Consider the following 57,001-nt stretch of genomic DNA (forward strand, 5'->3'; position numbering starts at 1 on the left):
GCTTCCAGCCAGATGACCAGCGCCGCCCAGGGCCTGGCTCAGACGGCGGAAAACCTGTCCGGTGCTATGCAATCCTTCCTCACAACGCTGAAATGAAAAGTAATAAATAAACTGTTTAAAACAGCAATTCGTGCGAGCAACAATACTGTATAGTATTTAGAATAAGCGATATTAATATTGTATAATGATTTTTATTTATTTTTAATACTTAAATAACCAAGACATGAGAGGAGTCCAAATGGCGCGACCCAAATACAGGTAACAAAAACGCGCCATTTGTCCCCCTTCGTGATTCAGGTGATAAAATGCTTGATTGGTATCGAAGCTTATCGCTCACAGTGAAGATCAGCGTCGTCAGCGGCGTTCTTGTCCTGGCCACTGCCGTGGCGGTGGCCGTGACGGCTTACCGATTGACGGCCGGATCGGTGGCCGAGCAGGCGCAATCCCGTCAGACGACCAGCCTCAACATCGCGGCGGAAATGTTGGCCGACGCCCAGCCGGAGACGACGATTCGCTACCGCGACGGCGTCGTCGCCGACATCGTGACCGAGACCATCGGGTCGGTGTCCGACCATCGGCTGATCGATCGGATCAGCCGTGCCACGGGCGGTGTGGCGTCATTCTTTGTTTGGCACGAGGCTCGCCAGGTCTTCGTCCGCGAAAGCACGACCCTTCGTCACGCCGACGGCAATCGGATCCTTGACACGGTGCTCGATCCCGATGGCCCGGTGCTGCCGGTGATATCGGCCGGCCGCACCTATCGCGGCGAAGCGGCCGTTCAAGGGCAGGTCTTTTACGGTCTCTACCAACCCATCGAATCGCCCCAAGGCGCGGTGATCGGTCTGCTGTATGTGGGGATCGAGAAGCAGCAGATCGCCGACGTCCTGACCGCCCTGCGCAATCGGGTGGCTTTGGCCACGCTGGTGTCGGTGCTGGTCGCCGGCGGTCTGATCTGGTGGCTGATGCGCGCCAGCATCGGGCCGGTCCAACCGATCAGCGAGACCATCGCGCGGCTTAGCGACAATGATCTGGACGTGACGGTGCCGGCGATGGATCGGCACGACGAGATCGGCGTGATGGCCCGTTCGGTGGACGTGTTGCGCGACAAGATGGCCGAGCGCCAGGCGTTGCAGGCGCGCCAGGCTGAGGCTGAGCGCGAACAGCAGCGTCGCGAGGCAGAGCAGGCCGAACGCGACCGCCAGGCCGAGCGTCAGCGCCAGGAGGAAGAGCGCGCGCACGAACAACAGATGGAAGAGCAGCGCCGCGCCGACATGGCTCGGATGGCCGACGAGTTCGAGCGTAATGTGGGCGAGTTGATCAACAATGTGGCGCACATGGCCGAGGAGATGGAGGCCACGTCGCGCGGCGTCAGCGTCAATGTGGAAGAGAGCAACGGTCAGTTGAAGGTGCTGATGACCGGCGCCGAGGGGGCTAATTCGGCGGCCCAGGCGGTGGCCACCGCCACCGAAGAGATGAGCGCCGCGATCTCGGAGGTGTCCAGCAACGTCCATGCGAGCAGCGAGGTCGCCCAACAGACCAACGCCACCGCCCAGGACGCCGGGCGCGATCTGGACGAACTGGTCGCCAACATCCGCACCATCAACGGCATTGTCGACGGCATCAACGATGTGGCCGACCAGACCAACTTGTTGGCGCTCAACGCGACCATCGAGGCAGCGCGTGCCGGCGATGCCGGCAAGGGCTTCGCGGTGGTGGCCTCTGAGGTCAAGGCACTGGCCAACCAGACCCAGAGGATGACCGACGACATCTCGGAACAACTGAGCGCCATCCAATCGCGCGCCGACCAGTCGGTGGGCTCCATGAAGGCGATTCTGGGCCAGGTGGAAAAGCTGGAAGGTGCCGCCACCCACATCGCGTCGAGCATTGAGGAGCAGGTGGCGGCGGTTCAGGAAATCAGCCAGTCCGCCCAGCGCGCTGCCAGCAGTTCCGACGAAATCACCCAGGGTATCAGCGGGGTCGAGGACGCCGGCGGCAGCATCGCCGCAGCGACCACGCAGATGAACACCGCCGCCGAAAGCCTGGCGGAAACGGCCGAAAAGCTCTCCGGGGCCATGCAGGCCTTCGTCGCCACCCTGCGATAGGGCGTCGAGGCGCGAACCATAGGGCGCGTGCGGTGGATAAAGCCGCCGCGTCCGGCTTGTAAACAAAAATTACCGGTGGGGAAGACGCGATAGCCCGTAGGACTAGACCGAGGTCTAATATCTCCAAGCAGTCGTGGCGGGCAGGATGTCGGGGTGGGAGCATCGTTTTGTACATGAGAGGGGAAAATCGGATGTGTCGGCGCCGTTTTAAACGCTGTATGACGATTTTGTTGTCCTGCACCATTTTAACCGGCCTGACTTTGAGTGGCCCGGCAATGGCGCAAAGCTCGGAGTCCGAGGCCGAGGCGCTCAAGGAGCGTGTGCGCAAGCTGGAGGCGCTGGTGGAGCGTCTGAGCGAGCGTCTGGCCGAAGACGAAAAGAAGATCGAGGAAAAGGAAGTCGAGATCCTCGAAACCAGCAGCCGTCTCGACGAGGCTGTTCGCAAGGTGGTGGAGGTCGAGCAGGAGGTCGATCAAGTGGCCGGCAAGGTCGAAAGCGCCAGCGTCGACGTGGAGAGCATGTCGCAGTTCTTCGAACGGGAGCGCAAGCCGGGCTTTTCCATCGGCGACACGCAGGTGACGTTCGGCGGCTATGTCAAGCTCGACACCACGGTGTCACGCTATTCCGACGGGGCGATCCCCAGTTCCAGTTTCGGGCGCGATTTCTATATCCCGTCGACCGTGCCGGTGGCGGCCGACGCCGACAGCGAGACGGTGTTGGACTTCAGCCCGCGCGAGACCCGGTTCCTGTTCAAGACCGAAACCCCGGTGGCCGGGCACACGCTCGGCTCGCATATCGAGTTGGACTTTCTGATCACCGACAATGACAATGAGGTGATCTCCAACAGCTTCACGCCGCGCATGCGTCAGGCGTTCCTGACCTATCGCGGGTTCCTGTTCGGCCAGGCCTGGTCGACCTTCTTCAACGTGTCCGCCCTGCCCGAAAACCTGGACTTCGTCGGCCCCACCGAAGGTACGGTGTTCGCCCGTCAGGCGATGATCCGCTACACCCACGGGCCGTTCGAGGTGGCGATCGAGAACCCCGAGACCACGGTGACCAGCCCCGGCGGCGCCCGGGTATTGGGCCAGAACGACCACCTGCCCGACCTGGTCGCCCGCTATACCCTCGATACCGACCTCGGCACCTTCAAGGTGGCGGGCATGTTGCGCCAGCTTCGCCTGGGCGAGGACACCGTGCTCGGCAATGGCGCCAACCAGTTGGTGCTCGACAAGAGCCAGACCGCATTGGGCATCGGCACGTCGATTTCGGGGCGCATGCCGCTTGGCGAGCGCGACGATTTCCGCTTCATGGCCAATGTGGGCCAAGGGCTCGGCCGGTATCTGGGGCTGGCGCTGGTCAACGGCGCGGCGATTGATGCCGCCACTGGCGAGTTGGACCCGATCTTCATCCATTCGGGTTTCGCCAGCTATCGCCATTTCTGGTCGGACCGCTGGCGGTCGAACCTGACCTTCAGCTATTTCCGCGCCGACAATCCGGTGGAAAAGACCGGTTTGGGCGTCACCGACCGGTCCTGGTCGGGGCATGTGAACCTGCTCTATTCGCCGGCGTCCAAGCTGACCCTGGGGATGGAATACATCTACGGCCAGCGCCGGATCGAGGCGGGCGAGACCGGCTCGCTCAGCCGGGTGCAGTTCTCGGCCAAATACGGCTTCTGATCGGCCGGTCGCGGCGGCGGGCTTGCTCGCCGCCGCCCCGCGCCGTCCCGCGCCGCCCCTCGGGCCTGCCGGTCAGCAGCGGATGTGGCTCCAGTCGTCCACCGGCTGGTCCAGATGGCGGTCGAACAGGTCGGGCATCAAGGTCCAGCCCTTGCAGCTGTTGGAATTCCACAGCGCCACATAGCCCAGATCCTGGTCGGGCATGAAGGCGATCTGGGCGGAATAGCCGTCGACGCCCCCGGCATGGTAGATCATCGTCAGGTCGCGATAGTCATAGACCCGCCAGCCCAGCGCATAGTGGGTCTGGGTGACCCGCCCGCGCAGCCAGCGCGCGCGCCGGGTCTCGTGGCGCGACGCCACGCGCGGCCGGTGCGCTTCCTCCAGCACCGCGTCGGACAGCACCTCAGGGCTCAGGCCCATCTGCGCCTTGAGCCAGGCCAGCATGTCATCGAGGCTGGCATTGATGCCGCCCGCCGACGGCACCCGGTAATAGGCCGGCTCGGGCGTCACCTCGGCCAGGCCGCGCCGGGTGCCCACATGGGGGTGGGCCCAGTTGGCGTCGGCCTTGAGCGCGTCGAGCCCGAACGAGGCGTGGCGCATGGCCAGGGGCTCGAACAGCCGCCGCGTCACTACCGCCTCATAGTCGCCGCCGGTGGCGCGCGCCACCGCCGGTTCGATCAGGCTGAACGCCACATTCTGATAGACGTAGCAATCGCCGACCCGGCACACCAGCTTCACCCCGCCGAGGCGCTTGAAGATGTTGGTCACCGGCACATCGGCTTCCAACAGATTGTCATAGGCGTGCGGCGGCAGGCCGAGCCGGTGGCTGAGCACATGTTCGAGCGTCGCCCGGTCGCGTTCGCGCTGGTCGGCAAGGCGGAAATAGGGTGCGTCGCGGGCCACCGGCTGGGTCAGGTCGAGCTTGCCGGCCTCGACCAACTGGGCCGCCAGGGTGCCGGCGAAGCCCTTGGACAGCGAGGCCAGGCGGAACCGGGTATCCGGGCGCACCGCCGCGTCGCCGCCGCGCACCCGGGTGCCCCGCGTCTCGGCCAGGATCACCTCGCCGCCGGCGACGATGCCGACCGCCAGGCCGACCATGTCGTCGCGGCGCATCAAGGCATCGATCCGGGCGCGCAGGGCGGCCAGGTCGTCTTCGTGCAGGGCCAGCGCCGGTCGGGGCGCGAGCGTGAGAACCAGACACAGGCTGACGAGAACGGGTCGGATGGCGGCGATCATGGGCCGGACGGTGTCGCGCCGGCGCGCGGCTGTCAAGGCGATTGCCGCCCTGCTTTGGTCGCAATAGGATGCCGCGCCGTGCTGCGGATTCCGGGTCATGTGGACGCCGCGCCTGGGACCCCTGCGTGATCCTGAGGACCGGACCCACAATGCCTTCGACCCGTTTCAACCGGGTGGCGCACGTGCGCGCCCTCGTGTCGCTCGCCTGGCCGATCATGCTCGCCCAGGGCGTGCTGATCGCCATCGCCAATGTGGACCTGATCATGGTCGGCCAGGCGTCGACCGCCGAGCTGGCCTATCTCGGCGTCGGCCGGCAGGTCTATTGGCTGGCGGCGGTCATGGGCTTTGCCTGCATGGCCGGCATTCAGGTGTTCGTGGCCCGCGCCGACGGCCTTGGCGACCGCCGCGCCGCCCGCGCGGCCTGGGCGCAGGGGCAGCTTTATGCTGCGGTGCTGGGGCTGCTGCTGGGGGCCCTGGCGGCGGTCGCGGGGCCGCTGGCGCTGGGGGCCATGGGGCTGGAGCCCGCCCTGGTGCGCGAGGGCAGCCACTATATCTGGGTCACCGCCTTGGGCCTGCCGGTGGTGTTCCTGTCCACCGCCGCGATGCTCACCTATGAAGGCATCAGCCGGCCGCGCCCGGGCATGGCCATCGTGGTGTCGACGATCCCGCTCAACATCGCGCTCAACTGGCTGCTGATCGAGGGCCGGTGGGGGCTGCCGGCCATGGGCGCTACGGGTGCCGGCTGGGCGACCAATCTGAGCTATCTGGTGGCGGCGGTGGCACAGATCGCCGTGCTGGTGCGCGCGCCGGGCTTGCGCCGCTATGGCTTTCGCCTGCGCGCGCTGGCCCGACGCCGGTGGCGGGGGGTGTGGCGCGACGGCCGGCCCTTGCGCCGCTTCGGCTTGGCGCCCGGCCTCGCCGCCGGGGTCGAAATGGCCAGCTTCGCGCTGTTGTCGTTCTATGCCGCGCGGCTCGGCGAACGCCCGGTGGCGGCGTTTCAGGTGCTGCTCGGCCTGCACGCGATCTTGTTCCTGGTCGCCATGGGGCTCGCCGGGGCGGTGTCTGTGCGGGTCGGCAATGCGGTCGGGCGCCGGGACTGGGCGGCGATCGGCCCGATCACCGGGCTCGGCGCCGGGCTCACCGTCACCGTCATGGGCCTGCTCAGCCTGGGTCTGTGGCTGGCGCCCGAGACCTTGGCCGGGCTGTTCAACGACGAACCGGCGACCCGGGCGCTCGCCGCCGACATGGTGCGCGCGCTGGCGCCGGCGATCGCCTTCGACGGTCTGCAGTTCGTGCTGGTGTTCGCGTTGCGCGCCGCCGGCGACCAGAAGATGGCGGCGGTGTTGCAGATCCTGTCCATGTGGCTGGGCATGGCGGTGGGCGGCGCGGTCGCAACCTTCGCGCTCGGCTGGGGGGCCATGGGGCCGGTGGCGGGGTTCGCCGCCGGCGTGGTGCTGGCGGCGCTGTTGCTCGGCGCGCGCTTTGCGGTCATGGCCCGGCGCTGGGCGGTCCGCACCGATGGTGATCGCGCGGCCACCCGGGCGCTCGGCTGACCGCCTCCGGTCTCTCCCCGGTCTTGCCCCGGGGGGTCAACGCGAGCGCCGCGACGCCATCCACTCGCTGCCGACCCTTGGGCACCCGCCGGACCGCGATCCGGCCACCGGTGCCGGAGGGATTGCCGCGCCGCCTTGCGGCGGCTCGCAAGGATAGCGTCGAGCGGGCAATGCCGGTCAGCCAGACCAAATCAGCCAGACCAAATCAGCCAGACCAGATCGAGCCGGCCGGGGCCTGCGGGCGCCAAGTGGCGGCGTGAGCGGGCCAACGCGGTCGGCGGCCCGGCGCGGTCGGCGGCCCGACGGCGCCCGACGCCTGATCCAAACCCCGTTGCCTTTGCCGCTGCGCCCTGTCGCTCCGCTGTCTCGCCGGGTCCACGGGGGCCGTCGGGCCGGCCGCCCCGGGAGAGCGGCGCGGCCCGGCGGCCGGCGGTTGCGATCGATCAGGCGTCGTCGTCGTGGACGGTGACGTCGCCCGAGCCCGAGACCCGCTGACGAACCATCGGACCGCCATAGACGTCCACATCGCCCGAGCCCGACACGGTCACCTGGAGGGTGTCGCTGGCATGGACCGAGGCGTCGCCCGAGCCCGAGATGCTCAGCACCACATCCTCGGCGAGCAGGTCCTTGGCGTCGATGTCGCCCGAGCCCGACATGGACAGCTTGGCGCTGGTGCAGCGCCCGGACAACTCGGCGTCGCCCGAGCCCGACACCGCCAGGGTGAAGGTGTCGGTGTCGATGCCCTCGGCCTCCACGTCGCCCGAGCCCGATAGCTTGATCTCGTCGAGCGTGGCCACCGAGATCTCGATGTCCAGGTCGTTGTCGCCGCTGAACCAGCCGCGCCGGGTCGGTTGACGGATCTTGAGAATGCCGTCTTCCACCTCGGTTTCGACCTTGCCGAGGTCGTCGGCGGTCAGGGTGACGCGCTGGTCGCCGCCGACGTGGATCTCCAGATCGCCATGGCCTTCCATGTGGACGCCGTGGAAGGCGGGCAGCGGCCGTGTCTCGGTCTGGTCGGCGAGCGCCGGGCCGGTGGCCAGGACGGCCAGCGCCAAGGCAGTGGCGGCAGTGCGCCCGGTGCGTCCGGTCGCATGGGGGTATGGGGTGGTCATGTCTCGTCTCCCGTTGTTAGCGCGCGGTCGGCTTAGTCGTGCACGTCGATCGAGCCCAGCAGGCCGTCGCGGGTGTCGACCCGATCGGGCTTACCATAGACGTCGATCTCGCCGACGCCGTTGATCCGTGCCTTGACCCGCTCGCTGGCATAGACCGATGCGTCGCCCGCGCCATTGAGCGCGATGTCGACGGCCTTGCAGTGCAGATCCTCCAGGTCGATATCGCCGGCGCCGTTGACTTCCACGATCAGGCTGTCGCAGCTGCCCTCGGCCTCCAGATCGGCTGCGCCGTTGATCTCGATGCGCAGGTCGCCGGCGTCGGGCAAGGCCAGGTCGGCGTCGACCGCGCCGTCGACCACCAGCGCCTCAAGCATCGGCAGGGCCACGCGCACCTCCACGTCAATGTCGTTGCGGTCGCCCCAGGCGATGCGGTTCCGGTCGTCGTCGATGGTCAATACGCCGTCTTCGACCGTGGTCTCCACCTTGTCCTGATGGTCGTCGCGGGTGGTGACGGTCACCGCGAAGTCTTCGCCGGCGACCACATTGAGGTCCATGCCGCCTTCGATATGCAGCTGCGTGAAGCCGTCGACGGCGCGCGTCTGGGTCACGGTCTTGTGGCCGCGGTCATGGTCTTCATGGGCGCTGGCATCGGGGCCGGGTGCTACCCACAGAGCGGCACCGATCAGGCCGGCGGCGGCCAGGACGGGCACGGATACGGCGGTGGGAAAGGTCGGTCGCATCATGGTCTCCTCGCTGTTTATATATCGAGACTATATATCCGGCAGGCGGCCGGCGGCAAGACCAACCGGCGCCGGCGCTTGGTTTATGACCGCCGATCGGCCGGCGTGTGCATTGACCCTTGCCAAGCGGCCTTATGGGCGCAACCATCGGTTCATGGACGAGCAGAGCCCGATCACGCCGTTCCCCAAACCTGACAAGCCCGCCCGGCGCGGCGGCCAGGTGGCGTTCCGGCGCGAGGAGTTGATGCGGCTGATGACCGTTTATGGGCGGTTTGTCAGCGAGGGGCTGTGGCGCGATTATGCCCTGCACATGGGGGCTGAAGAAGCCGAGTTCGCGGTCTATCGCCGGGCTAGCGAGGTGCCGGTTTATCGCATCGTCAAATGCCCGGCGCTGGCGCGCAAGCAGGGTGCGTGGCGCATCCAGGGCATGGACGGTCGGGTGCTCAAGCGCGGCCGGGCACTCGAACCGCTGCTGCGCTATTTCGACGCCAAGCTGCTCAAGCTGGTTGAGGACTGAGCGCGCCGGGCGCGCCGGCCCCGGGGCTACCGGCGACGAAAAAAGGCGGCGTCCGTCAAGACGCCGCCCGAAGCGGGGCGTGGGCGGGCCGAAGCCTTGAGCGGCCCCCGCCCGCCGGTGTCTTTGGCCTATTCGCGATTGCCGAGCAGCGACAGCAGCATCATGAACAGGTTGACGAAGTCCAGATAGAGCGACAGCGCGCCCATCACCGAGGCCTTCTTCATCATTTCGGCATTGCCCACGACCATGTCGTAGGTTTGCCGGATGCGCTGAGTGTCATAGGCGGTCAGGGCGGCGAAGATCAGCACGCCGGCCACCGAGATGATGAACGACATCATGCTCGACGCCACGAAGATATTGACCAGCGACGCGATGATGATGCCGATCAGACCCATGATCGCGAACGTACCCACCGGGCCCAGGTCGCGCTTGGTGGTGTAGCCATAGAGGCTCAGCCCGCCGAAAGCGATGGCGGTGACGAAGAACACCTGGGCGATCGATTGGCCGGTGTAGGTATAGAAGATGCTCGACATGGAAATGCCGAACAGCACCGCAAAGGTCCAGAACAGCGCCTGGGTGGCGCCGGCGCTGAGCTTGTTGATGCCGAAGCTCAGCACCAGGATGAAGGCCAGCGGCGACAGGGTGGCGATCCAGCCGAGCCCGGTCATGCCCACCGGCCGGCCCGCCTGCATCTGGTAGAACAGCCCCGACAGGGCGTCGTTCGAGTAAACCAGCAGGGAGACGATGCCGGTCAGCAGCACCGCCGAGGCCATATAGTTGTAAACGCCCAACATATAGCGGCGCAGACCGGCATCGGTCGCCATGGACCGTGCGCCGGTCGCCCCATAGCCGGCCGTACGCATGTAACGGTTATCCATTGTTGCGGAACTCCCTTTCGCATTACGAGCGTTTAATATGTGGCAGCCATGCCCCCCACACAAGGGGCAACGGTGTCGCCGGGCCGGGCAATCCGGGGCGTTGGCTGCCGATCGGTCGCTGCTGGTTCACGCCGGCCGAAGGCGCGCTCAACCGGCCAAAAGCCGGGTCGCGATCGCGTCGGTGAGCGCGCGCTTGTCGGCCGGCACGACCAGCCGCCGACCGCGCCGCTCGATCAGCCCGGCGGCCACGGCGCGCGCGAGCGCGGGGCTCGCCAACAGCCGCCCGGCCGCCGGCCCCAGCCGGCGCGCGAGAGCGTCGAGGTCGAGCCCCTCGGCCAGGCGCAGGCCCAGCATCACCATCTCTTCGCCGCGGGCGACGGCATCGAGCGGCTCCGCCTCGGCGATGCCGGTCGCCGCCCAGGGCGTCGTGCCGCCGGTCGCCGCATCCAGCCATGCCTGCGGCCGGCGGTGGGCCAGGGTGGCCAGGGCGACGGCTGCGGCACGGCGCGCGCCGTCAAGCCCGCCCGCGTGGTCGGCGTCGCCTGTCGTTACCGCCCCGTCGGCGCCGTCGATCTGCGCGCGGGCCGGCAGCCGGCCGTGGGCACCGGGGCCGATGCCGGCGTACCAGTCGCCTTGCCAATAAAGCCGGTTGTGGCGGCTTTCGGCGGCGGGCGCGGCGTGGTTGGAGATTTCGTAAGCCGGCAGCCCGGCGGCTGCGGTGCGGGCCTGGGTCAAGGCGTAGAGGTCGGCGGTGCGCTCGGCGTCCGGCGGGCGGAGGTTGCCGCGCGCCGCCTTGGCGGCGAAGGCGGTGCCGGGCTCGATGGTCAGTTGATAGAGCGACAGATGGTCGACGCCCAGCGCGATCATGGCGTCCAACTCGGCAGCCCAGGCGGCCGGCGTCTGGTCGGGGCGGGCGTAGATCAGGTCGGCGCTGACCCGGGCGAAGCAGGCGCGTGCGGTGTCGAGCGCGGCCAGCGCCTCGGCCGCCGAATGGTCGCGGCCCAGCAGCGCCAGGGCGGCGTCGTCGAGCGCCTGGACGCCGAGCGACAGGCGGTTGACCCCGGCGGCGGCGAAGTCGGCGAAGCGCGCGCGCTCGGCCGACCCGGGGTTGGCCTCCAGGTTGATCTCAAGCCGGCCCGGCGCCGCCGGCCACAGCCCGGTGGCGGTGTCGATCACATCCTGGACCAGCCCGGGCGGCATCAGCGACGGCGTGCCACCGCCGAAAAAGATGCTGGCCAGGCGCAGGTTGGGCCAGTGGGCATGGTGGGCCTTCAGGCTGGATTGGAGCGCATGGCGCCACAATGCCGGGTCCGGGGACCGGGATTTGTAAACATTGAAGTCGCAATAGGGGCAGATTCGGGTGCAGTAGGGCCAATGAATATACAGGCCAAATACATCCTCTTCCGCGCGGTCCGAGCGCGCCGGCGGCCCGCTGGCATGGGCGTCCGGCGCCCGGTCGGCGCCACCTCGGCCGGTCGCCCCGGTCGCGGGGCTGCCCGCCGCCCCGGCCGTCCCGCCGCCCCGGCCGTCCCCGGCGCCCGCTGCAGGGGCGGTGGGCGGCGGGCTCACCCGCTGGTCAGGGGGCGGCGCCAAGGCTGGTCCGGATCAGCTTGGCGAAGGCGTCGGCGCGGTGGCTCATGGCGTGCTTGGCCGCCGGGTCCATCTCGGCGAAGGTCTGCTCGTGCCCGTCGGGGACGAACACCGGGTCGAAGCCGAAGCCGCGGTCGCCGCGCGGCGGCCAGACCAGCCGTCCCGACACGGTGCCGAGCACGGTCTCGTCATGGCCGTCGGGCCAGGCCAGGCACAGCGCGCAGACGAAGCGCGCGCCGCGGTCCACGTCCGGCCCCAAGGCCTTGAGCCGATCCTCGACCTTCGCCATGGCGAGCCCGAAGTCGCGTTCGGGCCCGGCCCACAAGGCGGTGTCGACACCGGGCTCGCCGCCCAGGGCCGCCACTTCGAGGCCGCTGTCGTCGGACAGCGCCGGCTCGCCGGTGGCTTGGGCGGCGGCGTGGGCCTTTTGCCGGGCGTTGCCGGCGAAGGTGCCGCTGGTCTCGTCGGGCACCGGCAGGCCCAGATCGGCCACCGACACGGTGGCAAGGCCATAAGGGCGCAAAAGATCGCCGATCTCGCGCACCTTGCCCCGGTTGTGGCTGGCGACGATCAGGCGCGGCGCGCTGAGCCGCCGGCCGGTGGGCGCGCCTTGGGCAGCGTCGACCATCAGCGCAGCCCCAGCACGCGCTTCTGTTCGGCGGTGATCGCGTCGCAGCCGATGCGCGCCAGGCGCATCAGGCGCAGAAACTGTTCCTCGGCGAACGGCTCGCCTTCGGCCGTGCCCTGGATTTCGACCACCCCGCCGGTGCCGGTGAGGACGAAATTGGCGTCGGCGTCGGCGGTCGAATCCTCGTCATAGTCCAGGTCGAGCACCGGGGTGTTCTTGTACAGCCCGCAGCTCACCGCGGCGACCGTGTCCTTGACCGGCAGGGTCTCGATCAGGCCGGCATCGCGCATGGTGCGCAGGCATTCGTGCAACGCCACGAACCCGCCCGAGATGGCGGCGGTGCGGGTGCCGCCGTCGGCCTGGATCACGTCGCAGTCGATGCGGATCTGGCGCTCGCCGATGCGGGTCAGATCGACGGCGGCGCGCAGCGCGCGGCCGATCAGACGCTGGATTTCCTGGGTACGGCCGGACTGTTTGCCGCGCGCCGCCTCGCGGTCGCCGCGGGTGTGGGTGGCGCGCGGCAGCATGCCGTATTCGGCGGTCACCCAGCCCTTGCCGGTGTCGCGCAGCCAGGGTGGCGTGCGCGATTCGAGCGACGCGGTACACAGCACATGAGTATCGCCGAACTTGACCATGCACGAGCCTTCGGCGTGCTTGGCATAACCGGTTTCGAACGAGAGTTCGCGCATTTCGTCGGTCGCGCGGCCGCTGGGTCGCATTCGGAGACTCCGTGTACAACAGGGAAAAGACGGCCCTCCATAGCCCGACCGCCCGGCGCCGTCCAGCCATGCGCCCCGGGCTTCACACGATCTCCACCCCGTCATTGCGCCATGCGCCCGCCCTGTCCGCCGTCCCTGGCCACGACGCCCCGGCCGCGTCACCGTCACCGGACCGGACCCGAGATCCCTCGGACGGCACCGGCGAACGGGCGGCCAAGTTGACGCGCAACCGGGCGCGCCCTACATGGCGTGCTGAGGGATAATGGACAAAACCATGCGCATCGAGGACCTGAACGACCGGTCGCGGGCGATCTTCCGGTACATCGTCGAAAGCTATCTGGAAACTGGCGAACCGGTCGGCTCGCGGACCCTGTCGCGCATGGCCGGTGTCAGCCTGTCGGCGGCGTCGGTGCGCAATGTGATGGCCGACCTGGAGGATCTGGGGCTGTTGGAATCGCCCCACACCTCGGCCGGCCGCCTGCCGTCGCATCTGGGGTTGCGGCTGTTCGTCGACGGCCTGCTGGAAGTGGGCGACCTGAGCGAGGCCGAGCGCGCCAATATCGAAAGCCAGTGTCAGGCGCGCGGGCGCTCGCCCGACGATGTGCTCGGCGAGGCGACGCAATTGCTGTCGGGCCTGAGCCGCTGCGCCGGGCTGGTGGTGGCGGAAAAGGTCGAGACGCCGGTGCGCCACGTGGAGTTCGTCCATCTGGGGCCGGGCCGGGCGCTGGTGGTGGTGGTGCACGAAAATGGCGACGTGGAAAACCGCGTCGTCGATGTGCCGCAGGGCCTGCCGCCGGTGGCGCTGCAACATGCATCCAACTATCTCAATGCGCGCTTCGCCGGGCGCACCTTCGAGGAAGCCAAGAAGCTGATCGAAGACGAGATCAGCCACGACCAGGCGGCCCTTGACGTGCTGGCTGCGCGGATCGTCCAGGCCGGGCTCGCCACCTGGGGCGGGGTCGAGCAGGACCCGGCGTTGATCGTCCGCGGCCAGGCCAATCTGTTGGAGGACGTGCGCGCCATCGAGGATCTGGAGCGGGTGCGCCGGCTCCTTGAAGACCTGGAGACCAAGCGCGATATGCTGCGGCTGGTGAAGGCGTCGCGCGATGCCGAGGGCGTGCGCATCTTCATCGGCGCGGAAAACAACCTGTTTTCTTTGTCGGGCAGTTCGGTCATCGTCGCGCCTTATGTGAGCGGCGACGACAGCGACGATCCCACCCGACGCAAGATTGTCGGCGTGATCGGGGTGATCGGGCCCACGCGGCTGAATTATGCCCGCATCATCCCGATGGTCGATTATACGGCCCGGGTCGTGGGGCGGCTCTTGTGAGCCGTGTCGGTGGACCGGGGCTTCGGCCGGGGCGCCGATGGGAGCGGCGGCGCCGACAGCCGGCCGATCCGCCGCGCGACCAATTACATGCACGACGCCAGACCAAGGCCAGATCAAACAAGGATAGGGTTTCGATGAGTGATCAACGCGGACACAGCGGCAAGGACCCCAAGACCGGGCCCGGCACCCAGGCGGAGACGCCGGGCGAGGGTCAGCCCGGTTGGGAGCCCGTGACGCCCGGCGACGCGACCAACGAGGCCGCCGGCCGGCCCGACGGCGACGCGGCAAAGACACGGCTTGACGACGTGATCCAGGAAGCCGCGCGGGCCGGCGCCGCCAAGGCTGAAGAAAGCGCCGCCAAGGCCGCGGCGAGCGGCCAGCCGGCGCCGGACGACGCCGACGAGGCGGACGGCGCGCGCGATGGCGAGACCGCCGCCCATGCCGGCGACAGCTCGGCGGCGCTGGCGGCCGAGGTCGAGGCGCTGAAGGACCAACTGGCGCGCACCGAGGCCGACCGGCGCAACGAACGGCGCCGGCTGGAAAAGGAAAAGCAGGACGCGTCGGCTTACGCCATTACCAGCTTTTCGCGCGATCTGTTGAGCGTCGCCGACTTTCTGCGCATGGCGCTCGATAGCATGCCCGACGACCTGAAGAGCGACCCCAAGGTGTCGACCTTCTACCAGGGCGTCGAGATGACCGAGAAAGAGTTGCAGGCGGTGTTGCAGCGCCAGGGCATCAAGCAGTTTCGGCCCGAAGGCGAGGCGTTCGACCCCAACCGTCACCAAGCCATGGGCGAAGTGGCGAGCGATACGGTCGAACCGGGCAAGGTGGCCCAGGTGCTCAAGCCCGGCTATGTGATCAAGGACCGGCTGTTGCGCGCCGCCATGGTCAATGTGGCCAAGGCGCCGCAGCCGGACCCGGGGGCCGAGGCCGGCGAAGACGGGCCGGCCCAGCCGGGCGTCGATCGCGAAGCCTGACCGTCCGCCCCGAACGCGGCGTGTCGATCAACGGGCCGGTGCCCCGGGGGGCGCCGGCCTTTGCGTTGTCGGTGTGGCGTTGCTTAGTTGAGGGCGCGGAAGAAGCGGCCCACGGGCACGCCGGCGGCGCAGCGGTCGTCGACCAGGCGGTCGCAATCGGCGATCGAGAAGCTGATCACGTCGGCACGGCCGATCAATTGCTCGGCGGGCACGAAGGTGAAGCCGCCGGGCGCCCGGCTGTCTTCGGAATTGTCCCGGTTGTCGCCCATCATGAAATAATGGTCCTCGGGCACCCGGAACGTCCGGGTGTTGTCGTAGCGCGCGCGGTCGCTGCGCTCATAGATGCGGTGGCTGGTGCCGCCGGGCAGGGTTTCTTCATACTCGGTGACCCGGACCGGAAAGCCGTGGCGGTCGACCAGGTCGAGCGTGCGCAGCGCCCGGCGTGGGACCACGGTGGCGTTGATCACCAACCGGCCGTTGCGCACCTGTACCGTATCGCCGGGCAGGCCGACCACGCGCTTGATATAGGTGGTGCCCTCGTCGATGTTGGGCCCGGCGCCTTTGGGCACGAAGAACACCGCGATGTCCCCGCGTTCGGGCGCGTTCTTCAGGATCCGGCCGTCGAACAGCGGCGGATTGAAAGGCATCGAATAGCGCGAATAGCCATAGACATATTTGTTGACCAGCAGCCGGTCGCCCACCTCCAGCGTCGGCACCATGCTCTCGGATGGGATGTGGTAGGACGCGTAGGCCAGCGTGGTGACGCCGAGCCAGATCGCGATCACCACCGCCACATCGCGCACGAGACCGCCGATTTTCGACGTGAGACCGAGGGCTTGTCTTGCCTGCTTCATGGCCATAAGTAAAAGCCTTGCTCGTCTGGGGCTGAGGCGGTGTTGTGCGCTGCGGCCCAATGGGTGTCAAGGCGTTGAACCGCAGACCCAGCACCCCATATTGCGATTGAACTGAACGAAAAGGCCGGAAAATTCCCCTTCCGGCGCCATTGTCCGACCAGAGATCGAAACCGGTGCTTCGTTGAAAGGCTGTTTCGATCGGCTGCAAAAAGGAGACGTCGAGTTATGGGTAAAGTCATTGGGATCGACCTGGGCACCACGAATTCGTGCGTGGCCATCATGGACGGTGACCAAGCCAAGGTGATCGAAAACGCCGAGGGCGCGCGGACCACGCCGTCCATGGTTGCGTTCACCGAGGATGGCGAGCGGCTGATCGGCCAGCCGGCCAAGCGTCAGGCGGTGACCAACCCCACCAACACCCTGTTCGCCATCAAGCGGCTGATTGGCCGCCCTTATGACGACCCGACGACCCAGAAGGACAAGGGCATGGTGCCCTATTCCATCGTCAAGGCCGACAATGGCGACGCCTGGGTCGAGGTCAATGGCGACAAGATGAGCCCGTCGCAGATCTCGGCGATGATCCTGCAGAAGATGAAGGAAACCGCCGAGAGCTATCTGGGCGAGGACGTCACCGACGCGGTGATCACCGTGCCGGCCTATTTCAACGACGCCCAGCGCCAGGCCACCAAGGACGCCGGCAAGATCGCCGGGCTCAACGTTCAACGGATCATCAACGAGCCCACCGCCGCGTCGCTGGCCTACGGTCTCGACAAGCAGGACGGCAAGACCATCGCCGTGTTCGACCTGGGCGGCGGCACCTTCGACGTGTCGATCCTGGAAATCGGCGACGGCGTGTTCGAGGTCAAGGCGACCAATGGCGACACCTTCCTCGGCGGTGAGGATTTCGACCTGCGGCTGGTCGAGTATCTGGCCGACGAGTTCAAGAAGGAACAGGGCATCGACCTGCGCCAGGACAAGCTGGCCCTGCAACGGCTCAAGGAAGCGGCTGAAAAGGCCAAGATCGAGCTGTCGTCGTCGACCCAGACCGAGATCAACCTGCCGTTCATCACCGCCGACCAGTCGGGGCCCAAGCACCTGACCATGAAGCTCAGCCGGTCGAAGATGGAAAGCCTGGTCGAGGACCTGATCGAGCGGACCATCGCGCCGTGCCGCAACGCGCTCAAGGACGCGGGCCTCGCCGCCGGTGAGATCGACGACGTGGTGCTGGTCGGCGGCATGACCCGCATGCCCAAGGTGCAGGAAAAGGTGAAGGCGTTCTTCGGCAAGGAGCCGCACAAGGGCGTCAACCCCGATGAGGTGGTGGCGCTCGGCGCGGCGATCCAGGCCGGCGTGTTGCAAGGCGACGTCAAGGACGTGCTGCTTCTGGATGTGACGCCCTTGTCGCTGGGCATCGAGACGCTGGGCGGCGTGTTCACCCGGCTGATCGACCGCAACACCACGATCCCGACCAAGAAAAGCCAGGTGTTCTCGACCGCGGAAGACAATCAGAACGCGGTGACCATCCGCGTGTTCCAGGGCGAACGCGAAATGGCCGCCGACAACAAGCTGCTCGGCCAGTTCGACCTGGTGGGCATTCCGCCCGCCCCGCGCGGCGTGCCGCAGATCGAGGTGACCTTCGACATCGACGCCAACGGCCTGGTCAATGTGTCGGCCAAGGACAAGGGCACCGGCAAGGAACAGGCGATCCGCATTCAGGCGTCGGGCGGTCTCAACGATGACGAGATCGAGCGCATGGTCCAGGAGGCCGAGGCCAACCGCGAGGCCGACCAGAAGAAGCGCGAACTGATCGACCTCAAGAACCAGGCCGACGCGCTGGTCCACTCGACCCAGAAGATGCTCGACGACTATGGCGACCAACTCGACGCCGCTGACAAAAGCGCCGTCGAGACCGCGCTCGGTGAGTTGAAGACCGCCGCCGAGGGCGACGACGCCGACGCCATCAAGCAGAAGATGGAAGCCGTCAACCAGACCGCCCAGAAGCTCGGCGAGCAGATGTACAAGGCGAGCCAGGAGGGCGCCCAGGCCGGTGGCGACGGCGCCGAAGGCGCGGCCGGCGGCCAAGCGTCGGGTCAGGCGTCCGGTCAGTCGGGCGACGACGACGTGGTCGACGCGGACTTCGAAGAAGTCGACGACGACAAAAAGTAAAGCGGGGTTGCCCCCGCGTGCCGGGTGCCTGAGGGCGCCTCGGGCGCGCGGGGGCCAATGCCGGGATCGCCACCCCGATCGAGCCGGAGGGCCCCGTTTCCATGGCACAAGATTTCTACGAGATTCTCGGCGTCGACCGGAATGCCGACAAGGCGACGCTCAAATCGGCCTATCGCAAGCTGGCGATGAAGTATCACCCGGACCGCAACCCGGGCGACGAAGAGGCCGAAAAGCAATTCAAGCGCATCGGCGAAGCCTATGACGTCCTCAAGGACGATCAGAAGCGCGCCGCCTATGACCGTTTCGGCCATGCCGCGTTCCAGGACGGCGCGGGTGCTGGCGGTGGGCCGGGTGGCTTCGACTTTGCCGGCTTTTCCGACATTTTCGACGAGTTCTTCGGCGAGTTCACCGGCCGCGCCCGCGGTCGCGGCGGTGCCGGTGGCGCGCGGCGTGGCGCCGACCTGCGCTACGACATGGCCGTGACGCTCGAAGAGGCGTTTTCGGGCAAAGAGGTGGACATCGCCATCCCCACCCACGCCGAATGCGGCGATTGCGGCGGCAATGGTGCCAAGCCCGGCACCGAGCCCAAGACCTGCACGCAGTGCGGCGGTGCGGGTAAGGTGCGCAGCCAGCAAGGCTTTTTCGTGGTCGAGCGGCCCTGTCCGCTGTGCCGGGGGGCCGGCCGCATGGTCTCCGACCCGTGCGAGACCTGCCGCGGCACCGGCCGGGTCGAACGCACCAAGACGCTGTCGGTCAGCGTGCCGCCGGGCGTCGACGACGGCACCCGCATCCGGCTCGCCGGCGAGGGCGAGGCCGGCGCGCGCGGCGGTCCGCCGGGCGACCTGTACATCTTCGTCTCCGTCGAGCCGCACGAATTGTTCAGCCGCGACGGCCCGCACCTGTTTTGCAATGTGCCGGTGACCATGACCACGGCGATCCTCGGCGGCGAAATCGAGGTGCCGACCATTGGCGGCAAGCGCGCCAAGATCAAGGTTCCCGACGGCACCCAGAGCGGCAAGCAATTCCGCCTGCGCGGTAAGGGGATGCCGCATCTGAACTCGGGCGTGATCGGCGACATGATGATCGAGGTTCATGTGGAGACGCCGGTCAACCTGACCAAGCGGCAGAAGGAATTGCTGCGCGAGTTCGCCGAAGAGGGCGGCGAAGAGGTGTCGCCGCGGTCGCATTCGTTCCTGGATCGGGTGCGCGAGCTGTGGGAAGACCTGACCGAATAGGCGGCGATCCCTGGCGCTGGTGGGGCCTCGGGCTGGCCCTGCCGGCGTTGCTTTTGCTCATGCCGGGGGCGCTGCGCGACCCGCCGGCGCCCACACCCGATGATCCATTGGCTGCGGCCGAGCCCGAGGCCACCGCGCAGCGTCTCTACGATGCCGGCCGCTGGGCTGCCGCCGCCGACGCCGGTGTCGCCGCGGCGACCGCCGACGGCTACGGTCTGGCGGCCCGGGCGCAGTTGGTCGCGGCGGGCTACGGCGCCGGCGACGAAACCGCGCAGCGTCGCGGGCTCGTCCTGGCGTTGGCGGCGGCCGAAGCGGCTTTGGCGCGGGACCCCGACCATGGCGAGGGCAATCTGCAGGCCGCTGCGGCGCTCGGCTATCGCGCACGCTTCGACGCCGCGCCGAGTGACGTGCGGGCCGCGCGCGCCCGTATCGACCGGGCGCTCGTCGCGCATCCGCGAAACGCCTGGGCCCATGCCGCCGACGCAGCCTGGCACGCCGAGGTGGTGCTGGGTGCCGGTAGCCTGATCGCGCGCGTGTTTTTCGGCGCCAGCCGCAAACGCGCCCGCGCTGCCTTCGCCCGCGCCGCCGACCTCGCCCCCGATACCGTGGCGGTGCTGTTCAGCGAGGCGCAGCTTCGCCTGCGCTTCGCCCGGCCGGCGGACGAAACCCGCGCCCGCGCCTTGTTGGGCCGGATCGCCACCCTGCCGCCGCGCGATGCGTTCGACGCGCGGCTCAAGGACCATGCCGCCCAGGTGGCGGCCGCTTGGGCCGCCGGCGGGCCCGACGCCGCGCGCCGCACCCTGAAGCCCCTGTTGCCGTTTCGCGGCGACGGCTGACCCGGCCGCCGCCCCCGCCCACCCGTTTATTTGGAGCCCCGTCGATGGATGACCGCCGAATCGCGCCCGCTGCCGAACGCAATAAACAACCGATTCTGGACGTGCTCGGCCCCCGGTTGCCGCGTGCCGGTCTGGTCCTTGAGGTGGCGGCGGGCACCGGTCAGCACGCGGCCTTCCTGTCGCGTCATCTGCCCGGTCTGGATTGGCAGCCGACCGACCCCGAGCCGGACAATCTGGCCAGCATCCAGGCCCATGCCGGCGACGGCAGCGACCGGTTGCGCCCTGCGCGCGCGCTGGATGTGACGGCGCGACCCTGGGCCGTGCCGCTCGACGGTCTGGCGGCGGTGGTCGCCATCAATCTGATCCACATCGCGCCGTGGGACGCCGCCCGGGCGCTGGTGGCTGAGGCCGGCGCGCGGCTGTCGCCGGGCGGTTTGCTTTACCTTTACGGTCCGTTCAAACGCGGCGGCGTCCACAGCGCGCCGAGCAACGCCGCTTTCGACGACAGCCTGGCGGCACGCGACCCGCGCTGGGGCGTGCGCGACCTGGACGACGTGGCGGCCTTGGCCGCGGCGGCCGGTTTCGCCTCGCCCGAGCTGGTCGCCATGCCGGCGAACAATCTGAGCGTCCTATTGCGCCGGGAGGATCGCTCGGTCGGCAGCCCGGTTTAAGGTTTGTTCAGCGGTGGCGCGATACGGTCAGTGCCGGTTGCGGTGCCGCCCGCCCTTCCCCTGGCGCCGAGGAGACAGGATCATGGTCACCACATCCGCCGGTCGGGCATCGGGTCGCTGGTCGTCCCGGCTTCTGTCCCGGGGCGCGGCCTGGGCGCGCGCCGCCGTTCTGGCGCCGCTGCTGGTTGCCGGGACGGTCGCCCTGCCCCCCGGTGCGGCCGTGGCGGCGGGCGGCGACGTGGCCGAGGGCGAACAAGAATCCAAGCTGTTCTACGAGCTCGAGCCGCTCAACGTGGCGGTGGTCCAGCGCGGCCGTTTCCATGGTAGCCTGCGGCTCAATCTGGTGCTTGAGGCGACCGACGCCGACGCCCGGGCGCAGGTCATCTCGGTCACGCCGAGGCTGCGCGACGCCTATATCTCCAATCTGAGCTTCTATGTGCGCGAACGTTACGACCCGCGCTCACACGTCAATGTTGCCTATGTGGCCGCGCTGTTGCAGGAGGCCACCGACGAGATTCTCGGCGGCCCCCATGCCGATGTGCTGGTCCAGGAAGCGCGTCTGATCCGCTGATCGCGCACCCCGCGCACCCGGCCCGCGCTCACATGGCGCTCAGGCCGCCGTCCACCACCAGGTCGCTGCCATTGACGAATGCCGCCTCGTCGGAGGCCAGATAGACGATGGCGTGGCCCGCGTCTTCGGCGTCGCCGACCCGGCCCGCCGGGCTCAATGCCGCCAACCGGTGCAGCATGTCCTCGCGCGATTTGCCGGGGATCAGCCCATCCAGGATCTGGGTGTTGAGATAGGCGGGCAGCACCGCATTGCAGCGCACGCCGTTCTTCTTGCGCGCGCAATCGAGCGCCACCGATTTGGTCAGATGGCGCACGCCGGCCTTGGCGGCATTGTAGGCGGCCATGTTGGGCTGGGCGATCAGCCCGGCGACCGACGCCACATTGACGATCGCACCCCGGCCGCTCTCGGCCAAGGCGGGCAGGGCGTATTTGCAGCCCAGGAACACGCTGTCCAGATCCACCGCCAGGACCCGGCGCCAGTCGGCGTAGTCGGTTTCCAACACGCCGCCGAGCGTGCCGATGCCGGCATTGTTGACCAGGATGTCGAGCCCGCCCAAGGCCTCGACCGTGGCGGCGACGGCGGCGGTCCACGCCGCCTCGTCGGTCACGTCATGCGCCAACGCCACCGTCCCGCCGCCCAGATCGGCGGCCGTGCGCCGGGCGGCGTCGGCGTCGATGTCGCTGACCGCCACCGCCGCCCCATGGGCCAGAAACAGCCGTGCCGTGGCACCGCCGATGCCGCCGGCGCCGCCGGTGATCAGGGCGCGCTTGCCGGCCAACCGGCCGACGGCGTCTGTTTGTCCTGTCATCGCGATATTGCCTCCCCTGAGTATTGCCTTCTTGCTATCGCGCCGCCGGCCCCTTCCCTCGGGTGATCAGCGGTGTTGCGCGGTTTGTTGGCCCCGTCGGTAAAGATCGCGAGCGTATCACCGCTGCCACACAGCAGAAAAAAAGCAAACAAAGTTTTGGCGACGCTTGACCTTTTCACGCGGCTTTCGCAACACTCGTCTACAACGAAAGCGGGCAGCAAAAAATTGTCTGTTCGTGAAAAACGGGCCGATCAAACCGGCCACTAAAAAATGACATGGGTGCGGTGGGCCATCCGTGGTTCAACCGACCATCGTTGGGGAGGCCACGCTATGGCTAAAAACAGATTCGTTGCATCCACCGCTCTGACCGGTCTTTTGGGTCTGGGGCTTATCGCCATCGCGCCGGTGGGGGCGGCCCACGCGCAACAGACGCCCGATCAAGGCGACCGGGACACCACCCTTGAGGTGGAAGAGATCGTCGTCACCGGGTCCTACATCCAGCGCCGTTCGGATGTGAGCCAAGCCTCGCCCATCACGTCGATCGGCATCGCGGACCTGAACAATATCGGTGCCGCCGACATCGCCGACCTGACCCAGACGCTGACCATCAACACCGGGTCGCAGAACAATCCCGACGCGTTCACGCAGAACTTCTCCACCGGTACCAGCAATATCAACCTGCGCGGGCTGGGCGTGTCGTCGACGCTCGTGCTGCTCAACGGTCGGCGCCAGGTGGTTAGCGGGGCGGCCACCGACAATGGCGTGAATTTCGTCGACACCGCGTCGCTGGTGCCGCTGATCGCCATTGAGCGGTTGGAGATCCTCAAGGACGGGGCGGCGACGCTCTATGGTGCCGACGCCGTCGCCGGGGTCGCCAATTTCCTGACCCGCGACGGCTTCGAGGGGCTGGAGGTGCGCGGCGAGTTTCAGACCATCGCCGACACGGGCTCCAGCTCCGACGCCCGGATCGAGGTGTTGGGCGGCGTGCAGATGGATCGCGGCTATGCCATCGCCGCGGTCAGCTATCTCGACCGGACGCCCTTGACCATGCAGGAAAAGCGGCTGAGCCCGCTGTTCGGTCCCGACCTCAGCTCGATCGGCGATCCGGGCACCTATTTGCCGCTCGGCCAGATCCCCTTGGACGTGTCCCTGGCCGACGTCTACACCCAGTTCGCGGGCATCCCCACCGCCGAGGGCACGCCGCTCGAAGCGATCCGGGCCGGCTTGTCGGCGGCGGGCGAATTGCCGGCCTTCGCCGACCCGGCGTGCGGCTCGACGCCCAATTCCCAGGCACCCGGTGCCGTGCCGGCGCTCGGCCTGCCGGCCGGCGTGGTCGGCATCTGTCAGTTCGATTTCGGCGAGTTCTACAATCTGGTGCCGGAGGAAAGCCGCCTTCAGGGCTTCGCCAAGGCCGGCTACGACATCACCGACAATTTGTCTTTCTTCGCCGAGTTCGGCTTTGCCCGCAATCGCGCCGAACGCGGCAACACGCCCACCTTCCCGATCCTGACCGCCCAGTTGATCGGCGGCGAGACCGGCCCCACCGGCCTGCCCGCGCACCCGAGCAACCCGTTCGGGGTCGACCTGATCAGCCTGTTCCGCCCGATCGGCACTGGCGAGGCGGTCAACAGCACGCATGATTCCGATACCTACCGGTTCAGCGGCGGCTTCGATTGGCGGATCAACGACACCTGGCGCCTGAACACCAGCGTCACCGCGGCGACCAACGAATTCCGGGTCAGCGTGCAGGACACCCTGCGCAACGAGATGGCGTTCGCGCTCGCCGGCCTGGGCGGCGAGAATTGCGACCCGCTGACCGGTACGCCGGGCGAGGGACCGTGCTTCTTCTTCGACCCCTTCGGCCCCGGTCAGGCGTCGCCGCTGAACACCGAAGAGGTGTTGGACTATGTGATCGACCGCAACCGGCTCGACTTCGATTCGGACCTGCTGGTGGTCGACGCGGTGATCGCCGGCGACCTCGGCGACCGGCTCGCCCTGCCCGGCGGGCCCATCGGCGTCGCCGTGGGCGGCCAGTATCGCGGCGAGCGTTACGGCCTCGACGCCGACACCAACTCCAACAATGGTAACTTCCTGTTCGCCTCGGGTGCCGGCACGGCGGTGCCGGATTTCCGCGGCGAACGCGACACCTATGCGGTGTTTGGCGAGGTGCGCCTGCCGGCCACCGACTGGATGGAGGTCAACGCCTCGGTGCGCTACGAGGACATCCAGGGCGTCGGCGATTCGGTCGATCCCAAGGTGGGTGTGCTGATCATGCCGCACGACGACCTGTCGCTGCGCGGCACCTTCTCCACCTCGTTCCGGGCGCCGTCGATCTTCCAACAGGAAACCGGCGGTTTCGTCGCGCTCGCCCAGTTGCGCGACCCGCTGGTCGGCAACACCGCCTTCCTGGCCGAGTTCACCACCGGCAACCCCGATCTGAACCCGGAGGATTCGCGCCAGTTCAATGTGGGGGCCACCTACCAGCCGGGTGCGGTGCCGGGGCTCAGCTTGTCGTTGGACTACTGGAACTTCGATTTCGACGACAAGATCACCAAGGAAAACGCCCAGGCGTTGTTGGATGAGGCCGAACGTCAGGCGGCCCAGGTCGGCAACCCGACGCCGTTGTTGAACCCGGACCGCTTCGTTCGTCCGGCGCTGCAATTCGGCCTGCCGCTGCTGAGCCAGGTGAACACCCAGTTCGTCAACGCGCCGAGCATCGAGACCGCCGGGCTCGACTTCAGCGCCAGCTACCAGTTCGACACGGCCATCGGCACGTTCCGCCCGAGCTTCGAAGGCACGTTGATCACCAAATACGACATCACCGACCCGACGCTCGGCGTCATCGACGGCAAGGGCAACCGCAACTTCACCAATGTGGGCAATCCGACGCCGCCGCTGCGCTTCAATCTGGGCCTCAACTGGACCCAGGGCGCGCACGCCTTCAACGTCTATGGCCGCTATATCGACGGCTTCGACGACGATCAGGCCAGCCCGACGGCCGAGCCCGGCCCCGACGGCCGGGTGCCGGAGAATGGCGTCGTCAGCGACATCTTCACCGTCGATCTACAATACACGCTCCAGGTCAACCAGTTGTTCGACCTGGACGAAAGCCTGGTGTTCAGCGCCGGCGCCATCAATGTGGCCGGCACCGAGCCGCCCTTCGTCAACACCAATGGCGGCTATGAAAGCCGGGTCCACGATCCGCGCGGTCGGGTGGTCTATGTGCGGCTGACCGCCAGCTTCTGACCGTCGCCCGCCGGTCAGGGCCGCGCGCGGCCCCGACCGGCGGCGGAAGCGACCGCGCCCTTACCCCGGCATCGCCCGGGGACCCAATCAACCAAAAAAATCCGTCGGGGAAACTTATGGTCCACACCGCCCATTTCCGTACCACCACCGCGCTCGCCGGGCTTGGCCTCGCTGGGCTCCTGGCGTTGCCGGCCAATGCGCAGCAAGCACCGCAGATCGCCGAGTCCGCCGACAATGGCGAGGTGGAAGAGATCGTCGTTACCGGCAGTTACATCCGCCGCGTGCAACAGGCTGACCGCCCCTCGCCCATCGCCACCATCGGGCGCGAGGACATCAATACCATCGGCGCGGCCGATATCGCCGACATCACCCAGACGCTGACCACCTCCACCGGTGCGCAGAACAACCCCGACGCGTTCACCCAGAACCTGACCGCGGGCACCTCCAACATCAATCTGCGCGGGCTCGGCCTGTCGTCGACCCTGGTGCTGCTCAACGGCAAGCGCCAGGTGGCGTCGGCCGCCCCCGACGACAATGGCGTGCTGTTCGTCGACACCGCCTCGCTGGTACCGATGATCGCGCTTGAACGCACCGAGATCCTGGAAGACGGGGCGGCCGCACTCTATGGCACCGACGCGGTCGCCGGCGTGGTCAACTTCATCACCCGCGACGATTTCGAGGGCCTGGAACTGCGCGGCGAATGGCAGGGCAACACCAATGCCAGCCAGAACGATCTGCGCGTCGAGGGCATTTGGGGCGGCGGCAACGACCGTACTCACCTGACGCTGTCGGCAAGCTATCTGGACCGCTCGGCCCTGACCACCCGCGAGCGCGACCTGCGGCCCGAGGCGTTTCGCGGCCAGGGCGGGCTGAGCGTCTCGACCACCGCCGCCCTGCCGGGCAATTTCATCCCGCTGAACGCGCCCAATGCGGCACTCGATCCGCGGCAGCAGGCGTTGGCCAATGTGTTCAACGCCTTCGCCGACAATGCCGCGCCGGTGTTCGACTTCGGTCCCGCCGGCCAGTTCGCCTCGCCGGTGATCCCCAACCCGGCGGGCGGCTTCCTGGTCGGCAATTTTTCCGGGTTCAGTCTTCAGCAGGGGGCGGCGACCGCCGGGGCCGCCGACGGTCTGGCCGATGCGTTCACGGCGAGCTTCCTGCCCCAGGTGCTCGGTTTGGCGCCGGAACTCTTGAATCCGGCGCTGGCCGGTTTTTCCACCGATCAGTTAAGCTCTGCCCAGCAGCAGCAATTGGGGGCCGCCTTCCAGGCGCTGGCCGCGGCGCAGGGCGAACAGGGCTTCTCGCCCTTCATCGTGCCCGACCCGCAGTGCGCCGACGCCGCCGCCTTGAGCGACGACATCATCTACGAGCCTGAGACCGTGGTCGACCCGGTCACCGGCCAGGAGGTCGCCGTCGCCCTGCCCGGTCCCGGCGGCAGCCTGCGCGGCAGTTGCCAGACCGATTTCGGCACCCAGTTCAACCTGGTGCCCCGGACCACGCGGCTTCAGGGCTATGCCAAGCTGGACCACGAGTTCAATCGCCATGCCCGGTTCTACGGCGAGTTCAGCTATGCCCGGAATCGGACCCAGCGGCAGAACAGCAATTTCCCGATCAGCAGTCCGCTGACCATTCTGCCCAATAACCCGTTCAACCCGTTCACCGGCTCGGCGTCACTGTTCCTCGGCCGCAGCCCCGGCGGCGGTCAGGTGAACGACTTCTTCTCCAACCAACAGAACCCCGGCGAGTTCGAGCACGACACCTGGCGCATGGTGGCGGGGTTGACCGGCGATATCGGCAATAGCTGGTACTATGACGTCAGCTATCTGCGCGGCATCAACAACTATCACTTCACCGATGTGTCCGACGGCCTGGCGGTCGAGACCAATCTGGCCTTGAACGGCCAGGCGGGCGTGTCGTGCCGACCGGGGCTGAACCCGCCGGGCACCGGCGGCTGTCTGTTCTACAACCCGTTCGCGTCCGGCATCGTCGGGCCCGACGGCCAGGTGCCGGTGCGCAACCTGGACGGGACGCCGGTCATCGGCCCTGACGGCAACCCGGTAACCGCGCCGGTGGTCAACAGCGACGCGATCTACGACTTCATCACCGGCGAGATCACCCTCGACGGGCGCAGCACGCTGACCGTGATCGACGCGGTCACCGCGGGCGAGTTGTTCGACCTGCCGGCGGGCCCGGTTGGGCTGGCCGTGGGCTTCCAGTATCGCGAGGATTCGCTGCGCCACGATCTGGACGAAAACACCAATGGGGCCAACTTCCTGTTCGTGACCGCGCCGATTGACGACTTCTTCGGCGAGCGCGACGTCTACAGCTTCTTCGGCGAGCTGCAGGTGCCGATCCTCGACAATCTGGAGCTGTCGGCGGCGCTGCGCTACGAGGACTATGGCGGCTTTATCGGCGATACGGTGGACCCGAAGATCGCCCTGCTCTATCAGCCGGTGCCGGATCTGAGCCTGCGCGGGTCTTGGGGCACGGCGTTCCGTGCGCCGTCGGTGTTCCAGCAGTTCGGCAACCAGACCAGCCTGAACTCGGTGTTCGACCCGGTGGAGGGTGGCGAGTCGTTCATCGCGATCACGTCGGCCGGCAACCCGGATCTGAAGCCCGAGGAGTCGGAGACCTTCAACCTGGGTGTCACCTACACGCCGCGCCAACTGGCCGGGCTGGAGTTCAATGTCGATTACTGGAATTTCGACTTCGACGACGTGATCACCCAACAACAACCCGAGGAATTGGCGGCGCGCACGGTCAACACGCCCAACAATGAGATTCCCGGCGTGGTCGAACGCGGGCCCACCGGCGGGCTGAATTTCATCCGCACCGAGTTCGTCAACCGCGGCGGCATCAAGACCGACGGGTTCGATATCGGCGTCAGCTACACGCTCGATACCGATTTCGGCACCTTCCGTCCGGGCTTCGAGGGCACCTATGTGAAATCCTACAAGGCGACGCTGGAAGACAATGGCCCGGCGGTCGACATTGCCGGGTCGCGCAACAGCCAGAACTTCGCCGCCCCGGTGCCCGAGTGGCGCTTCAACGCCAGCCTGGCGTATGTCTATCGCAACCACGCGCTGACCACCTTCGTGCGCTACATCGACGGCTTGCGCGACGACCAGAACTGCGGCGGCGGCGACACGCCGGCGGACTTCCAGCCGGTCGACCCGGTCACCGGCTGCGCCGGGCGGGGCGGTTTCGCCCGCGTCGACAGCCAGACCACGGTGGACATCCAGTACAACTACACCTTCGGTGCCATGGGGCCGTTAAGAGGCGCGCGCGTCGCCGTCGGCAGCATCAACCTGTTCGACAATGACCCGCCGTTCGTCAACACCGACGGCGCCTTCGCCACCCGGGTCCACGACCCGCGCGGGCGCATGGTCTATGTGCGCTTGACGACCACCTTCTAAGCCCCTGCTGCCGCGCATGAGCGGCGTCTGGGGGACCCGCAGGGGTCAAGCTTCAGGGCCCGGGCCGGTGACGGCCCGGGCCGTTTTTGTGCCCGATGGCAAGCCCGCGGCCGGCCGGGCGCCCGGAGGGCCTTTTTAGAGTCGCAGCAATGACAACCTCCTTTCGCGCACCACTGCGCCGGGGAGGTCCACCGATGACATTGATCGATGGACGAGGCGCGCCATGTGGAGGCTTATGAGAAGCTGGTCGCCAAATTCGGTTTGGCCTACGAGATTTCGCCGCCGCTCAAGATGAACCGCGCCGGCTTTGATAGTGGATTCTGCAAAGACAGGAGGCTCCAACTCCAGAGTAGGGTGGAGTCATCATGGACTAAACGACGAACAGGTATTCTCCCGAGGTGGGTGAGTGCGCCGTTGGCATGGTCCGGGACCGCGAGGGCCAGTGTGATGAGTCGCGCTGGGCTGGGGTTGTATCGATCTCCTCGAAGGTGGACTGGTCTGCCCAGACGCTGGACGAGTGGGTCAAGAAGGCCCAGATCGACAGCGGGCAGCGAGCCGGCATTGCCACCGAGATGAGCGAGAAGATGAAGCGCTGGAGTGCGAGAACCGGGCGCTGCGCCAAGCCAACGAGATTCTGCGTAAGGCGAGCGCCTCGGCGACGCCGGGATCGAGCCATCGGTGGGCAGCGTCGGCGACAGCGACGACGATGCTCTCGCCGAGACCATCAATGGCCTGTTCAAGGCCGCGGCCATCCATCGGCGGGGGCCGTGGCGGCGCTTCGATGCCGTGGAATACACCGCCCAGGAAGTCTCCGATATGACCGCGTAACCAAGACAACTTAGCCGCCGGCAAACCCGGGGCGGTCCACTCTGGGTGAGGCGACACGCTTGGCACGCTTGCCTTGGTCCGAGCGAAAGTTTAAGGTGAGCTGGACGTTATAAAACATGCGCTGGAGATGATCTTTAAAGTCTAGGCTCGTGTTTTATTGGCGTTTAGTATTGGTGACTTTAAATCAATTTTGCAGGCAGCGAATGCTGGAAAAAAAACGTGACGATTTGCCGGGCTTGTGCGAAGCCCGGTCCAGCGGTCCTTCAGATGAGCCGCGCCCGCCTTTTTCGTTGGGTCATATATTGCGAGATCTTTTAAATAACTGGCATATTATTATCGTTTCAGTTTTTTTTCTTGTTGTTTTGGTTTCATTTTATCTTTGGACGGCCAATCCTGAATATACAGCTGAATTGCAGGTGTTTCCAAATAGTGAGGTTCAGGAACAATTAGAGCTTGGTGTTGGTGGGTTCGGTTCGTCGCTCAATCCATTTCGTTCCAGTACGGTTGAAGAGGCAACTGTATTGGAACGTTACCTGGCGGCAATCACCTCAATCGGAGTGGCTGAAGAACTAATGGCCATACCCGAAGTTGCGCACACAGCTTTTGTGTCTCAATGGGGTGCTGAAGACCAGAAGTGGCATCCGCCGGGTGGGGCGATTGCATCACTTAAATCGTTCCTTTATCGATTTTATGGTTTGCCCGATTGGCAGCCGCCAGATGCCCGAGATCTATCCGGCTATATTAATCGCAAAGTATCGATTACATCGTTTACTGCTCCGGGGGCTGCGAAGGCAATCGGCTACGTTTTGTCTTATTCTTCTAAGGATCCTGAATTTGCGCAGAATTTTTTGACTCACTTGCATCGCGAAGCAAATCGGGTTGTCCTTCAGCAGGAACGTTCTCGCGCCTTGGAGCGGGCGGCTTATCTTCAAGATCGCCTCAAGCAAGCTCGAACCAAGGATGTTGTGGAAACGCTTTCGGAACTGCTCATCGAGAACGAGCGCAAGCTCATGATGATGGTGGTTGACGACAGTTTTGCTGCAATGCCTTTGGAGCCCGTTCGGGTTTCCAAGCTGCCGACATCACCAAAACCGCTGCTTGTCTTGGTCTTGGCGATCGTGCTTGGCTTTATGGCCGGAGCAGCGATTGTTCTGCTCCGAAATGTTTTGCGGCCCTAGGGGCAGGCCCCATAAACGGGCTTCCCCCCGCGGCTTCGGATGCGATCCGAGTTCCCTGGAAGCGAGCTTGTCGTGTCGCATTCTCATTTTTGGCTGTCGGACGAACAGGTTGACCGTCTTGTGCCCCTGCTGCCGTAGGACCCGAGGGGCAAGCCTCGCGTCGATGATCGGCGTGTCATCAGCGGCATTGTCCACATCCTGAAGTCCGGCTGGCGCTCGCGGATACCGGCGGACCACCTTCCGACGAGATGATCGACGGTTCCGCTGTCCGTGCACACCGCTGCGCCAGCGGCGGAAAAGGGGCGGAGCAGGGCCACGCCATCGGGCGGTCGCGCTGCGGTCGGACCACGAAGATCCATGCTCTGACGGGCTGCCCGCAGAGGTCATGGTTCATGCCGACAAGGGCTACGACACCGACCGGGTGCGGCAGATCATCGACAACCAGGGAGTCGCCGCGAAAACATCCTACACCCAAGGCCGACCGGTACTGGAAGACCTGTTGCTCGCCCTTCCTCTACCGCGACCGCAACGCCATAGTGCGCCTGATCGGTGGACTGAAGGGCTTCCGCCGCGTCGCCACGAGATACGATCGCTTGGCCGTCAACTTCCTCGCTGCCGTCCAGATCGCCGCTCACAAACTGTGTTGATGACCGCGTGAACGGACCGCTGCCGGTGGTCACCGGGTGCCTGCAACACGACCCCAAGACGATGGCCCAGCCGTCCGCCATACCCGAATGCCGCTAGCCCGGCCGGTGCGCGCCCGTTGGCGCTGTGGCGGAAAAGCTGGTCGGGCTTGGAGAATAGACCCCTTGCGGGTCAGGCCGTAAGCTTTTTGCCCATAAGTTGAGATTTCGGATGCGAAACGCGGTCGATGGCGAAGCCCTGTGGAGCGGCCCCGGATGCGCTGGCGGTGGTCGATCGCTTGGACGCCGCGCAATCCCGCGAGGCGTTGGACGCCCTGGCGCTGGACTATGTCCGGCGCGCGGGGTTCGACGGGTATTACTACATCCGCTATGACACCGGCGTTGGATTCTCCAGCCTCGACCACCGACCGCCGGCTTGGCTCGATCATTATCGCCGCGAAGGGCTGCTGCATGCGGACCCGGTGACCCTGCGCGTCTGCGCCGAGGTGGCGCCGTTCCGGTGGGAAGAAGCGTTCGCCGGGCGGCGCCACGACCTGGCTTGGATGCGCCGCTATCTGGTCAGCCGCGACTATGGCCTCGCCGAGGGCTTCAATGTGCCGATCCATGGCAACGGCTTCGACCGCGCCACCTTCTGCGTCTTCGGCGCCGATACCCGCCGGTTCCAGGAGGCGCTGCGCGCGCACCGCGGCGCCATCAAGGCGCTCGCCCATAGCTTTCACAACGCCTATGAGCGCCTGCACCGGTCGAGCCCGCCGCCGCTGACCCTGTCGCCGCGCGAGGTGGAATGCTTGCACTGGGCGGCGGAAGGCAAGACCAACGGAGAAATCGCCGATATTCTGTCGATCTCGGCCAACACCGTGAACGCCCATATGGCCGGGGCGGCGCGCAAACTGGGCACCGCCACGCGCATTCAGACGGTGGTCAAAGCGATCGCTCTACACCTGATACTTCCATGACAAGACCAGAAACACCCGTGTAGGGACGTATTGCCCACGCAGTGCGCGAGTGGCTCGCCCACTCGGCCAACGCCACACTGCCGCCGGTATTCTGATCCGGAGGCGTCCATGACCATTCTCATCACTCCACAAAATCGACATCGTTACGCGGCCGAACTGGATGGCGTCTATCGGTTGCGCCATTGGACCTTCAACGAGTGGCTTGGCTGGGGGCTGGCCCAACGCGAGGGCCGGGAGGTGGACCCCTATGACGACCAGGCGATCCACTTCGTCAAACTGGCCGACGACGGCGAGGTGCTGTCGTGCTGGCGTGCCATGCCGACAACCCGTCCCTATATGACGCTGGAGGTCTATCCCGAAGTCTTCGGCGACCGGGAACCGCCGGTCTCGCCCGACATTTGGGAGCTGTCCAAATTCTGTACCGCGCGCTATCGGCTCAAGGACGACAAGGCGGCCACCTACCGGATCATCGCCGAGATGACCGTGGCGGTGACCGAGTTCTGCGTCGCCTATGGCGTGACCGAACTGTTGTCGGTGCAAAGCGCGGTGGTGACGCGGGTCGCCAACATGTTCCTGGGCGAGCCGATCTGGACCGGGCCGACGGTCTGGCCCGGCGACACCGATGCCACGCTGTACAGCTATGAGCCGTCGCTGATGCAGGCCCATGTGCTGCGCGCCCGCCACGGCCTCGCGGCCGGGCCGTCGCTCGACCATTTCGACGTGCTCGGGCTCAAGACCGTCGCCGCGTGACCCGCCAGAACCGAGTCGAAGGAGAGCGCTTATGATCCGTGTGAGTGCCGACGTCGCCCCCGCCCAGTTGATCGCCGCTCTCGACCGCTATGGCGCGGTGATCATCGACCGCGCCCTGTCGGCCGAGGCGTTGGCCCCGGTGGCCCGGGAACTGGGCGCCGAACTGGACGCCACGCCGGCGGGCGAGGGTGAGTTTTTCGGCTATCGAACGGTGCGCTGCGGCGGCGTGCTGGCCAGTGTGCCGTCGAGCCAGGCGCTGGCCCTCGATCCCCGAGTGCTGGCGGTGATGGACCATTATCTGCTGCCCAACTGCCAGCACTATCAGTTGAACCTGTCGCAGGCGATCCGCATCGAGCCGGGCGAGCGCGGCCAGATCCTGCACGCCGACGACGCCATGTTTCCGCTTGCCCAGCACAGCCGGCACGAGTTCATGATCAACGCCATGTGGGCGGTCAGCGACTTCACCGATGCCAATGGAGCGACCCGGCTGCAGCCTGGTTCGCACCGCGGGTTGATCGACCCGGACCCGCCGGCGTTGCAGGACCGGCCCGAAATGGCGGCCGTGATGCCGGCGGGCTCGGTGCTGATCTATCTGGGCTCCACCCAGCATGGCGGCGGCGCCAATCGGTCGGATGCCGCGCGCACCGGCCTGGTGTTCAGCTATTGCCTGGGCTGGCTGCGCCAGTCGGAAAACCAGTATCTGACCTATCCGCCCGAGGTGGCGCGCAACTTCCCGCCCGATCTGCAGCGGCTGATCGGCTACCGGGTGCACGAGCCCAATCTGGGCTGGGTCAAGGGCGAGGACCCGGCGCGGCTGCTGGCCGGCGACATGCCGCTGCGGCCGGCAACCCGCGACTTCATCGGCGCCGACAACACCGACATGGTGCGGGCCTACTATGCCGAAGCCGGCGAATGAGCCCATTCCGCCATCGGGGCCGTGAGCACGGTGTGCCACGGCCCCGACCTGTGGCGCGGGATCAGGCGCTGGTGACTTCGTGTTCGGGCGCCACGGTGGCGTTGGCCACCGATTTTACCAACTCGAAGATGCCTTTGCGCACCTTTTTGTCGTTGATCTTGTAGTAGGCACGCATCAGTTCCAGCGTCTCGCGACGGGACATGGCGTCGGGGCCCACATCGTCGTCGCCGCCGCCGGTCAATTCGGCGCCTTCGAGCGCGTCGTCCGGCATGTCGTCGAAGAAGAACTGGACCGGCACCTCGAGGATCTGGCTGATCTTGTAAAGCCGGCTCGACCCGATGCGGTTGGCGCCGCGTTCATACTTCTGAATCTGCTGGAAGGTCAGGCCAAGCGCTTCGCCAAGCTTTTCCTGGCTCATGCCCATGAGCGTCCGACGCAGGCGCACGCGGCTGCCAACATGAACGTCTATGGGATTGGGTTTTTTGGGCTCGGTATCGGTGTCTGGGGTGGGCATGGCTCTCTCTCTCTCTTGAGGGATTCTTTTTTTGGTCGAGAATTTTATAATCCCGTTGTGCTTTGCCCCCAGAAGAAGTGTCAAGTACTATTTGGAAGTATATGCGGTGCGTAGGTGGGAGCTTTCAAAAAGAAAAACTGATCTTGAAATGAAAAAAATGTCACAGAAAAGGCAGAATTTTCAAATTCGAGGCGAAAGGGTTAATGAAATAACGATCTCCCCGAGTTTGTCGTTAACCTTACTCTTCTTCCGGCTGCAAATTCAAGGCCAGAGAGTTAATACAGAAGCGTCGCCCGGTCGGTGGCGGCCCATCGGGAAAGACGTGACCCAAATGGCTGTCGCAGCGGCTGCACAACACCTCCGTGCGCACCATGCCGTGGCTGCGGTCGACCCGTTCGACCACCCGGTCGTCGCCGATGGCGGTGAAGAAGCTCGGCCAGCCGCTGCCGCTGTCATACTTGGTCTCGGCGGCGAACAGCGGCTGCCCGCAGGCTGCGCAACAATAGGTGCCGGGCGCCTTGGTATGACAATAGGCGCCCGAGAAGGGCGGTTCGGTGCCACCCTGACGGCAGACCCGGTAGCGCTCGGGCCCTAGTTCGGCCCGCCACTGCGCCTCGGTCTTGTCGACTTTATCGATCCGGTCCATCGGTCTCTCCTCCGCTGCTACTCCCATTGCCGGCCGACCGGGATCGCGGCGTGATCCCGGTTGGTCGGGCACGGGGTCCGCTCATTGCACGGTGCACCGGTTGCACAACAGATAGCGGTTTTCGGGGTCGTTCAGCCGGCCGAGCCGCGCCCATTGGCCGGCGAGCGTCTCGATCAGCGGCTGCACCGGCCCGGCGTCGATCCGGTTCGGCATCATCCCGACGGTTTCGGCACCCTGGATATAGGCGGCGAACAATCGCTCCCACTGGGTCGGCCGGCGCTCCACATAGCGCAGGGTGAAGTCGTCAAGCTCGGCCAATTCGGCCGCCGCCGTGACCGCGTCGTCGAGCCCGCCGAGCGCGTCCACCAGCCCCAGGTCGGCGGCGCGCTTGCCGGACCAGACGCGCCCGCCGGCGATCGGCTCCAACTCGGCCACGGTCATGTCGCGCCCCTCGGCGACCAGGGCGAGGAAGCGCTGATAGGCGCCGTCGGTCTGGGTTTGCAGCAGCGCCTCGACGGCGTCGTTGAGACCGCGCAGCACCGTCGCACCGGCGATCTGGGTGGTGCCGACACCGTCCTGGGTCAGCCCCACCGCGCTCGCCGTGTCCTCGAAGGTCAGCAGCAGGCTGAACACGCCGATCGAGCCGGTGATCGTCGTCTCCTCGGCGAACACCTTGTCGGCATTGGCCGAGATCCACACGCCGCCCGACGCCGCCACACCCGCATAGGACGCCACCACCGGCTTGCCGGCGGCCTGGATGGCGGCCACCTCCTGGCGGATCAGGTCGGACCCGGCGAGCCCGCCGCCGGGGCTGTCGACGCGCAGCACCACCGCCTTGACGTGCTTGTCGGTGCGCGCCTGACGCAGCAGTGCCGACACGCTGTCGGCGGCGGTGATCTGCGGCCCGCCCTCGCCCGAGACGATCTGACCGCGTGCCGCGATCACCGCCACCGTCGGCCGGTCCTTCTTAGCCGTGGGGTTATAGCCCAAGGCGTCCAGATAGCCCGTGTAGGAGAGCGACCGGAAGCTGTCCTTGTCTTTGGCCGCACCCACCAGGCCCGCCACCGTGCCGTCGAGCGCCGGCCGGATCACCAGCTTGTCCACCAGGCCCAGATTGACCATCGCCTGGGCGCCGTCGCCGCCGGCCGACTTGTACACCGGTGCGGGGTTGTCGAGCGTCGCCACCAAGGCATCGCGGTCGATGCCGCGATTGGCGGTCACCGTGTCCAGATAGGCGTCCCACAGCACGCCCAGATAGGCTTCGTTGGCCTCGCGCGCTTCGGGCGACATGTCGTTGCGGATGAACGGTTCCACCGCCGACTTGTAGTCGCCGGCCCGGAACACGTGAACACTGGCCTTGAGCTTGTCGAGGGCCTCTTTCTGATACAGCGGATAGGCGGCGTAGCCCGGGATCCACACGCTGCCCACCGGGTTCATCAGCACGGTGTCGGCATAGGACGCGATCAGGTATTGCGCTTGCGAGTAGCTCTCACCAACCGCGATCACCGGCTTGCCGCTGTTCTTGAACCGGCCGACCGCCTCGCCCAGGCGGTGCAGTTGCGCGGGATAACCGCCGGCAAAGTCGTCCAGGTTGAGCACCAGCGCGGTGATCCGCTCGTCCTCGCGCGCTTGGTCGAGCGCGTGCAGGACATCGCGCATCAGCACCTCGTTGGGCAGCGGCCCGGCCAGTGGGCCGCCAAACACGTCGCCGGGCTCAACCCGGCTCAGCGTCTCCACCAGGCGGCCTTCCAGGTCGAGCACCAGAGCCGTCTTGTCGGGCACCGTACGCGCCTGCTTCTCCGGCTGGTTGGCCAGCGTGGAGACGATGAAGATGAGCAGCAGCGTAAAGAACACGCTGCCCACGAGAACATGAAAGACCTTGATCGTCGACCAAAGCCACTTGAGAATCGTCTTCATGGGCCAACCTCGCCTGCGGAAAAAGTCGTGAGACGGTAGCGGCTCGCAGGGGCATCGTCCAGAGTCGAAGCCGGGCTTCGACACGGGCGAAATGCCACAAATCCTGGGGTGTCGGACCGGCTTGACGCCAGGGCCTCGGCTGCGTCAAGCACGGCCCACGGTTCGGTTTCGTGCGCAGGAGGCGCCCCATGGCATCGGTGCTGTTCGTCTGTCTCGGTAACATCTGTCGCTCGCCCATGGCCGAAGGCGCGTTGCGCCGTGCTGCCGCCCAAGCCGGTCTCGACGGGCTTCAGATCGCCTCGGCGGGCACCGGCGACTGGCATGTGGGCAACCCGCCCGACCCGCGCGCCCAGGCCACCGCGCGCCGCCATGGCGTCGACATCTCGGGCCAACGCGCGGCCCAGGTGCGCGCCGACGATTTCCATCGCTTCGACCATATCCTGGCCATGGACGCCACCAATCTGGCCGCCCTTGAACGCTTGCGCCCGGCCGGCGCGCAGGCCGACCTGCGGCTGTTTCTGGACTATGCCGGCGGCGCCGGGGCGGGCGAGGTTCCCGACCCCTATTACGGCGGCGACGGCGGTTTCGATCATGTGTGGTCGCTGGTCTGCGCGGCCGCCGACGGGCTGGTGGCGCATCTGCAGCAGACGGCGCGCGCCGGTGCGTGAGCGCCTCGCCGCGCTGACCGGTGCGGCGGTGACCGCGCTCGCCCCGTTGTCGGGCGGCGATATCGGCCTCGTCCACCGGGTGCGCCTGGATGACGGGCGCACGGTGGTGGCCAAGACGGCCAAGCCCGGCGGGCGCGACACCGCCGAGGTCGAAGCGGCGATGCTGCGCCACATGGCCGCGGCGGGCGTGCCGGTGCCGGGCGTGGTGGCGGTCGAGCCCGGCCTGCTGGTGATCGATGCGGTGGCCGATCAAGGCGCCCCCGATGCGGCCGATCTGGCGCGCGTGGTCGCCGCCATGCACGGCGTCGAACGCGCCGACTATGGCTTCGACGCCGCGACCGTGTTCGCCGGCGAGCGCCAGGACAACCGGCCGGTGACCGGCGTCGCCGCGCCCGCCGCGCCCTGGCCGGCGTTTTTCGCCGAGCGCCGGCTGCGGCCCATGGCGCATCTGGCCCATGACGCCGGGCGCCTGGATCGGGCGACGCTGGCGCGGGTCGAGGCGCTGGCCGGGCGGCTCGACCGCTGGCTGCCGGCGCGCCCGCCTGCGGTGTTACTGCACGGCGATTTGTGGGCCGGCAATGTGCTCGGCGACCGGGGCCGGGTCAGCGCGCTGGTCGACCCGGCGATCTATTACGGCCATGGCGAGGTGGACCTGGCCATGTTGACCCTGTTCGGCGGCGTCGGCCGGGATTTCTTCGCCGCCTATGGCGCGCGCCGGCCGCTCGACCCCGGCTTCTTCGAGGTCCGGCGCGATCTCTACAATCTCTATCCCCTGCTATTCCACGTGAAGGCGTTCGGCGGCGGCTATGCGGGGCAGGTCGGGGCCATCCTCGACCGCTTCGGGGCCTGACCGGTCGAGCGGGTAGGTCTCCACCGGGTCATAGAGCGCGCCGTCGCTGCACAGATGGCTTTCGAACAGGGTGAACCGGGTGACCGGGAAGGCGGCGGTACGGGCACCGGCGCGGGCTTCGAGATAGCCGTCGAGCTTGGCCGGGTTGGCCCGCTTGAAGCGCGCCAGGGTCACATGGGGTTTGAACTTGCGCTGTTCGGGCGCCAGGCCGACGCGCACCAGCGCCTGGTCGATCTTCTCGTGCAGATGCTTGAGCGGGTCGGCATCGGCGACGCCGATCCACAGGCTGCGCGGCGAGCGCGGCTTGCCGAACGTGCCGAGCCCTTCGAGCGTCACCGTGAACGGGGCGGCGCTGACCCGGGCCAGCGCCGAGCGGATGTCGTCCGCCTGGCGCGCCGGTACCTCGCCGATGAACCGCAGGGTCAGGTGCAATTGATGGTCACCCTGCCAGCGCGCGCCGTCGACCCCGCCCATCAACAAGAGCAGGTGTTGGCGCACGGGTTGAGGCAGGGCAAGCCCGACGAAAAGGCGATGCATGGGGGTCCCCTCGATCGTTGGGGGCGGCTGGCATCGGGGCGGTTGGGGCGTCGCTGGCCCCAAGCGCGGGCGGCCGGCCGCCTATGGCTGTGATGGGGCCGTCGGCATGGTGGGGCTGGCACCTCCCTGACCGTTGCGCGCTCTGCCAGCCTATCAGAAAAGCCGAGCCCGGGCCGAGCCAATTTTTCGCGGCTCTCCGGTGACGGGGATGGGGGCCGGGGATGGGTGATGGCGGCCGGCGGCCGGCGCCCAGCGTCAGTGGCGCCCCGCCGTGGTGTCGTCGTCCACCGCCCCGTCGCCGCGCAGCATCGCCGCCACCAGCGGGCCGATGCCGTCGACCATGCGCGCCACGCCCTTGGCATTGGGGTGCAGACCGTCCGGCTGCAACAGGTCGGTGTCGGTCGCCACGCCGTCCATGAAGAACGGGTAGAGCCGCACGCCGTGTTGCTCGGCCAGGTCGGGATAGATCGCGTCGAACGCTTGGGCATAGTCGGGCCCGCGATTGGGCGGCGCGCGCATGCCGGCCAGCAACACCGGGATATCGCGCTCCTTGAGCGTCGCGATGATCGCGGCGAGATTGGCGCGGGTCAGCTTGGGCTCGATGGCGCGCAGCATGTCGTTGCCGCCCAGGGCGACGATCGCCAGGTCGGGCGCGCGGTCGAGACCGTCGAGCACCCAGGCGAGCCGCGACCGGCCGCCCGATGTGGTGTCGCCCGAGACGCCGGCATTGACCACCCGCGCGTCGAGCCCCCGCGCGTCGAGCCAGGCGGCGAGTTGGTGCGTGAACCCCGCGTCGGGGCCCAGGCCGTAGCCGGCGGTCAAACTGTCGCCCAGGGCCAGCACGGTGTGGCCGGGCGGGGGCGTACCCGCCGCGCCGTCGCCCGCCGGTCCAGCGGCCCGGGCGGGTGCGGCAAATCCGACCGCCAGCGCGATTGCGAACAAGGCCAGGAGGCCCAGCGGTTTCATTCCGATCATAGGCATTCTATATATCTTGCCGATATAACGCGTGTTTCAAGGACCCGGTCATGACAGCCACCAGCCCGTCCCGCCCCGCCGACCCGATCATTGCGCTCGGCGACGTGCATCTCAAGCTCGATAGCGGGGCCGGGCCCGTACACATCCTGCGCGGGCTCGACCTGGCGGTGGGCGCGGGTCAGGCGGTCGGCCTGGTCGGGCCGTCGGGGTCCGGCAAATCGTCGCTGATGGCGATCATGTCCGGGCTCGAAGCGGCGACCTCGGGGCGTGTGTCGGTGGACGGGCACGACCTGTCGGCGCTCGACGAGGACGCGCTGGCGCTGTTGCGGCGCAACCGCATCGGCATCGTCTTGCAGTCGTTCCACCTGATCCCGACCATGACCGCGCTCGAAAATGTCGCCGTGCCGCTGGAACTGGCGCGCCGCGACGACGCCTTCGCCGAGGCGGCGGCGGCCCTCGACCGGGTCGGCCTGGGCCACCGGCTCGACCATTACCCGGCGCAACTCTCGGGCGGCGAACAGCAGCGCGTGGCGCTGGCCCGCGCGGTGGCGCCGGGGCCCGCGGTGCTGCTCGCCGACGAACCCACCGGCAATCTGGACAGCGGCACCGGCCAGACCATCATCGACCTGATGTTCTCGCTGCACGACGAACGCGACGCCACGCTGGTGCTGATCACCCACGATCTGGACCTGGCCAATCGCTGCGACCGGGTGGTCCACATCGCCGACGGGCGGATCACCCATGAGGAACCCGGGCGCGGCGCCCGACCGGTCGGCGGCGCGGCCGGTGGGGCCGGTCTGTCCGGTCGCGTCGTGGAGGCCGGGTGATGGCGCGCTCGCCGGTCCTGGCCCTGGCGCGGCGCGAACTGCGCGGCGGCACGCGCGGGTTTCGGGTGTTTCTGGGCTGTCTGATCCTCGGCGTGGCGGCGATCGCCGGCGTCGGTTCGCTGTCGCGCGCGGTCACCGATGGCCTGGACGCCGAGGGCGCGCGGCTGCTCGCCGGCGACCTGGAGGTGCGCACCACCCGCCAGCCGCTCGACCCCGAGGTGGTGGCGCGGCTCGACGCGATGGGCGCGGTCGCGCGGGTGGCGCGCATGAGTTCCAACGCCCGCGCGCCGGCCACCGGCCGCGCCTCGGTGGTCGAGATCAAGGCGCCGGGCGCGGGCTATCCCTTCTATGGCGGCCTGGCGACCGAGCCTGACCGACCCTTGGCCGCCTTGCTGGGCCAGCGCGACGGCGCCTGGGGGGCGGTCGCCGACCGGGTGCTGGCCGAGCGCCTGGGCATCGATCTTGGCGACCGCATCGCCATCGGCGGCGAGACCGTGGTGCTGCGCGGCTATCTGCGCGCCGAGCCCGACCGCGCCAACCAGGGCTGGCAATTGGGGCCGACGCTGATGGTCGCGCCCGACCTGCTCGACCGAACGGGCCTGTTGGGGCTCGGCAGTCTGGTGCGCTATTACTACAAGGTGAAACTGCCAAGCGGCGCCGACCTCGATGCCGCCAAGGCGCGCCTGACCGACGCGTACCCCGACGCGCGCTGGTCGGTGCGCGACCGTACCGAGGCGGCGCCGGGCATTCGCGGCTTTGTCGAGCGGTTCGCCACCTTCCTGACCCTGGTCGGGTTGACCGCGCTGTTGGTCGGCGGCGTCGGCGTCTCCAACGCGGTGCGCACCTATCTCGACGCCAAGACCGAGACCATCGCCACCTTCAAGGTGCTGGGCGCCGACGGCGCGACCATCTTCGCGCTCTATCTGGGCCAGGTGTTGGCGTTGGCGTTGGTGGCGGTGGCGGCGGGGCTGGCGCTCGGCGCGGCGCTGCCGTTCGCGTTGCAGGGGCCGCTGGCCGCGCGCCTGCCGGTGCCGCCGGCGGTCGGGCTCTACCCCGCGCCGCTGGCCACCGCCGCGCTCTACGGCCTGTTGATCGCGGTCGCCTTTTCGATCTGGCCGCTGGGCCAGGCGCGCGACATTTCGGCCGGCGGGCTGTTCCGCGACGCGGTCGCCGGCGGCAGGCGCTGGCCGCGCCGGCGTTATGTGGCGGCGGCAGGGCTGGCCATGGCGCTGGTCGCCGGGGCGGCGGTGGGGCTGTCGACGCTGCCGGTGGTCGCGGCGGTGTTCATCGCCGCGGCGGTGGTGGCGCTGGGGCTGTTGCGGTTGACCGGTGCGGCGGTGGAGCGGCTGGCCCGCGCGCTGCCCCGGCCGCGCCGCCCGCACTGGCGCCTGGCGCTGGCCAATCTGCACCGGCCGGGGGCGGCCACCGGGCCGGTGGTCATGTCGCTGGGGCTGGGGTTGACGCTGTTCGCCACGCTCGCCGCCGTCGAGGGCAATCTGCGCGCCCAGATCAACCAGGGCGTGCCCGAGCGCGCGCCGGCCTTCTATTTCCTCGACATTCAGCCGGGCCAGCGTCAGGGCTTCGAGGACGTGGCCGGGGCGGTCGAGGGCGTCACCACGGTGGCCACCACGCCCTATGTGGGCGCGACCATCGTGGCGCTCGACGGCGTGCCGGCGGCCGAGGCCGATGTGGCGCCCGGCGGGCGCTGGCTGCTTCAGGGCGACAAGCGCATGTCCTATGCCGCCCGGCTGCCCGACGGCAACCGCATCGCCGCGGGCCAGTGGTGGGGGCCCGACTATGACGGCCCGCCGGCGATCTCCATCGACCGCGACAATGCCCGCGCCCTGGGCCTCGACGTGGGCGACACCGTGACCCTCAACGTCATGGGCCGGACCATGGCGTTGACGGTGATGAGCCACCGGCTGATCGACTGGTCCGATTTCGGCTTCAACTTCATCTTCCTGATCGACCCGAAGACCCTGGAGGGCGCGCCGCACCCCTATATCGGCCGGGTCGAGACCGCGTCGCGCGGCGCCGACGAACGGGTCTATCAGGCGATCGTCGACGCCTATCCCGCGGTCACCGCCGTGCCGATCGGCGACATCGTCGACACGGTGTCGTCGTTGTTGGGGCAGATGGCGTTCGCGGTGCGCGCGGTGGCGCTGATCACCGTGGTCGCCGGCGTGCTGGTGCTCGCCGGGGCGATCGCGGCTGGTCACCGCAAGCGGGTCTATGACGCCGCGGTGCTCAAGGTGGTCGGCGCGCGCCGGCGCGATGTGCTCGCCGCCTTCGTGATCGAATATCTGCTGTTGGGCGCGGTGACCGCAGCGATCGCCCTGGCGCTCGGCTCGCTCGCCGGCTGGCTGGTGGTGACCGAGGTGATGGCGCTCGACTTCACCGCCCGGCCGCTGGCCATGGTGGCGACCGTGGCGGCGAGCCTGGGCCTGACCCTCGCCATGGGGCTCGCCGGCAGTTGGGCGGCCCTCGGCGTGCGCCCGGCGCGGCTGTTGCGCGCGGCCTAGGCCGGTCCGGCTGCCGTCTGGCCGGGCTCTGGTCTGGTTCTGGCGGTCTTCTGGCCGGTGTCGGAAGCGGCCCGGGCGGCTGTGGGATCGACAAGTGCCGGGCGGCGGGCTATCGCACGGGGGCATGTTCAGTTCCACCTTGCGGTGTTTGTGATGACCCTGACCCGTGATCGCCTCGTCGCCGAGACCCTGGCCGCCGACCGGGATGTGGCCGACCCCGCCGCCGGCGCCGGGCGCGAGGCGCTGGCAGCCGCCCGCCGGCACCAGGACGTGGATGCCAAGGTGTGCGCCTTTTTCGCCGCGCTGCCCCAGGCGCTGGCCGCCCGCGCGGCGTTGCGCCGGCAGATCGCCCTGTTGCGCTGGACGGTGCTGGGCGGGCTGGTGCTGGCGGCGCTGGCCGGCGCGCTGGCCGCCGGCCGGGCGATCAGCGGCGGCGAGCGCGAGGTGGTCAATGTGATCTGGCTGCTGGGCGGGCTGTTGGGGCTGCACCTGGTGGCGTTGGTGATCTGGCTGGCGGTGTTGGTGGCCGGCGGCGACGGGGTCGCGCGCCAGGGGCTCGGCCGGGGCGTGGTGTGGCTGTGGCGGCGGCTGGCCGGCACGGTCGCCGGCGACCCGCTCAACCGCTCGGCGCGCCTGGCGCTGATGGCCCGGCTGTTCGGCCCGCCGGCCGGGCGCTGGACCGTGTCCACCGGCAGCCATGGGCTGTGGACGGCGTTTCTGGCCGGCGGCCTGGTGTCGGTGCTGCTGGTGCTGGCGACCCAGCATCTGGTGTTCGTGTGGGAGACGACGATTCTGTCCGCCGAGCACTATACCGCGCTGATCGGCGCGTTGGCGGCGGGGCCGGCGGCGCTCGGTTTTCCGGTGCCGGATGCAGCGGCGGTGGCAGCCGCCGAGTGGCGCGGCGGCGCCCAGGCGGCGCGTATGGTGGCCGACGCGCAGGGCGAAGGCGCCTGGGCCGGCCTGGTGGTCGGCAGCCTGATCGTCTATGGCCTGGCGCCGCGGCTGTTGGTCGGGCTGTTGACCGGGTGGCTGGCGCGCCGGGCGGTACGGCGTACCAAGCTCGACCTGACCAAACCGGCCTTCGCCCGGCTGATCCCCGACCTGGCGCCGGTGATGCAGTCGGCGCGCGTGGTCGATGCCTCGCCCGCCCGACTGCCGCCCGCCGTGGCCGCGTCGGTGCCCGCGCCCGCGCCCGCGCCGCCGCACACGCCCGCGACCGGCAGCGACCGGCGCCGGGGGCTGCGCCGCGCCAAGGCGAACGCGCCGGTCGCGGTCACCGGCGGCTTGCCGGGGGGCCACCATGTGGCCCCGCCCGCCGGGCCGGTGGCGGTGCTCGGCTGGGAGGTGCGCACGCCGCGCACCGGCTGGCCGCCGGTGGTGACGCCCGGCCAGCCGCCGGCGGGCGGCGCGCAGGATCTGGGCATCGTCGACGGTCGGCGCGCGCTCACCGCAGCGGTGGCGTTGATCGCCAACGCGCCGCCGGCGCGGCTGGTGGTGGTGGCCGACATGACCGCCACGCCCGACCGGGGCACGGTGGCGGGGCTGGCGACGCTGGCCGGCGCTGGGGCCGGCGAGACGCTGGTCTGCCTGACCCGCGAGAGCGTGGCGCGCGCCCGGTTGAGCGACGAGGACGCCCGCCAGCGTCTGGCCGACTGGGTCGCCGCCGCCCATGACGCGGGCTTGCCGCTGTCGGCGGTGGTGTTGCTGGATCTGGACGCGCCCGGGGCCGAGGATGCCGACCGGGCCGCCCGCCTGTTCGGAGTATGAGCCGATGAGCGCCCCCAAGGCCCCTCACAAGGCCGCCACCCCCCCCCAAGCCATCAACGTCGCCGTGGTCGGCCACACCAATGTGGGCAAGACCAGCCTGATGCGCACGCTGACCCGCCAGCGCGGCTTCGGCGCCGTGTCGATCCGTCCGGCGACCACCCGCCATGTGGAAATGGCCGAATTGTCGGTGCCCGGCAGCCTGCCGGTGCGGCTTTACGATACCCCGGGGCTCGAAGATTCGAGCGGCCTGCTCGCCTATCTCGACGATCTGCGCACCCGCACCGGCTTCGACTGGATCGACGCCATCGACCGCTTCGTCGCCGAGGCCACCGACGACCACCACCCCTTCGCCCAGGAGGCCAAGAGCCTGGCCCAGGTGCGCCGCAGCGACGCCGCGCTTTATGTGGTCGATGTCCGCGACCCGGTGCGTGCGCGCCACCGCGATGAGCTTGAAATCCTCGGCCGCTGCGCGGTGCCGGTGTTGCCGGTGCTCAACTTCATCGCCGACCCCGACGCCCAGATCGACCATTGGCGCGAGCAGTTGGCGCGGGTCAACATGCACGCCCTGGTGGCCTTCGACACGGTGGTCTATGACGCCGCCGGCGAGGCCGCGCTTTATGACAAGATCGCCGCCCTGGCCGACCGCTTCGCCGCCCCCCTGGCCCGGCTGCGCGACGATCTGGCGGCGCGCCGGGCGCAGGTGCGCCGCGCCTCGGCGGTCGAGGTGGCCGAGATGCTGGTCGACGCCGCCGGCGCCCAGGCCGGCTATGCGCTCGACCAGCGCCAGGCCCAGAGCGACGCCGAGGCCGACCTCAAGGCGCGGGTGCGCCAGCGCGAGGCGCAGTGCGTCGAGCGGCTGTTGGATCTGCACGGCTTCGGCGCCGACGATGTGCGGTTGAGCGACTTCGCCATCTCGCACGGTCGCTGGGATCAGGACATCTTCGACCCGCAGACGCTGGCGCAATACGGCGTTTCGGCCAGCAAGGCGGCGGCCACCGGTGCCGGCGTCGGCGTCGCCATCGACGTGCTGGCCGGCGGCATGACGCTCGGCGGCGCGGCGGCCACCGGCGCGGCGCTGGGCTTTTTGTACGACACCGCGCGCACCTATGGCGGCCGGCTTCAGGCCCGACTGCGCCGCGAGGTGCGCCTGCGCGTCGACGACGCCACGCTTCAGGGCCTGGCAGCACGCCAGATGCAGTTGCTTGCCGCTCTGCTCAAGCGCGGCCACGGCGCCATCGCGCCGGCGGCCACCGAGACGCTGGCGCCGGGCGAAGCCACCGTGCGCCAGCTTGGCCGTCAGGCGCGGCGCGCCCGGTCGACGCCCGACTGGTCGGCGCTCAATCGCCCCGGCGGGGCCACCAGCGGCCGCCGCCGTAGCGAGCTGGTGGCCGCCCTGGCCGACACGGTGGAAGCGGGTTTGGACGCGGCCGGCGCCTGAGCACGCCGAGTCGCGCCCGGTGAGCGTCGGTCATTGGTGGCGGTTTGGGCATCGCGACCATGATCGGGACAAGTCGGCCCGTATTTGATCGGTGTTTTAATGATCTGACAGCCCTGGTCCGTGACGTCGTGCTCAATGCACAAAACAATTTGCCGATAATGAAAGTAAAATTTTACCATCTCAATTCCAGAATTGACTTAATGAGAAGCTTGCCCGACCCTTGTCGTTGACTGTGACCGTTCGAACGCGGGGATGTGTTCGGACGAACGGCAGGCTCCCGAGTATGTGTATGGGGTAGTGGTCAATGGTGTTGGAATGGAATTCGGCGGTGGATAAAAGTCTGCTCGACCGCGTGGTGTTGGCGCAAAAGGTCGGTGCCTTTCTGTCGAAGGACGACATCCCTCGGGATCAGCGGCGCAAGGTGGAGAACTTCGCGCTGATGTTGGCGCACGACGTCAGCGCCGAGGTGCGCCAATGCCTGGCCTTCGAGTTGCGCCGTGCGCCGGATCTGCCGCGCTCGCTGGTCATGATGATCGTGCGCGATATCGCCGATGTGAGCGTGCCGTTCGTCAAGTCGACCGAAGTGTTCACCGACGATCAGTGGATCGAGATTCTCGACGAGCTGGAAGAGCAGGTGCTGAACGCCTTGGCCGGACGGCCGTCGATCAGCGAGCCGATGGCGTTTGAATTGGTGTGCCGCGGCGGCGACGAGACCGTCTCCATTCTGGTGGGCAACCGGGGTGCGGCGGTGTCCGAGCGGGTCTGCAACACGGTGATCGACCGATTTTCCGATCATAGGGTTGTTCTCGATACCCTGGCCCAACGTGGCGACCTGCCCCAGAGTGTCGCCGAGACACTCGTTGCCTTGATCGCCGACGCGGCGCGGGCGGTGTTGGTGGATCGCTATGGGATCAGCCCCGCGGTGGCCGGCCGGGTCGCTGCTGCGGCTGCCGATCGCGCGCTGGTGGGTCGGTTGGCGCCGCTCCGAACCGAAGCGCTTTTGGATACCGTGCGCGACCTGCGCGCCAAAGGCCAACTCGACGATGCGTTGATCCTGGCGGCGCTGGAGCGCGAGGCATGGCGGGTGATCGCGGCGGTGTTGGCGGTGCGCTCGGCGACGCCGCTGTCGCTGGTCGAGGCCACGCTGTCGGCGCGTCGGGCGGCGCGTCTGGACACGGTGATGGCAGCCGCCAATCTGGCGCCCGAGACGATCCACGCGCTGCGCCGGGCGCTCGGTTTGTCGGGCTCTGTGGCATCATGAGCGTCGCCTTGCGATACGGCCGGATCACGACGCACCGGCGGGGGTAACCATGGACGTCGCGGCGACGCCATCGCAGCCATCGGGCCTCCCTGTCGGCACGACGACCGAACGGATCGTTTTGGCATGCCGTGTCGGTCGGACCATGCGTCGGCCGCAGTTGAGTGCGGCGTTGCGCCGACAACTAGAGCATGTGGCCTGGCTGCTGATCCGCGACACCGATGCCGCCGTGCGCGCCGCCCTGGCGTTCGAATTGCGCCAGGCGCCGGACGTGCCGCGGGCGTTGGCCATGCGCATCGTCAAGGATCTGGAGGAAGATGTGGCGGCGCCGTTCATTGCCTCGACGCCGCTGTTCGACGATGGCGACTGGCTCCGCATGATCGACGATCTGGAGGATGACGCCTTGACCGCCTTGGCGCATCGCTCGGCGGTGAGCGATGCCTTGGCGGAGGCGATTCTGCTGCGCGGCAGCGACCGGGCGGTGCGGTCTTTGGTGTCCAATCCCGGCACCAAACTGTCGCCGGATCTGTGTCGGCAGGTTGTCTCGCGGTTCGGTAAGTGCCGGCCGGTCATGGATGGCATGGCGGAGCGCGGCGACCTGCCGCAGCCAGTGGTGGAGATGTTGTTGTTCCGGGTCTCGGACCGGGTGCGCGCGCGGCTGGTGGAGCAGTATGCGGTCGACGAGACGGCGGCGCGCAAGCTCGGCCTGACCGCCCATGAGGCGGCCCTGCTCGCCTATCTGGCCGGGCAGGAGGAGGCGCGCCTGCCAGCGTTGGTCCAGCGGCTGGCGCTGACCGGCAAGCTGACCGACAGTCTGATTGTCGCCGCCGCCCGTCAACGCTACCGGGTGGTCTGCCTCTTGGCGCTTGCCCATCGGGCGAGCGAGACCGCCATCACCGTCCGTCGGCGCTTGCAGAAGGCCGATACCGACGCCTGGGACCACATGCTTGCCCGGGCGGAGATCGCCGTCGACAAGCGCGGCGCGCTCAAGGGCTATCTGTCGGCCATCCCGTCCTGGAGCTGAACCGGGCCGGTATCCGAGCGACGGCTTGGGCCGGCGGTCAGTGGGTCTCGGGGTAGACCTTCCACAGCGCCAATTCCTCGCGCGAGCCATGCCAGATGGCGCGGATGCCGTCCGGCTTGTGGCCGCGGGCGCGGTTTTTGGCGCCGATGCGATACAGGTGGCGCCATTGCCGGTAGAGCGTGCGATAGGCTTGGCCCAGGCCGGTGCGCGCGTCCCAGATCTCGATCGCCTCGCTGCCGGTGCCGTTGACCTCCAGGATCTTGAACCGCTCGCCGGCGCGCAGTTGGGCGAAATCGTCGAAGCGCACGTCGAAGCGGCCGGCGTGGAAGCCCGGCATGGCGCGGGCGATCTGGTCGATGCGCCGGCGTAGCGCCTCGGTCACATAGGGCGTGCCGTTGCGGTAGATGGCGCCGCGGCTGTGCGAGCCGGCGAACGCCAGCCGATAAGGCTCGCCCACCGCCAATACATGGTCGAGCCGGTCGCGGTGGCGCGGCAGATAGATATGGCACAACCGGCCGGCCCGCTCCTCGCGGGTGATCAACCGGCGCAGGGTCGAGACGCCGTCGCCGATCACATAGGGAAAGTATTTCAGCGTCATCGAGAAGATTTCGCCGCGCTCGGCGTCGGGGTCGCGCACATAATAGATGCCGGCCTCGCCCTCCCAGTCGATCAGCGTCTGCAACACCAGATCGCGCCCGGCGGGAAACTCGCCCAGATAGCGGGCCAGATCGGCGGCGTCGCGAACCACCTGCACGCCGATGCCGCGGCAGCCCATGTCGGGCTTGGCGACCACTGGATAGGCCAGCCCGGCGGTGGCCATGGCAGCCTCGCACTGGGCCAGAACGGCGTCGGCCGGCTGGCCGTCGTCGGGGACGTGAAAGCCGGTATAGGGCGCCAGCCATTGCCGGGCCGGTTCTTGAAACAGCGCCAGCGCTTCGAGCTTGCTCTCGCCCACGAAGCCGCCGTAGCGCAGGCCGGGATTGGCTGCGGTGGGCAGGGTGATGCCGCCATAGCGCAACGACAGCCACGCCATCATCACCGGCACCGGGCTGTAGAACAGGCGCATGGGCCACAATTCGAACGGCGCGATCTTCTCGGCATCGGCGTCGAGCGGGGGCATGTTCTGTGCCCGGGGCCAGCGGGCGCAGGCGGGCACGGCGCGGGGATCGGTCATGACGATGGGGTCTCGCTGCGGCCGACGACGCCGAAGCGCCGTGCGAGCCGGGGGCCAACCAGACGCGGCACCACGAAGAACACGCCGATCAGCAGCACCACGCCCAGCCACTTCCAGGGTCCGAGCCATTCGAGGATGGCCAGGCCCGCAGTGTGGATGACGACGAATACGATAACCGTCCAGGTCAGCGACGCAAGCGTTAGCACGATGGCGAACAGGCTGAGCGGAAAGCGGAAAAAGCCGCAGGCGGTATAGGTGGGCAGGCGCGAGCCGGGCAGGAAGCGGGTCGACAACAGAATCGGGATCAACTGCCGGCGCAAGAACCGCTTGGCCCGGAACACCTCGCGCGTGGTCACCAGGGCGCGCAACTGGCGATAGCGCGACGCGGCATAGCCAATGAGATAAAGCCCGGTGTCGCCGACCACCACGCCCACATTGACCGCCGAATAGGCAAGCCCGATGTCGGCGGTGCCATGTGCCGCCAACAGCGCCGCACCGACGATGGCGGCGTCTTCCGATACCAGGGTCGCCGCCATCAGCGTCCACCACAGCACCATCGGGTCGCCGGCCAACGCCTGCAAGGCGTCCATCAGGTCCGACAGGCTGATCAGCAAGGCCATAGGGCGGTCTATCCGTTGGCGTCGGCGGGCAGGCGGGGGCGCGGCGTGTAGCCATCAGCCTCAGCTTTGCCCCGCTTCGCGCGCCCGGCCAAGCCTTGACTTTCGCGCCCGGCCAAGCTATCCGACGCGCTCGTTTTTCGTGACCGCCAACCGGGGCCCGTCTGCGCCCCGCATGCGGGGTGGAGCAGATATCATGAAGATCAGAAACTCGCTGAAGTCGCTCAAGCGGCGCCACCGCGACTGCCGGGTGATCCGTCGTCGCGGCCGGACCTACGTGATCAACAAGACCCAGCGTCGGTTCAAGGCCCGCCAGGGCTGAGCCACGGCCGGCCCGGGCGCCGGCACACCAGACGCCACAAAGGCGGCAGCGTCCCGGCTGCCGCCTTTGTTTTTGTCCACTGCTCGGACGGGTCCGGGCTTTACCGATTCCGGGCGGCATTGCCTTACCAGCAGGGGGGGGGTGGCCGATCCGCCCCCCATAATGGGTACGGATCGGCGTGGCGGTTTGTCGGTTATTCCGCCGCCTGGGCGCGACCGAAGCAACTGGCCAGGCCCTGTTGGGTGGCCGGGCAGATGCCGCGCTCGGTGATCAGCGCGGTGACCAGGCGCGCCGGCGTCACGTCGAAGCCGTAATTGACCGCCGGGCTGGTCTCGGGCGTGATCCGCACGGTCTCGACCGCCCCCGCATCGGTGCGGCCGGTGATGTGGGTGACCTCGCGCGCGTCGCGCTGTTCGATGGGGATGTCGGCGACGCCATTGTGCAGCGTCCAGTCGATGGTCGAGCCCGGCAGCGCCACATAGAACGGCACGCCATTGTCATAGGCCGCCAGTGCCTTGAGATAGGTGCCGATCTTGTTGCACACGTCGCCCGCCGCCGTGGTTCGGTCGGTGCCGACGATGCACAGGTCGACCGCGCCGTGCTGCATCAGGTGGCCGCCGGCATTGTCCGGGATCACCGCGTGCGGCACGCCGTGCTGGCCCAACTCCCAGGCGGTCAGGGCGGCGCCCTGGTTGCGCGGCCGGGTCTCGTCGACCCACACATGGACCGGAATGCCCCGCTCGTGGGCCTGATAGATCGGCGAGGTGGCGGTGCCCCAATCCACGGTCGCCAACCAGCCGGCGTTGCAGTGGGTCAGAATGTTGACCGGCTGGCCTTCGGGCTTCGATTTGGCGATCTGCTCGATCAGGGTCAGCCCGTGGACGCCGATCAGGCGGTTGGTCTCCACGTCTTCGTCGGCGATCTGGGCGGCCAGGGCGAAGGCGGCCTCCTCGCGCATGGTCGGCGCCTCGTCGGCCAGGTGGGTCCGCACCCGGTCGAGCGCCCAACGCAGGTTGATGGCGGTGGGCCGGGTCGCCAGCAAGTGCTGATAGGCCTCGCCCAGATGGCGGTCGCCGGCGTCGGCGCGCATGGCCAGCGCCATGCCATAGGCCGCCGTGGCGCCGATCAGCGGCGCGCCGCGCACCGCCATGTCGCGGATCGCCACGGCGGCGTCGTCCACCGTGTGCAGGGTGATGATCTGGAGCGCGTGCGGCAGCAGGCGCTGGTCGATGATCTCGACGCCCTGGCCGTCGGCGGCCGGCCAGATGGTGCGATAGGGGGTGCCGTCGATCTTCATGGGGGAACCTCGTCTTGGCGGTCGGGTCGGCGGGCGCGCTCAGGCGGATGGCGTGTCGAGCGCGGGTTGGCGACCGTAGGTTTTGAACTTTTCCATCACCGCGTCCATCTGGGCGTCGGACAGTATCACCGGCTCGCCGCCCTGGCGCGCATACCAGTATTGCCGGGCCAGGCTCTCCACCTCGATGGCCAGCGCCAGCGCCTTGTGCGGCGTCTCAGCGTGGCAGATCATGCCGTGATTGGCCAGCAGACAGGCGCGGCGGCCGTCCAGTGCGCGGATCATCGCGTCGCTCAGCTCGGGCGTGCCGAAGGTGGCATAGTCGGCGACCGGGATGTCGCGGCCGCCGGCCACCGCCACCATATAGTGAAACGCCGGGATCGGCTCGCGCCGGCAGGCGAGCGCGGTGCAGAAGGTGGCGTGCACATGGACCACCGCGCCGGCCTCGGCGAAGGCTTGGTAGATGTCGGCGTGCATGCGCCATTCGCTCGACGGGTTGAGCGCGCCCTCGAAGCGGCCGTCGGCGGCGGTGGGCACCAGGCGCTCCGGGGTCAAATCCTCATAGGCGACGCCCGACGGCGTGATCAGCATGCCGGCGTCGGTGCGCACGCTCACATTGCCGGCGGTGCCCTGGTTGAGTCCGTCGGTGTTGAGCCGTTGGCAGACGTCGATGACGGCTTCGGCCTTGGCCAGGGTCTCTGGGGTCATGATGGGCGTTCTCCAACTTTGTCCGCGGTGCCTTGACAGCCGCACCGCGCCTCCTGTTGTTAACACCACGCCGGCCACGGCGCGCAAGGGCGTGGGCCCGCCGGCTTCGGGTCAACAACGGGAGTGGTTTGTATGGCGGATGCCGGCAATCGAGTGGCCGATCCCCGCGCGGCGGGCGTCGACCCCATCGAGGCGGTGATCTTCGACATCGGCAAGGTGTTGGTGGATTGGAGCCTGCGCGCGCTCTACGAACAGCTCATCGACGACCCCGAGGAACTGGATTGGTTCCTGACCCATGTGGTGACGCCCGAATGGCACACCCACCATGACGCCGGCCGGCCCATGGACGAGGGCATCCGGCTGCTGAGCGAGGCCTATCCGGCCTACGCGCCATTGATCGCCGCGCTCAAGCCGCGCTGGTCGGAAACCCTGATCGGTCCGATCGCCGGCAGCGTGCAGGCCCTCGAGGCGCTCGACGACGCCGGCATTCCGGTCTATGGCCTGACCAATTACTCCGCCGAAACGTTCCCCGATTTCTGCCGCGACTTTCCGTTTTCGGTGCGCTTTCGCGATGTGGTGGTGTCGGGCGAGCATGGCGTGATCAAGCCCGATCCGCGCATCTACGATCTGGCGATCGAGCGGTTCGGGATTACGCCCGAGCGCACGGTATTCATCGACGACAGGCCCGAGAATGTCGCTGCCGGGCGCGACAAGGGGTTGATCGCGCTCCACTTCACCGACCCCGAGCGGTTGTGGGCCGACCTGCGCGCGCTGGCGCTGCCGATCTGACCCCGCCGGTCTGGGCCGCGCCATCGCGCGCGATCCCGTCTCCTGCGGGGCATGGCTGAGCACGGCTGAGCCGGACCGAGCCCGGGGCACGCACGCACGCGCGCCCCGGGCGTTTGCCGCTCGGGGCTGGTGGTCAGGCGCCGAGAAAGGCGCTCGACACGCGGTAGGTGATGAACGCCGCCAGATAGGCCAGCGCGAACATGTAGGCGGCCACAAACAACGGCATGCGGGCGCTGTTGGTCTCGCGCCGGATCACCGCCATGGTCGAGATGCATTGCGGCGCGAACACATACCAGGCCAGGAAGGAGAGCGCGGTCGGCAGGCTCCAGGCGCTGCGCAGCGTGCCGGCCAGGCTTGCTTCGGTCACCTCGCCGCTCATGGCGTAGACGGTGCCGAGCGCGCCGACCACCACCTCGCGTGCCGCCATGCCGGGCACCAGCGCGGTGGCGATCTGCCAATCGAACCCAATGGGCGCCAGCACCACTTCGAGCCCTCGGCCGATCCAGCCGGCGATGCTGTAGAAGATCGCCGGTTCGGTGGCGCCCGGCGGCGGGCCGGGAAACGATGCCAGTCCCCACAGCACGATCGACACCACCAAGATCACCTTGCCGGCTCGGGCCAGAAAGATCTTGGCGCGCTCCAGCAGACCGATGGCCAGGGTGGTCAGGCTCGGTATCTGGTATTTGGGCAGTTCCATGATCAAGGGCTGGGCTTGGCCGCGCGACAGCGTCAGCTTCAGGATGAAGGCGATGACCAACGCGCTGACCACGCCGGCCAGATACAGCCCGAACATCACCACGCCTTGCAGGTTGGCAAGGCCGCCGAGTTGCCGGTCGGGGATGAACGCGGCGATGATCAGCGCATAGACCGGCAACCGCGCCGAACAGGTCATCAACGGCGCGATCAGGATCGTGGTCAGCCGGTCGCGTGGATGGTCGATGGTGCGCGCCGCCATGATGCCGGGGATTGCGCAGGCGAAGCTCGACAACAGCGGAATGAACGCCCGGCCGTTGAGCCCGACCCCGGCCATCAGCCGGTCCATCAGGAACGCCGCGCGCACCATGTAACCGGTCATCTCCAACAGCAGGATGAAGGTGAACAGGATCAGGATCTGCGGCAGAAAGATCACCACGCTGCCGACGCCGGCGAGCACACCGTCGACCAGCACGTCGTTGAGCGCGCCGGCGGGCAGGGTACGCGCGATCAGCCCCTGCAAGGCGACGATGCCGCCGTCGATCCAGTTCATCGGCGCCTCGGCCCACGAGAACACCGCCTGGAAGACCAGGAACAGCAGCACGGTCAGGATCACCGGCCCGGCCACCGGGTGCAACAAGACGGCGTCGAGCCGCCGGGTCAGCGCGTGTTCGCGGCCCTCGGCCCGGATCGCCTGGGCAGCGATGCGTTTGGCCTCGGCCTGAAGCGCGCGCAGGTCGCGACGGCTCGGTGCGGCATCGCCGGGGCTTGCGCTGGCGGATGTCCTGGTGCCGTCGCTGGGCTCGGCCACCGGCGGTTTGGCCAGTGTCGTCTCGACCGTGCCGATCAGCATGTCGAGCCCGCGCCGGCGCAATGCCGAGGTTGGCACCACAGGGACGTCGAGCAGGTGCGACAGGCGGTCCACATCGATGTCGAGGCCGTCGCGTTCGGCCAGGTCGATCATGTTGAGCGCTACCACCACCGGCAGGCCGAGCCCCTTGAGCTCCAGCACGAAACGCAGATGCCGGCGCAGGTTGGTGGCGTCGACCACGCAGATGACGCCGTCGGGCGGCGCCTCGGCTTCGAATCGGCCGGTGACCACGTCGCGGGTGACCTCCTCGTCGGCGCTGTGGGCGCGCAGCGAGTAGGTGCCCGGCAGATCGATCACCTCGATCTCGGCGTCGAGATGGTGGCCGGTGACGCGGCCGGCGCGCCGTTCCACGGTGACGCCGGGGTAATTGGCGACCTTCTGGCGCGTCCCGGTCAGGGCGTTGAAGAGGGCAGTCTTACCGCAATTGGGGTTGCCGACGAGGGCCAGCCGCAGGGGCCGCTGGGTTACTACATCCATTAACCAGCCTCCACCGCCCCAACTTGGACGGCGTCGGTCTCGACGGTCAGGTTGACGATCACGCTGTTGGCTTCGCGGCGGCGCAGGGCCACGGTGACGCTGTCGACCCGCACGGCCATGGGATCGCCCCAGACCGGGCCCTGGTGCAGCACCTCGAAGCTGGCGCCTTCCTCGAAGCCCAGCTCGCGCAGCCGCTCGGTTACCGGGTCACCGCCGTCCGTGCATGGATCAGCGCCGGTCAGACCTACCACTCTCCCGCACATGCGCGGCTGCAAACTCCCAAGCCGCTGCGCGGCATCGCCGTTTCGCACGATCACCACTCCTTCATGCGAATGATTTTCACTCGCCTCGACCATACGCCGGATCGGGCCGAAACGCCAGGGGCTTTCCGGTCGCCGATGATTTGGCCCACTCGGCCGCTCGATCCCGCGCAATCGCAAACGCCTGTCATGAACGGTTGCTATCGGGGTTCTGTGTCAAATCGGGCGCGCGAACGCAAGGCCGGCGGATGGGCCTGTGGTTTTGTCTCGGTGAGCGCATTTTCGGAGCTGCCGCCTACACTGCCTACCGAGGGATCGGGGCCAGCCGCCCCAAGCAACTGTTCCGGTCGGTCATTATGTGGCAGAAACCCTTGCTCCCACACGCGCTCCCTTCCACACCCGCGATGCTACCTCATAGACAACAGACAGGGGGAGAACACGTCAAGCAAGGCACCCATGCAGAGCCCCCTTCGTGCGCCAAGGGGCTTCGACGTCAGGCGCGGGCATTTTGCACTGATGCTGGTAGCCGCACCGCGGAATTGAGGGTATGGAGTGGCCATGAGCGACCTGAGGGACATGTGGAAACGTCAGCAGCGAGGCCAGCCATCGCCATGAAGATTGGCCGATCTCTGCTGGGCAGTGCAGCGCTACGTGTTACTAATGCCATTCTGGGCTTCGGGGTGGCGGCAGTCCTCGCACGCACACTTGGCGCCGAAGGCT

General features: G+C 67.9%; 48 protein-coding genes and 3 pseudogenes (1 of these 51 cut by a window edge). 31 read left to right on the forward strand and 20 right to left on the reverse strand.

The window, feature by feature from the left end:
* The first annotated feature begins 305 nt into the window (after positions 1-305).
* Together EV659_RS12750 and EV659_RS12755 are read left to right on the forward strand one after the other, a co-directional pair.
* A complete protein-coding gene (locus EV659_RS12750) occupies positions 306-2,102 on the forward strand; it encodes a methyl-accepting chemotaxis protein (protein ID WP_132709276.1) in 1,797 nt (598 codons plus the stop codon).
* Between the two features lie 275 nt (positions 2,103-2,377).
* Positions 2,378-3,778: a DcaP family trimeric outer membrane transporter gene (locus tag EV659_RS12755; protein ID WP_200287548.1), complete on the forward strand. Its 1,401-nt coding sequence runs from the start codon at positions 2,378-2,380 to the stop codon at positions 3,776-3,778.
* A 72-nt stretch (positions 3,779-3,850) separates the two neighbouring features.
* On the opposite strand, the gene EV659_RS12760 is transcribed toward EV659_RS12755, so the two are convergent.
* Positions 3,851-5,050, reverse strand: coding sequence for a serine hydrolase domain-containing protein (locus EV659_RS12760; RefSeq protein ID WP_165878886.1), 1,200 nt, complete (start codon positions 5,048-5,050; stop codon positions 3,851-3,853).
* A gap of 113 nt (positions 5,051-5,163) precedes the next feature.
* Here EV659_RS12760 and EV659_RS12765 point away from each other — a divergent pair, with 113 nt between their 5' ends.
* Positions 5,164-6,567, forward strand: coding sequence for an MATE family efflux transporter (locus EV659_RS12765; protein WP_165878887.1), 1,404 nt, complete (start codon positions 5,164-5,166; stop codon positions 6,565-6,567).
* A gap of 443 nt (positions 6,568-7,010) precedes the next feature.
* On the opposite strand, the gene EV659_RS12770 is transcribed toward EV659_RS12765, so the two are convergent.
* Together EV659_RS12770 and EV659_RS12775 are read right to left on the reverse strand one after the other, a co-directional pair.
* Entirely contained in the window at positions 7,011-7,679 is a 669-nt protein-coding gene (locus tag EV659_RS12770) for a head GIN domain-containing protein (RefSeq protein ID WP_132709279.1), read from the reverse strand.
* Positions 7,680-7,711: 32 nt separating this feature from the next.
* Positions 7,712-8,422, reverse strand: coding sequence for a head GIN domain-containing protein (locus EV659_RS12775; RefSeq protein WP_132709280.1), 711 nt, complete (start codon positions 8,420-8,422; stop codon positions 7,712-7,714).
* Between the two features lie 82 nt (positions 8,423-8,504).
* Here EV659_RS12775 and EV659_RS12780 point away from each other — a divergent pair, with 82 nt between their 5' ends.
* Positions 8,505-8,936, forward strand: a complete 432-nt coding sequence (locus EV659_RS12780; RefSeq protein WP_200287546.1) for a DUF2794 domain-containing protein — start codon at positions 8,505-8,507, stop codon at positions 8,934-8,936.
* 128 nt (positions 8,937-9,064) lie between these two features.
* On the opposite strand, the gene EV659_RS12785 is transcribed toward EV659_RS12780, so the two are convergent.
* The 4 genes from EV659_RS12785 to rph all read right to left on the reverse strand — a co-directional run bounded on the left by EV659_RS12785 (position 9,065) and on the right by rph (position 12,751).
* The gene (locus tag EV659_RS12785; protein WP_132709281.1) at positions 9,065-9,814 is read right to left on the reverse strand and encodes a Bax inhibitor-1/YccA family protein; all 750 of its coding nucleotides are present in this window, start codon (positions 9,812-9,814) and stop codon (positions 9,065-9,067) included.
* 147 nt (positions 9,815-9,961) lie between these two features.
* Complete coding sequence (hemW, locus tag EV659_RS12790; RefSeq protein ID WP_132709325.1) at positions 9,962-11,200, reverse strand: radical SAM family heme chaperone HemW; 1,239 nt, start codon at positions 11,198-11,200, stop codon at positions 9,962-9,964.
* 190 nt (positions 11,201-11,390) lie between these two features.
* Entirely contained in the window at positions 11,391-12,032 is a 642-nt protein-coding gene (locus EV659_RS12795) for a non-canonical purine NTP pyrophosphatase (RefSeq protein WP_132709282.1), read from the reverse strand.
* Positions 12,032-12,751 (reverse strand): ribonuclease PH, encoded by a 720-nt coding sequence (rph, locus tag EV659_RS12800; protein ID WP_132709283.1) that lies wholly within the window; start codon positions 12,749-12,751, stop codon positions 12,032-12,034. The genes EV659_RS12795 and rph overlap by 1 nt, the downstream gene beginning before the upstream one ends.
* A 274-nt stretch (positions 12,752-13,025) precedes the next feature.
* On the opposite strand from rph, the gene hrcA reads away from it, so the two are divergent.
* Both hrcA and EV659_RS12810 read left to right on the forward strand, forming a co-directional pair.
* Positions 13,026-14,081 carry a heat-inducible transcriptional repressor HrcA gene (hrcA, locus tag EV659_RS12805; protein ID WP_132709326.1) on the forward strand — a complete coding sequence of 352 codons (1,056 nt, stop codon included), beginning with the start codon at positions 13,026-13,028 and terminating at the stop codon, positions 14,079-14,081.
* A 134-nt stretch (positions 14,082-14,215) separates the two neighbouring features.
* Complete coding sequence (locus EV659_RS12810; RefSeq protein WP_132709284.1) at positions 14,216-15,058, forward strand: nucleotide exchange factor GrpE; 843 nt, start codon at positions 14,216-14,218, stop codon at positions 15,056-15,058.
* A gap of 83 nt (positions 15,059-15,141) precedes the next feature.
* Here EV659_RS12810 and lepB read toward each other — a convergent pair whose 3' ends face one another.
* Positions 15,142-15,918 carry a signal peptidase I gene (lepB, locus tag EV659_RS12815; RefSeq protein WP_132709285.1) on the reverse strand — a complete coding sequence of 259 codons (777 nt, stop codon included), beginning with the start codon at positions 15,916-15,918 and terminating at the stop codon, positions 15,142-15,144.
* A gap of 219 nt (positions 15,919-16,137) precedes the next feature.
* Between lepB and dnaK the strand changes: the two genes are divergently transcribed.
* The 5 genes from dnaK (at position 16,138) to EV659_RS12840 (ending at position 21,391) form a co-directional block, all read left to right on the forward strand.
* The gene (gene dnaK / locus EV659_RS12820; RefSeq protein ID WP_132709286.1) at positions 16,138-18,078 is read left to right on the forward strand and encodes a molecular chaperone DnaK; all 1,941 of its coding nucleotides are present in this window, start codon (positions 16,138-16,140) and stop codon (positions 18,076-18,078) included.
* Positions 18,079-18,179: 101 nt separating this feature from the next.
* The gene (gene dnaJ, locus EV659_RS12825; RefSeq protein ID WP_132709287.1) at positions 18,180-19,313 is read left to right on the forward strand and encodes a molecular chaperone DnaJ; all 1,134 of its coding nucleotides are present in this window, start codon (positions 18,180-18,182) and stop codon (positions 19,311-19,313) included.
* Positions 19,292-20,149: a hypothetical protein gene (locus tag EV659_RS12830; RefSeq protein WP_132709288.1), complete on the forward strand. Its 858-nt coding sequence runs from the start codon at positions 19,292-19,294 to the stop codon at positions 20,147-20,149. Before dnaJ ends, EV659_RS12830 begins: the two co-directional genes overlap by 22 nt.
* Positions 20,150-20,193: 44 nt before the next feature.
* Entirely contained in the window at positions 20,194-20,820 is a 627-nt protein-coding gene (locus EV659_RS12835) for a DUF938 domain-containing protein (protein ID WP_132709289.1), read from the forward strand.
* An 82-nt stretch (positions 20,821-20,902) separates the two neighbouring features.
* On the forward strand, positions 20,903-21,391 hold the full coding sequence (locus EV659_RS12840; RefSeq protein ID WP_132709290.1) for a flagellar basal body-associated FliL family protein: 489 nt from the start codon (positions 20,903-20,905) through the stop codon (positions 21,389-21,391).
* Between the two features lie 28 nt (positions 21,392-21,419).
* Here the strand turns inward: EV659_RS12840 and EV659_RS12845 are convergent, their stop codons facing one another.
* On the reverse strand, positions 21,420-22,199 hold the full coding sequence (locus tag EV659_RS12845; protein ID WP_132709291.1) for a glucose 1-dehydrogenase: 780 nt from the start codon (positions 22,197-22,199) through the stop codon (positions 21,420-21,422).
* 330 nt (positions 22,200-22,529) lie between these two features.
* On the opposite strand from EV659_RS12845, the gene EV659_RS12850 reads away from it, so the two are divergent.
* The 9 genes and pseudogenes from EV659_RS12850 (at position 22,530) to EV659_RS12890 (ending at position 34,133) form a co-directional block, all read left to right on the forward strand.
* Positions 22,530-25,445, forward strand: coding sequence for a TonB-dependent receptor plug domain-containing protein (locus tag EV659_RS12850; RefSeq protein ID WP_165878888.1), 2,916 nt, complete (start codon positions 22,530-22,532; stop codon positions 25,443-25,445).
* 116 nt (positions 25,446-25,561) lie between these two features.
* Positions 25,562-28,861, forward strand: a complete 3,300-nt coding sequence (locus tag EV659_RS12855; RefSeq protein WP_132709293.1) for a TonB-dependent receptor domain-containing protein — start codon at positions 25,562-25,564, stop codon at positions 28,859-28,861.
* Positions 28,862-29,280: 419 nt separating this feature from the next.
* A pseudogene (locus EV659_RS15080) lies at positions 29,281-29,534 on the forward strand (transposase); the annotation flags it as partial.
* A pseudogene (locus EV659_RS12865) lies at positions 29,507-29,689 on the forward strand (IS3 family transposase); the annotation flags it as partial. The pseudogenes EV659_RS15080 and EV659_RS12865, both read left to right, overlap by 28 nt.
* Positions 29,690-29,892: 203 nt before the next feature.
* On the forward strand, positions 29,893-30,867 hold the full coding sequence (locus EV659_RS12870) for a Wzz/FepE/Etk N-terminal domain-containing protein (RefSeq protein ID WP_132709295.1): 975 nt from the start codon (positions 29,893-29,895) through the stop codon (positions 30,865-30,867).
* 72 nt (positions 30,868-30,939) lie between these two features.
* A pseudogene (locus tag EV659_RS12875) lies at positions 30,940-31,514 on the forward strand (transposase family protein).
* Between the two features lie 224 nt (positions 31,515-31,738).
* The gene (locus tag EV659_RS15155; RefSeq protein WP_132709296.1) at positions 31,739-32,467 is read left to right on the forward strand and encodes a helix-turn-helix transcriptional regulator; all 729 of its coding nucleotides are present in this window, start codon (positions 31,739-31,741) and stop codon (positions 32,465-32,467) included.
* 108 nt (positions 32,468-32,575) lie between these two features.
* Positions 32,576-33,217, forward strand: coding sequence for an acyl-homoserine-lactone synthase (locus EV659_RS12885; RefSeq protein WP_132709297.1), 642 nt, complete (start codon positions 32,576-32,578; stop codon positions 33,215-33,217).
* Between the two features lie 31 nt (positions 33,218-33,248).
* Positions 33,249-34,133 carry a phytanoyl-CoA dioxygenase family protein gene (locus EV659_RS12890; RefSeq protein ID WP_165878889.1) on the forward strand — a complete coding sequence of 295 codons (885 nt, stop codon included), beginning with the start codon at positions 33,249-33,251 and terminating at the stop codon, positions 34,131-34,133.
* A gap of 61 nt (positions 34,134-34,194) precedes the next feature.
* Here the strand turns inward: EV659_RS12890 and EV659_RS12895 are convergent, their stop codons facing one another.
* The 3 genes from EV659_RS12895 to sppA all read right to left on the reverse strand — a co-directional run bounded on the left by EV659_RS12895 (position 34,195) and on the right by sppA (position 37,210).
* On the reverse strand, positions 34,195-34,647 hold the full coding sequence (locus EV659_RS12895) for a helix-turn-helix domain-containing protein (RefSeq protein WP_132709299.1): 453 nt from the start codon (positions 34,645-34,647) through the stop codon (positions 34,195-34,197).
* Positions 34,648-34,885: 238 nt separating this feature from the next.
* Entirely contained in the window at positions 34,886-35,284 is a 399-nt protein-coding gene (gene msrB / locus EV659_RS12900) for a peptide-methionine (R)-S-oxide reductase MsrB (RefSeq protein WP_132709327.1), read from the reverse strand.
* A gap of 90 nt (positions 35,285-35,374) precedes the next feature.
* Positions 35,375-37,210, reverse strand: a complete 1,836-nt coding sequence (gene sppA, locus EV659_RS12905; RefSeq protein ID WP_132709300.1) for a signal peptide peptidase SppA — start codon at positions 37,208-37,210, stop codon at positions 35,375-35,377.
* Positions 37,211-37,398: 188 nt separating this feature from the next.
* Here sppA and EV659_RS12910 point away from each other — a divergent pair, with 188 nt between their 5' ends.
* Entirely contained in the window at positions 37,399-37,878 is a 480-nt protein-coding gene (locus EV659_RS12910) for a low molecular weight protein-tyrosine-phosphatase (protein WP_132709301.1), read from the forward strand.
* Positions 37,871-38,728, forward strand: coding sequence for a fructosamine kinase family protein (locus EV659_RS12915; protein WP_200287893.1), 858 nt, complete (start codon positions 37,871-37,873; stop codon positions 38,726-38,728). The genes EV659_RS12910 and EV659_RS12915 overlap by 8 nt, the downstream gene beginning before the upstream one ends.
* On the opposite strand, the gene thpR is transcribed toward EV659_RS12915, so the two are convergent.
* Both thpR and EV659_RS12925 read right to left on the reverse strand, forming a co-directional pair.
* Positions 38,654-39,265, reverse strand: a complete 612-nt coding sequence (thpR, locus tag EV659_RS12920; protein ID WP_132709303.1) for an RNA 2',3'-cyclic phosphodiesterase — start codon at positions 39,263-39,265, stop codon at positions 38,654-38,656. The two genes, EV659_RS12915 and thpR, sit on opposite strands and share 75 nt — an antisense overlap.
* 255 nt (positions 39,266-39,520) lie before the next feature.
* The gene (locus tag EV659_RS12925) at positions 39,521-40,246 is read right to left on the reverse strand and encodes an arylesterase (RefSeq protein WP_200287895.1); all 726 of its coding nucleotides are present in this window, start codon (positions 40,244-40,246) and stop codon (positions 39,521-39,523) included.
* Positions 40,247-40,290: 44 nt separating this feature from the next.
* Between EV659_RS12925 and EV659_RS12930 the strand changes: the two genes are divergently transcribed.
* The 6 genes from EV659_RS12930 to EV659_RS12955 all read left to right on the forward strand — a co-directional run bounded on the left by EV659_RS12930 (position 40,291) and on the right by EV659_RS12955 (position 49,076).
* The gene (locus EV659_RS12930) at positions 40,291-41,067 is read left to right on the forward strand and encodes an ABC transporter ATP-binding protein (protein ID WP_132709304.1); all 777 of its coding nucleotides are present in this window, start codon (positions 40,291-40,293) and stop codon (positions 41,065-41,067) included.
* A complete protein-coding gene (locus EV659_RS12935) occupies positions 41,067-43,589 on the forward strand; it encodes an ABC transporter permease (RefSeq protein ID WP_132709305.1) in 2,523 nt (840 codons plus the stop codon). The genes EV659_RS12930 and EV659_RS12935 overlap by 1 nt, the downstream gene beginning before the upstream one ends.
* A 153-nt stretch (positions 43,590-43,742) precedes the next feature.
* Positions 43,743-45,356, forward strand: coding sequence for a DUF2868 domain-containing protein (locus EV659_RS12940; protein WP_132709306.1), 1,614 nt, complete (start codon positions 43,743-43,745; stop codon positions 45,354-45,356).
* Between the two features lie 4 nt (positions 45,357-45,360).
* Complete coding sequence (locus EV659_RS12945) at positions 45,361-46,794, forward strand: GTPase/DUF3482 domain-containing protein (protein ID WP_165878890.1); 1,434 nt, start codon at positions 45,361-45,363, stop codon at positions 46,792-46,794.
* A gap of 328 nt (positions 46,795-47,122) precedes the next feature.
* Positions 47,123-48,055 (forward strand): DUF2336 domain-containing protein, encoded by a 933-nt coding sequence (locus EV659_RS12950; protein ID WP_165878891.1) that lies wholly within the window; start codon positions 47,123-47,125, stop codon positions 48,053-48,055.
* 169 nt (positions 48,056-48,224) lie between these two features.
* The gene (locus tag EV659_RS12955; RefSeq protein WP_165878892.1) at positions 48,225-49,076 is read left to right on the forward strand and encodes a DUF2336 domain-containing protein; all 852 of its coding nucleotides are present in this window, start codon (positions 48,225-48,227) and stop codon (positions 49,074-49,076) included.
* A gap of 37 nt (positions 49,077-49,113) precedes the next feature.
* Here the strand turns inward: EV659_RS12955 and EV659_RS12960 are convergent, their stop codons facing one another.
* A complete protein-coding gene (locus tag EV659_RS12960; RefSeq protein WP_132709310.1) occupies positions 49,114-50,250 on the reverse strand; it encodes an ATP-grasp domain-containing protein in 1,137 nt (378 codons plus the stop codon).
* On the reverse strand, positions 50,247-50,870 hold the full coding sequence (locus tag EV659_RS12965) for a DedA family protein (RefSeq protein ID WP_132709311.1): 624 nt from the start codon (positions 50,868-50,870) through the stop codon (positions 50,247-50,249). The genes EV659_RS12960 and EV659_RS12965 overlap by 4 nt, the downstream gene beginning before the upstream one ends.
* Before the next feature lie 193 nt (positions 50,871-51,063).
* Here EV659_RS12965 and ykgO point away from each other — a divergent pair, with 193 nt between their 5' ends.
* Positions 51,064-51,189, forward strand: coding sequence for a type B 50S ribosomal protein L36 (gene ykgO / locus EV659_RS12970; RefSeq protein WP_132709312.1), 126 nt, complete (start codon positions 51,064-51,066; stop codon positions 51,187-51,189).
* A gap of 193 nt (positions 51,190-51,382) precedes the next feature.
* Here ykgO and mtnA read toward each other — a convergent pair whose 3' ends face one another.
* Entirely contained in the window at positions 51,383-52,486 is a 1,104-nt protein-coding gene (mtnA, locus tag EV659_RS12975; protein ID WP_132709313.1) for an S-methyl-5-thioribose-1-phosphate isomerase, read from the reverse strand.
* A gap of 39 nt (positions 52,487-52,525) precedes the next feature.
* Positions 52,526-53,191 carry a class II aldolase/adducin family protein gene (locus tag EV659_RS12980; RefSeq protein WP_132709314.1) on the reverse strand — a complete coding sequence of 222 codons (666 nt, stop codon included), beginning with the start codon at positions 53,189-53,191 and terminating at the stop codon, positions 52,526-52,528.
* Between the two features lie 132 nt (positions 53,192-53,323).
* Between EV659_RS12980 and EV659_RS12985 the strand changes: the two genes are divergently transcribed.
* Positions 53,324-53,980 (forward strand): HAD family hydrolase, encoded by a 657-nt coding sequence (locus tag EV659_RS12985; protein ID WP_132709315.1) that lies wholly within the window; start codon positions 53,324-53,326, stop codon positions 53,978-53,980.
* Positions 53,981-54,113: 133 nt separating this feature from the next.
* Here EV659_RS12985 and feoB read toward each other — a convergent pair whose 3' ends face one another.
* Together feoB and EV659_RS12995 are read right to left on the reverse strand one after the other, a co-directional pair.
* The gene (feoB, locus tag EV659_RS12990; protein WP_132709316.1) at positions 54,114-56,021 is read right to left on the reverse strand and encodes a ferrous iron transporter B; all 1,908 of its coding nucleotides are present in this window, start codon (positions 56,019-56,021) and stop codon (positions 54,114-54,116) included.
* Positions 56,021-56,377 (reverse strand): FeoA family protein, encoded by a 357-nt coding sequence (locus EV659_RS12995; RefSeq protein WP_132709317.1) that lies wholly within the window; start codon positions 56,375-56,377, stop codon positions 56,021-56,023. Before EV659_RS12995 ends, feoB begins: the two co-directional genes overlap by 1 nt.
* A 515-nt stretch (positions 56,378-56,892) precedes the next feature.
* Between EV659_RS12995 and EV659_RS13000 the strand changes: the two genes are divergently transcribed.
* Positions 56,893-57,001 carry the 5' end (the start) of an oligosaccharide flippase family protein gene (locus tag EV659_RS13000; protein ID WP_165878893.1) on the forward strand. Its footprint extends 1,142 nt past the window's final position, so the window shows 109 of its 1,251 coding nt (coding positions 1-109); it begins with the start codon at positions 56,893-56,895; the stop codon falls past the right edge of the window.

The organism is Rhodothalassium salexigens DSM 2132 (genome assembly GCF_004341375.1).
GTDB classification, from domain to species: domain Bacteria; phylum Pseudomonadota; class Alphaproteobacteria; order Sphingomonadales; family Rhodothalassiaceae; genus Rhodothalassium; species Rhodothalassium salexigens.

What these genes read in the sequence shown, in the direction of transcription:
- EV659_RS12750 (WP_132709276.1), top strand. Translation starts at nt 306, where the DNA reads ATGCTTGATTGGTATCGAAGCTTATCGCTCACAGTGAAGATCAGCGTC.
- EV659_RS12755 (WP_200287548.1), top strand. Translation starts at nt 2,378, where the DNA reads ATGGCGCAAAGCTCGGAGTCCGAGGCCGAGGCGCTCAAGGAGCGTGTG.
- EV659_RS12765 (WP_165878887.1), top strand. Translation starts at nt 5,164, where the DNA reads ATGCCTTCGACCCGTTTCAACCGGGTGGCGCACGTGCGCGCCCTCGTG.
- EV659_RS12770 (WP_132709279.1), bottom strand. Translation starts at nt 7,679, where the DNA reads ATGACCACCCCATACCCCCATGCGACCGGACGCACCGGGCGCACTGCC.
- EV659_RS12775 (WP_132709280.1), bottom strand. Translation starts at nt 8,422, where the DNA reads ATGATGCGACCGACCTTTCCCACCGCCGTATCCGTGCCCGTCCTGGCC.
- EV659_RS12780 (WP_200287546.1), top strand. Translation starts at nt 8,505, where the DNA reads ATGACCGCCGATCGGCCGGCGTGTGCATTGACCCTTGCCAAGCGGCCT.
- EV659_RS12785 (WP_132709281.1), bottom strand. Translation starts at nt 9,814, where the DNA reads ATGGATAACCGTTACATGCGTACGGCCGGCTATGGGGCGACCGGCGCA.
- EV659_RS12795 (WP_132709282.1), bottom strand. Translation starts at nt 12,032, where the DNA reads ATGGTCGACGCTGCCCAAGGCGCGCCCACCGGCCGGCGGCTCAGCGCG.
- rph (WP_132709283.1), bottom strand. Translation starts at nt 12,751, where the DNA reads ATGCGACCCAGCGGCCGCGCGACCGACGAAATGCGCGAACTCTCGTTC.
- hrcA (WP_132709326.1), top strand. Translation starts at nt 13,026, where the DNA reads ATGCGCATCGAGGACCTGAACGACCGGTCGCGGGCGATCTTCCGGTAC.
- EV659_RS12810 (WP_132709284.1), top strand. Translation starts at nt 14,216, where the DNA reads ATGAGTGATCAACGCGGACACAGCGGCAAGGACCCCAAGACCGGGCCC.
- lepB (WP_132709285.1), bottom strand. Translation starts at nt 15,918, where the DNA reads ATGGCCATGAAGCAGGCAAGACAAGCCCTCGGTCTCACGTCGAAAATC.
- dnaK (WP_132709286.1), top strand. Translation starts at nt 16,138, where the DNA reads ATGGGTAAAGTCATTGGGATCGACCTGGGCACCACGAATTCGTGCGTG.
- dnaJ (WP_132709287.1), top strand. Translation starts at nt 18,180, where the DNA reads ATGGCACAAGATTTCTACGAGATTCTCGGCGTCGACCGGAATGCCGAC.
- EV659_RS12835 (WP_132709289.1), top strand. Translation starts at nt 20,194, where the DNA reads ATGGATGACCGCCGAATCGCGCCCGCTGCCGAACGCAATAAACAACCG.
- EV659_RS12840 (WP_132709290.1), top strand. Translation starts at nt 20,903, where the DNA reads ATGGTCACCACATCCGCCGGTCGGGCATCGGGTCGCTGGTCGTCCCGG.
- EV659_RS12845 (WP_132709291.1), bottom strand. Translation starts at nt 22,199, where the DNA reads ATGACAGGACAAACAGACGCCGTCGGCCGGTTGGCCGGCAAGCGCGCC.
- EV659_RS12850 (WP_165878888.1), top strand. Translation starts at nt 22,530, where the DNA reads ATGGCTAAAAACAGATTCGTTGCATCCACCGCTCTGACCGGTCTTTTG.
- EV659_RS12855 (WP_132709293.1), top strand. Translation starts at nt 25,562, where the DNA reads ATGGTCCACACCGCCCATTTCCGTACCACCACCGCGCTCGCCGGGCTT.
- EV659_RS12870 (WP_132709295.1), top strand. Translation starts at nt 29,893, where the DNA reads ATGCTGGAAAAAAAACGTGACGATTTGCCGGGCTTGTGCGAAGCCCGG.
- EV659_RS15155 (WP_132709296.1), top strand. Translation starts at nt 31,739, where the DNA reads ATGGCGAAGCCCTGTGGAGCGGCCCCGGATGCGCTGGCGGTGGTCGAT.
- EV659_RS12885 (WP_132709297.1), top strand. Translation starts at nt 32,576, where the DNA reads ATGACCATTCTCATCACTCCACAAAATCGACATCGTTACGCGGCCGAA.
- EV659_RS12890 (WP_165878889.1), top strand. Translation starts at nt 33,249, where the DNA reads ATGATCCGTGTGAGTGCCGACGTCGCCCCCGCCCAGTTGATCGCCGCT.
- EV659_RS12895 (WP_132709299.1), bottom strand. Translation starts at nt 34,647, where the DNA reads ATGCCCACCCCAGACACCGATACCGAGCCCAAAAAACCCAATCCCATA.
- sppA (WP_132709300.1), bottom strand. Translation starts at nt 37,210, where the DNA reads ATGAAGACGATTCTCAAGTGGCTTTGGTCGACGATCAAGGTCTTTCAT.
- EV659_RS12910 (WP_132709301.1), top strand. Translation starts at nt 37,399, where the DNA reads ATGGCATCGGTGCTGTTCGTCTGTCTCGGTAACATCTGTCGCTCGCCC.
- thpR (WP_132709303.1), bottom strand. Translation starts at nt 39,265, where the DNA reads ATGCATCGCCTTTTCGTCGGGCTTGCCCTGCCTCAACCCGTGCGCCAA.
- EV659_RS12925 (WP_200287895.1), bottom strand. Translation starts at nt 40,246, where the DNA reads ATGCCTATGATCGGAATGAAACCGCTGGGCCTCCTGGCCTTGTTCGCA.
- EV659_RS12930 (WP_132709304.1), top strand. Translation starts at nt 40,291, where the DNA reads ATGACAGCCACCAGCCCGTCCCGCCCCGCCGACCCGATCATTGCGCTC.
- EV659_RS12935 (WP_132709305.1), top strand. Translation starts at nt 41,067, where the DNA reads ATGGCGCGCTCGCCGGTCCTGGCCCTGGCGCGGCGCGAACTGCGCGGC.
- EV659_RS12940 (WP_132709306.1), top strand. Translation starts at nt 43,743, where the DNA reads ATGACCCTGACCCGTGATCGCCTCGTCGCCGAGACCCTGGCCGCCGAC.
- EV659_RS12945 (WP_165878890.1), top strand. Translation starts at nt 45,361, where the DNA reads ATGAGCGCCCCCAAGGCCCCTCACAAGGCCGCCACCCCCCCCCAAGCC.
- EV659_RS12960 (WP_132709310.1), bottom strand. Translation starts at nt 50,250, where the DNA reads ATGACCGATCCCCGCGCCGTGCCCGCCTGCGCCCGCTGGCCCCGGGCA.
- EV659_RS12965 (WP_132709311.1), bottom strand. Translation starts at nt 50,870, where the DNA reads ATGGCCTTGCTGATCAGCCTGTCGGACCTGATGGACGCCTTGCAGGCG.
- ykgO (WP_132709312.1), top strand. Translation starts at nt 51,064, where the DNA reads ATGAAGATCAGAAACTCGCTGAAGTCGCTCAAGCGGCGCCACCGCGAC.
- mtnA (WP_132709313.1), bottom strand. Translation starts at nt 52,486, where the DNA reads ATGAAGATCGACGGCACCCCCTATCGCACCATCTGGCCGGCCGCCGAC.
- EV659_RS12980 (WP_132709314.1), bottom strand. Translation starts at nt 53,191, where the DNA reads ATGACCCCAGAGACCCTGGCCAAGGCCGAAGCCGTCATCGACGTCTGC.
- EV659_RS12985 (WP_132709315.1), top strand. Translation starts at nt 53,324, where the DNA reads ATGGCGGATGCCGGCAATCGAGTGGCCGATCCCCGCGCGGCGGGCGTC.
- feoB (WP_132709316.1), bottom strand. Translation starts at nt 56,021, where the DNA reads ATGGATGTAGTAACCCAGCGGCCCCTGCGGCTGGCCCTCGTCGGCAAC.
- EV659_RS12995 (WP_132709317.1), bottom strand. Translation starts at nt 56,377, where the DNA reads ATGGTCGAGGCGAGTGAAAATCATTCGCATGAAGGAGTGGTGATCGTG.